Here is a 54,842-nt window from a genome sequence, read left to right as displayed (position 1 = left end):
TGGCAACCCGCTACGACAGGTGCCCAAAGGTCTTCCTGTCAGCAATCGCCCTCGCAGCACTCGTTATCTATTGGCTATGAGGCCTGAACCTGGCGGTTCGACAAAACACGCTAGAATATCAGCAATATAGTCAAGTTCATTCGGAATTTAGATCATCTACCGACCACATATATTCCATTAACTAAATGATTAAATGGTCTAGGCTTCCCATTGGATGAATCGAAATTTTAGGAGAAGAACGTGCGATACGTTGCAAAAGGTATTTTGATTTGTTGCGCTGTCGCGTTTGTCGCAGTGTTTGCAGCTTGGTTTTTCCTGTCTTCTGCGTTTTTTTCCTCGGTCAGAACTACTTTCGTCGAAAATCTGATCTCTAAGAAACTTGGCCAGGAGGTTAGTATTGAAGATGAAGTGCGTCTGGGTATTGGTCGGCAGTTGCGGGTGTCAGCGGCAGGGCTGGAACTACCCGGTTCTCGGAATGCTGGTGTGAACCTTGCGGCAATCGATGAGATTGAGTTTGAAGTTTCCGCACGCGACCTCTGGAACAGTAAAATCTCACTGAGTGGTCTTTCGCTCTCGGGTGTTCACTTGAACCTGATCACGGACAAAGATGGCATCGGAAACTGGCAGTCTTTTTCCCAAACGGAAACTGAAGTCGGGAAACCTACAAAATCCCCGACACCGCTGTTGGCGGGAATTCTAACGGACCGCAAAATTGATCTGACTGATATCGCCATTCTTTATAAAAACAATTTAAACGGACTTGAGTTGGACCTGCAGCTTCCTGAGCTGCTCTTAAAGCGTGATACGGAAACTGATGTTGCGACGGCAGTCGGGGCCGGTTCGCTGAACGGAGAGAGGTTTGATCTGAACGCGACATTCCCCACGGAAGACCCGTTTCGGTTGGCGGTGAACTTCGAACAGACTTCGATTGTCGCCGAGGAAGTTCCTCAAGAGAACGGTCTGCAAGTGGCAACGACCGTAGAGATTGCCGAACTTGGCCAGATTCTCGATATCCTGAAGCTGAGCCGCGTTTTGGAAGGCACAGGGAGTATTGGCGCGACGTTTACATCAGTCGACGGCGTAGCACGGATTGATGACCTATCTGTATTGGCGGAATTAGATGGCGGGCAAAGCCTTTCGCTGACGGGGCAGATTGGAGAATTGGGGAACCCGGAAGACGTATCGCTGACAACCCGAATTAGGTTGTACCCAGAAGATGCGGAACCAGCCCCAGCCGCCTCGCGATATGATCTTAAACTTATCGCAGTCGACATGGTTATCGACAGCGTAACCGGTCGGGTGCCGCAGCGACAAATGGTCATTAAGACCAACGGTTTCACGTTGGACACGTCCGGCGAAAGCCCGCCCCCGATTAAGTTCTCCGAGCTTTCCAGAACACCAGAAGGCGCCTTAAAAGTCGGAAACATCAACCTTAGAATTGGGAACCCAGCCGATCCGTTTATCATTTTGAACGGTTCGGTCGATGACGCGCTTCAGTTGCAAGGCATATCAGCAGAAGGCCTAATGGATATACCGGCAAGCAGTTTGATCTCGCCAGAATTGTTGGGACCAGACGACCAGCTTGGCAGGTTTTCCGGTGACTTCCATTTGAACGGCGACATCAATCAGCTTTCGCTGACAAATTTGGATGGAAAGACAAGCGATACGGAGGTCTGGAACCTTGAGGTGCATGGCACTGTTAAGAATGTACTCAAATTCGAGGACCTGGATTTGGCAATTGATGTCGCAGTTCCATCCGGGGCGGACCTTTTGGAGGCACTATCGCTTGAACGTGTGGAAACCGGGCAGGCTCGTCTTGAAATCAACCTTGTAAGCGAAGGCACTGATTGGAACGCGAGTGCCAATGTTGAGGTCGCCGACTCTATCTTGCAGATTATGGCCGATCTTGATGATGCAACAAGCGACCCGGTGCTTCAGGGTTCCATTGAGAGTGACCTGATTAAGATAGATCAGATCCGAACTATCGTTCAGGCTGCCGCACAATTGCGGAAAATAGGCGGCCCAGAGCCGGAAGAGAAAGAAACTAAACAAGAAGACGAGGGCGGCCAAGGTGCGTTAAGAGATGTAACGCTTAAACCTATCGGGCGCTCAATTCTCTTGTCCGGTATGGATATGGATGTCGACGTTGACCTTAGGCACATCGAAGGAGCCCAGGGCATCAGCGGTTTGCAGAGCCAACTGACGCTCAACAAAAATGAGCTTAAGGCCGGACCTTTGAAGTTTGAATATGGAGGCGCTCATTTCGACGTTAGCGGGCAGATGGATCTTTCGAACGACGCGCATCTACTCACGTTGACTGGCAAAGCGGGCGGTTGGCAGCTGGATGATATTCTTCACAACCTGAACTTCAAAAAGGGTGCGAGCGGTACGATCTATGCAGATTTTTCGGTGACCGGCGGAACCGATTCACCGAAGCATTTTGCAAACAGCATGAACGGCAATGCTACTGTTTCAATGCGTGATGGCTCGATCGAGACGCAACTTTTGGATCTGGCAGGGCTAGGGGTGCTACCTTGGGTGTTTACCAAAGAGAAGCAAAAGGTTGCTCCAATCGTTTGTTTGCGTGCGCCGATTAGTATCTCAAATGGAAGTATTTCGACGAAACAAACCACATTGGAGACAGACCATGTCCAAGTTGTCGTCTTTGGCGGTGTTGATGTGGCGGGCAAGGTTTTGAACCTAAATCTGCAGCCCCGTAAGATTGGCGAACCTCTATCGAAGAGTCCCTGGCCCGTGACCTTGAAGGGCCCACTAGCAAAGCCGAAGATCAAGGTTAAAGACGGTCCGAAACGACTGAAACGATCGGATGGTGCAGACAAAATGCCGGAACAAAGAAAGCTATGCGTTCCGGATATATTGCAACTGCAATAGTTGGGGAGGCGATCAGTTGAAGTCAAGTCTAGGGTTCAGAAAGGCAGACTTTGCTTCCGAAGAGCAATTTCTGCTTTGGGCTCGGTGCAGACATTCAGTTAATTACGCCCAATGTCTGCAATGCGGACAAAGCGACAGTTCGCTGCGGCTGCGCAGATGTCCGCTCCCGTGCGGCGATGCGAAGAGGATATTTTCTTGTCACTCAGGACCTTTCAACCAATTCAATTCAAATCACGACGGTACAAACTCTGCCATGCGCACCATCCAACTCAAATGTAATCATGTGTTTGTGGCACAACATCAATGACGCGAGCGCCAAGCCTTTAGAGACTCTTCGCAGCATATTCCTGACAAACATCGCATCTTCGTGCATGATAAAAAAACAGGCAGACTTTTTTGCTTCCTGGAAGTGCTTGAAATCTCAAGAGGCGCGCTTTGGAAATATTGGTTAACGGCATAAACACGGTTCTTTGGAATTACGTATTGATCTACGGACTTCTTGGGACGGGTATCTTTTTTACAATTCGTCTTGGTGCGCTTCAGTTTCTCCATTTTGGGGAAATGTTGCGTGTCCTGACGTCTGCGAAGAGCACGGACAAAAGAGGTATTACTCCTTTTCAAGCGCTGACAGTAAGTCTGGCTTCCCGCGTCGGCACTGGAAACCTTGCTGGCGTAGCGGTCGCTCTGACCTTGGGAGGTCCAGGCGCAATCTTTTGGATGTGGATCGTGGCATTGGTTGGAATGGCCACCGCCTATTCCGAAAGTACTTTGGCTCAACTCTACAAAGTCACGTCTTCCAACGGCAGGTTCAGAGGAGGTCCTGCGTTCTACATGGCTAACGCCTTGAACGCTCCTTGGGCTGGAGTCATTTTCTCGATCTGCCTGATTGTCAGCTTTGGTTTGGTTTTTGTCGCCGTCCAATCCAACTCGATTGCTGAAGCTTTCGAGGGCGCGTTCGGGTTAAACAAATTGATGGTTGGCATAGCGCTGGCCGCAGCCGCAGCGGTAGTTATATTCGGTGGAATAAGAACCATCGCAAAGTTTGCAGAGATCGTTGTACCGCTCATGGCGGGTCTCTACCTCTTGCTTGCCTGCGTTGTCGTAGTCCTGAACATTTCCGAAGTACCCGCAATGTTGTGGTCGATTGTTGCCGGGGCATTTGGCCTTCAGGAAGCTGCCGGAGGCGTGACAGGAGGCGTCATGGCTGCTGCGCTTAACGGCATCAAACGGGGACTTTTCTCAAACGAAGCGGGCATGGGCTCGGCCCCAAACATTGCAGCGGTTGCAACACCTGATCCCCACCATCCTGCCAGCCAAGGTTTCGTTCAGGCATTTGGGTGTTTTGTGGATACGATTTTGGTCGCAACGGCAACTGCACTGCTTATTCTTCTGTCGGGCGCAATCGAAATTGATGGACCTACCGGAATGCGACTGACTCAAGACGCCGCGGCGGTCCATCTCGGCGAAATAGGCCGCCACTTTATCGCGATTGCCATCGTCTTCTTTGGTTTCACATCCATACTTGGCAACTACTCATATGCCGAAAACGCGATGACGTTCCTAAAATTGGAAGGCAAATTACCGATTTACATCTTGCGATTGGGTTGCCTTTCAATGGTTGTTTGGGGCGCAGTGCAAGCTGTTGCCACAGTGTTCAATTTCGCGGATGCGGCCATGGGAATAATGGCGACCATCAATTTGGTTGCGATAGTGCTGCTCTCTGGCACCGTCTACAAACTAACGGTGGATTATTTCTCGCAACGCCGACAGAACCTTGAACCTCGCTTTGTCGCAAGCAAATTTCCCGAGCTTAGCAAGGGCGTAGATCACACTGTCTGGACGGAGGAGATCCATGCCGACACTCAAAACCACTGAAAGCGAAAGGCTTCAGGAAGTCTTGGACGACATTGCAGATCGCATTGCCGGCATGTCCGAAAGGGGGAAGGTAGCAAAGTATATTCCAGAACTCGCAACAGTTGATCTGAACCAATTCGGTATTGCCGTTGCACCCATCAACGGTCCGCTCGTGTCTGCTGGGGACGCGGGCACGCTGTTCTCAATCCAAAGCATCTCAAAAGTGTTCTCGCTTACTTTGGCGCTGCAACAGGTTGGCGCCACCTTGTGGCAGAGAGTTGGTCGAGAACCTTCCGGCGATCCGTTCAATTCGATCATTCAGCTTGAACACGAGCGCGGAATTCCCAGGAACCCGTTTATCAACCCCGGTGCGATCGTAGTGGCCGATGTTCTGCTCGAAAACCGTTCTGCTGATGACGCAATCAACGACCTTTTGACGTTGTGCCGAGGGCTTTCGGAGGACAACTCGGTTGACGTTGATGTGTCGGTTGCAGGCTCAGAGATCCGAACCGGATCAAGAAATCGTGCACTTGCCCATTTTATGCAGGCGGAGGGTAATCTTAAGGCGCCGGTAGAGGAGGTTCTGTTGCTCTACTTTCGCCAGTGTAGCATCGCCATGTCTTGCGAACAGCTGGCACTAGCAGGTCGATTTCTTGCCGCAGCCGGGCAAAACCCGGCCACCGGCGCCAAAGTATTGTCAGCGCAACGCGCAAGAAGAATTACTGCGCTCATGATGATGTGTGGATCCTACGATGCCTCGGGCGAATTTGCCTTCCGTGTTGGCCTTCCAGCGAAAAGCGGGGTCGGCGGCGGAATCCTGTGCATTGTACCTGGTATCGCGTCTGTTGTCGCCTGGAGCCCCGGGCTCGATCAAAAAGGCAATTCCCATTTGGCAACAATCGCATTTCAAGAACTGGTCCGCGCCACAGGGTGGTCCATCTTCGGACCAAGTGTTTAACCCGGATTGTGGCACCCGGGCTCAAGTGTTCTTAGTTCCGCTTTAATGACCGGCAGAGGACACAACTTAAGTCAGACCGGTATGGGTGGCGGCGCTGTCAGACGAGTGATCCGAGAATAGGTTTACAGCACTTTGAGCGGCGATCATCTTTTCATGGATAGAAGCTTAGAAAGCCCCCTACCCGCCTCAAACCAAGTTCTTATGACAAGACTGATCCAAGGGCATCTTCTCGGCAATCAACTCGCGCGACTTGTTATCCAATGGTTATAAGGCCTTAGCTAGATTTTCTGGCAAGACCGAGGCGCTGCTGTCAATCACTCCGCTTTCTGCAAACTGCCGATTAAGCCTGCCTCACAGAAACTCAAAAGGTTCAAGGTCATGCTCTCGCGATCCGCCTCGCCAATGTTTCCGCTTAGGGCCAAAATTCGCCACTGCGACGTACACAGGGCGAGCATTGAAGACACGGCAAACACCAACGCACCCGCGACTCGTTCTGGACTAGCCTCAGGGTGTTTTGAGCACAGCTTTTCTACAACCCGGATGGCCACCGGATCAAAGTGGGTTTTGGCCAAATCTCGCCACCGTGTATCAGCTGAGACAATCGCCACTATTCGTGCATAAGCAAGCCACTGAGGATCTCCGCTGAAGGCTCGCGAAACGAGCGGCAGCATGAAGGCTGACAACAAATCACCGACACTCCAGTCCGTCTGTGCGTCCAACAACTCAATTCTAGAGAGACGCTCTTCAGAGAGTTCGGAAGCTCGACGCGCCACTATGCGCTCGAACAGCTCTTCTTTAGGACCCCCGTGAAAATTCACGTTGGCTTTCTGAACCCCCGCGCGTTCAGCAATGTCTCGAATTGAAGCGCCTTCGAATCCCCTCTCGGCAAAAACCTGTTCTGCAGCGTCGAAGATTCGTTCTCTCGCGGCGACGGATCGCTGCGACGGAGCTCTTTTTCTTTCCTTTACAGCATGTTGTGGCATCTCAAAAACCAGTTTGCCTTATTTAGAACGTTCGTTCAAGATAAATACTGTCGCAGGAGGAGACACGAATGGAACAGGCGCAGTTGAGAGCGGGCCAGCTGGTTGAGGCAAAGGCCCGCCCCGAAGAGTGTTTTGCTTTGATCGGTGCGGGGCCAATGGGCCTTGCAATGGCAAAGACGCTTGTCGAGCAGGGAGTGCCATTTCAAGGATTTGAACTGGCCGATGATGTGGGTGGTCTGTGGAACATCGATGCACCTCGGTCCACGATGTACGAGACCGCCCATCTCATTTCTTCCAAGCGCATGACGGAATTCACCGATTTCCCGATGCTAGAGGATACGGCAGAATATCCGTCACATCGCGAAATGAAGGCCTATTTCCAAGACTTCGCAAACGCGTTTGACCTGTATCAACACTTTCATTTCGGAGCCGAAGTTCTGAAGACCGAACCATTGGAAAGCGGCGGATGGGAAATCACCTGGCGAGACAAGACCGGCACCCATCATATCCAAAACTTCGCAGGGTTAATGATTGCCAACGGTACGCTGTCGGAACCGAACATGCCGGATTTCCAAGGTGAATTCACAGGTGAACTCATCCATGCGTCCGAGTACCGCTATCCCACCCAATTTGCCGGTAAGCGCGTTCTGGTTGTTGGCGCGGGCAACTCCGGTTGCGACATAGCGGTCGATGCCATTCACCATGGCGTATCTTGCGACCTCTCTATGCGCCGCGGGTACTACTTTGTTCCCAAATATGTCTTCGGAGTCCCTGCCGATACAATGGGAGGTAAGATCCGCCTGCCCATGTGGTTGAAGCGGAAGGTGGACGGAGCGATCCTTAAGTGGTTTGTCGGTGATCCGCAGAAATACGGGTTTCCGAAGCCGGACTACGCTCTTTACGAGTCGCATCCAGTGGTCAACTCCCTCATTCTGTTTCACGCGGGGCATGGCGACCTGAAGGTTCGTCCGGATATCGAGCGTTTGGACGGCAAAACCGTTCATTTCCGCGATGGGACCTCGGCTGAATATGACATGATACTGGCCGCGACCGGGTATAAATTGCACTACCCGTTCATCGACAAGAAACATCTGAATTGGAAGGGTTCTGCGCCTCACCTCTACCTAAATTGCATGCACCCAGAACGAGATGACCTGTTTGTTCTTGGCATGGTCGAAGCATCGGGACTGGGCTGGCAAGGACGTCATGAGCAGGCCGAAATAGTCGCTCGCTACATTTCCGGATTGCGGTCAGGCAACTCCGCGGCGCAGGCAATCCGCTCCACCAAGTCCGATGGGTATGAGAGAGCAACAGGAGGTATGAACTACATCGACCTTCCGCGCATGGCCTACTACGTGGACAAAGCGACCTACCGGAGAGAGGTAACGGGCCAAATCGCTGCACTCAAGGCGGCTGAAATATGAACGGAATAGATCAGGTCGTTCTGAATTTTGATGCCGGAAATCTTAGAGTTCTCAATGCCATCCTAGCGATCGTCATGTTCTCAATCGCGCTGGATTTGCGTACGGACGACTTTCGGCGCATTGCAGGTGCACCCAAAACCCTCATTGTCGGTCTTGTGTCGCAGTTTCTAGTACTTCCTGCGCTTACTTTTCTTATGATCGTCGCACTGCGGCCAATGCCATCTGTAGCGATGGGCCTTATCCTCGTTGCTGCGTGCCCTGGTGGGAACATATCAAATTTCATGACCCACCGGGCGAAAGGGAATGTGGCGCTATCAGTTTCGATGACCGCTTTCGCGACGGTCGGAGCCATCGTCGTCACTCCGGCGAACATTGCATTTTGGGGTAACCTTTATGGCCCGACGCGCGAGATCCTGCAGCGCACTGAAATCGACCCAGTCGCCGTCGCAATAACGGTCGGGTTCATGCTGATCCTACCATTGGTCCTAGGAATGCTAGTAAACGCGCGGTTAAAACCATTGGCTGATCGCATTCGCCGCCCAATGCAGTGGCTCTCAATGGCCATCTTTATTGCCTTCATTGTGCTCGCGCTGGCTGCCAATTGGGCGAATTTTCTTCAGGTCGCCGGAGCCGTCATTGGTCTCGTAGTTGTCCACAATGCGCTGGCATTCCTTGGAGGGTACACAACGGCAACGATCACAGGGTTGTCCGAGCGGGATCGCCGTTCAGTTACAATTGAAACAGGTATTCAGAATTCGGGGCTGGGGCTCATCCTGATCTTTGCCTTTTTTGGAGGAATGGGAGGTATGGCTGTTGCCGCCGCTTTGTGGGGCATATGGCACGCGATTTCTGGCTTGGTTCTTGCGGGCTTCTTCGCAAGGCGGGAGCTTCCGGCATGAAACGCCTTCTCATCTCTGGCGCTGCAGGTTCAGTCGGAACAGCGCTGCTAAGTCGCTTGGCGCAGAAGGACAATTGTACCGTCATAGCTACGGATATCCGAGAACCGGCAAAATTGCCGCCCAACGCGCGGTTCATCAAGATGGATGTGACCAGTAGCGACCCACACGACGTCATCATGTCAGAACGCCCCGACACGGTCGTGCATCTCGCTTCGATCGTAACCCCCGGGCCAGACACAACCCGGGACTTTGAGTACCAGGTCGATGTTGAGGGCACCCGCAAAGTTCTTGATGCCGCCATTTCCGCGGGGGTACAGCGACTGGTCGTTACGTCCTCAGGCGCGGCCTATGGCTATCACGCCGACAATCCAGCGCTATTGCGAGAAACAGACGCAATTCGAGGCAATCAGGAATTCGCCTATTCTTGGCACAAAAGACTGGTCGAAGAGATGTTGGCAGACGCGAGAGAAACAGCCCCAGATTTAGAGCAAGTCGTATTGAGGGTTGGGACGGTTCTCGGGAACCACATCGAGAACCAGATTACGTCCTTGTTCCAAAAGCCTTGCCTGATTGGGCTTAAAGGATCAGAAAGCCCCTTTGTCTTCATATGGGACAAGGACCTGGCAGAAATACTGCTGCGGGCATCGACAAACGGGCCTGCGGGCATTTTCAACGTCTCTGGCGACGGTACGCTTACTGTTTCCCAAATCGCCAAGGCCATGGGCAAGACTGTGCGCTGGTTGCCGCCAAAGTTGGTCAAGATGGCACTGGCCGTGGCCCGACCCGTAGGGCTTTCTCGCTATGGTCCTGAACAAGTTCGATTTCTGCAGTTTCGGCCAGTGCTGGACAATACGGCACTCAAGGTGAAGTTCGGCTATCAACCCAAATACTCAAGTGCCGAAGCATTTGAGCTCTGGTGGGAGCACGCGAAGTGAAAAAAACTGCAGTCATAACTGGTGGTGCTGGCGGTCTGGGGCAAGCTTTATCTGAAGCATTGCGAGAACAAGGTTGGCATAACGCTATCATTGACCTGCCAAGCCCGCGCCTGGACGGTTTGGCGGAGGGCGAAGATCTAAGTCTCTACGCTTGTGACCTCACAAAACCTAAACAGTGTGCAGATATATGCACTCAGATTTTGAAGGATAGACCTTCAATTGACATGGTTGTTTACAACGCAGGGGTCACACAAATCTCGGCGTTTGCCGACAGTGACATGAACTCCCATCGCGACCTTTTTGAGATCAACTATTTTTCTGCAATTGAGTGCGCTCGGCACTTCTTACTTCCACTAAGAAAGTCCAAGGGAACGCATCTGGCGATCTCATCAGTCGCGGGATTTGCACCGCTTTTCCATAGAACTGCCTACGCCGCTAGCAAGCACGCAATGGAAGGTTTTTTTAAGTCTCTGAGAGCCGAGGAAACCCGTCATGGGGTGTCCGTTACTATTGCTGCACCTTCCTTTGTTGCGACGAACATCGGGCAAACCGAAAAAGATATGAAGGGTTTCGCCCGTCCGGGTTCCGCAACTGACGGTGTTGACTACATGACGCCACAAGACGCTGCTAAGATCATTCTCCGCGGGGCTCGGAACCGAAAAGCATTTGTGCCCGTTGGTCGAGTTGCAACCCTATCGAACGTCATGAACCGATTAGCTCCGTCGCTGTTCTTCCGCCAAATGATGCGCACAATTGGAAGGAGTTAGTTCTCGGAGGGTGCTGGCAGACGAAATCGAACTGGTCTTTCCTAGGGCAGTAGAGCTGTCCTTCATGCCGCGCCGAGTTCGCGCCACTCGCCGAGAGCAACGGCGCGTGTCAGCTTGAAGGCTCCTCGGCTGTTGAGAGACCGCTCCTGATTAAAGTGGTTGTAGAGGGAGGAGTGAATGGCGGCGAATTTCTGTAATCTTTGCATACGCCAAAAACGCTGCATCCCGTATTCTTTTCCTCAATGTCATTCGTGCCACCGACTATCGACCTTCCTGCTTCCAATCCAGCCCGAGACAAAACTATGACCGTTTAGAAATGCCAAAAGTGGTCATTCTGGCTCATTGCAGCATCCCACAAAATGGGCTCGGTGCGGTCATTCGGCTAAATTCCGTAAACGACTGAGTTGCGGACAAAGCGGAAATCGCAATGCATTTCTACTGGTCATTGCCGCCGCTTACTTGGCAAAGCCGCTGCCGCGGTGCGGCCGCCAAAGCAGCCGTTCGCTGTGGATGCCAGAACCTAGTTCAATAAAACTCGCTGCTTGCGGGACAGCTGTTACGTCGCTTGTGGGCTCAAACAGCACTGAAGGGCCGGCAGAAATTTGTTCGCAATTCTTTTTTCGAGAAAGCAAAGCCTTGGGTTACTATTCCAAGTAACCTTGTCACTTCATCCGCAGATTGGTGACACCCTCATTCGGTGCGCGGTCAGAAAAACTCTAGCTTTCAGATCATTTAATAAAGACTATAGTTATCTCGTTAAACCGTTAGGCAGCTCCTCGCTCCACTTTCGCAATTCGTCGAGAAACCCAAGTGCCGTGCAGCCAAGGTCAGTGATAGAATATTGCACGGAAACCGGAGCGGTATCCATCACGTATCGGCTCACCAGCCCCTGCTCTTCTAGCTGGCGCAGCCGCTCGGCAATCATCTTCTTACTGGCCCCGCCAATCATGCGCGAAAGATCGTTGAAGCGCACAGGTCCATTCCTAAGATGCCACAAGATCGAACCTGTCCACTTTCCGCCAATGATCCGCATACCACGCTCGATTGCGCATGGCTCCTGACAGGCTTCTGACGCATGTCGGCGCCCTTTGGCATCCTCTTCAATTCGCGCCCGCATCAACGTCCTTTCGCTCAGACAACTAGGTTACCAAAAGTATACTAGTTGATTTCTCATACCTACACTCTCAAATGCTATTTGAACCCGCTGAAAGTCAAGGGTTCAGAGATTGCACAAATAGGATATGGACATGAGCAAAATCCTGATCGTGAACGGCACTCAGCCCTACGAATTCGCCCCCGGACAGTTGAACGCCAGCCTCGCCGAGAGAGCGCGCGACATGCTGACTGCAATGGGTCACGACGTTCGCGTGACCACCGTCGCCGACGGCTATGACTCGAATGCTGAGGTTGAGGCGCACCTCTGGGCCGATACAGTCATCATGCAGTTCCCGGTGAACTGGATGGGTGTTCCGTGGATCTTCAAGAAATACATAGATGAGGTTTATACGGCCGGCATGGACGGTCGTATGTGCGCAGGCGACGGTCGAACGACTAACTCACCCAAGGCTAATTACGGCACCGGCGGCACGCTAAATGGCAAGAAATACATGCTGTCGGTTACCTTCAACGCCCCGAAAGAAGCGTTCGATGATGCGTCCGAGCCTTTTTTTGCGGGAGCCAGCGTCGACGACCTACTAGCACCGATGCACTTGAACGCAAAGTTCTTTGCCATGCAGCCCCTTCCGACTTTTGCTGCATTTGATGTCATGAAGAACCCGGAAATCGAGGCCGATTTCGCTCGATTTGACGTACATCTGAAAACCACATTTACCGAGGTTGAACATGTCCCAGCCTGATATCCATCTTTTCACTGCGGGAACGATGAACGGGTACAAACCGGTTATCTTTCTAGAGGAGGCAGGTGTCCCTTACGACCTGACTCACATCAACTTTTCCAAGCAGGAACAAAAGGCGCCGGATTATCTGGCGCTGAACCCTAACGGAAAGATCCCGACAATCGAGGATCGTTTGGAAGGGCGCGCCATCTTCGAATCCGGTGCAATCCTGTGGCATCTGGCCGAGAAATACGGAAAGTTCCTGCCTGCGGATCCAGTAAAACGGTCCGAGGTGATGCAATGGGTTCTGTTTCAAGTCGGCCATGTAGGCCCCATGATGGGACAGGCAATGTATTTCCAGCACATTGCAGCACCCAATGGCCACGAAGAGCCCTTTTCAATCCGCAGATACGTGGACGAAAGCCGCCGCTTGATGGAGGTGATGAATACACGTCTGGACGGGCGTGAATGGATCGCTGCGGACGAATACACCATTGCCGACATGATGCTGTACCCGTGGGCGCGTGCTCATGTCTGGGCACGGGTAGATGTATCGGACCTGCCATATCTGAACGCATGGTTCGACCGCATTGATGCCCGGCCCGCCGTGCAGCGGGCGTTGACCATTCCCAAGGCCAACCCTCAGTTCTGGGACGCCGCCGCAGATGCCAGCGCCTTTGCTAAGGAAAACGCAGCGCGGTTTTCGAGCGATGTGAAAGGAAGCTGAAGCGGTGAATGCCGGGCATTTCCGGCATGATCACCACACGGTCGGACTGGAAATTCCAGTGCGCCCTCGCTGAACGAACCTTGCAGGGTTGCAAGGCGAGGGTCTCCACGACAACCTTCATCCTACAGAAAAACACTCAATCGGGGTGGTCGCTTGCCGACCACTACAACCTTGGAATTTTGAAGGGTCCCTAATTTATGGCACTGCATAACCACCCCATGTGGCGGAAGCCGCAACATCATCAAGACCTCGACCACACTCACGACCACGTCCACTGGGCCGAGTTGTTCTATGACCTGATCCATGTTGTAACGATCTTCCTTCTTGGGAACTACCTGTCACACCACCTCGATCTGAGTGGGTTTCTTGTGTTCGCCGGTGTCTTCATAACGCTCTGGTACGCATGGGGCGAACTCAGCATTTTCAACTCGATCTACGTCAGCACCGATTTCTGGCATCGCCTGATCATGGCCGTGATGATCTGTACGGTGATGTTCATGGCCGCCGCCATCCCCGCCATAGACGGCAAGGGCTGGGTTTTCTTCGCGTTGGGTTTTGCCGCGAACAGAGCCATGATCGCCGCGCTATATTTCCGTGCTCAGCGAACCAATTCCTCGGGCGTTTCGATGTCGGCGGCACAGATCCGCAACTTCTCGGCCTTTGCAGTGATCTTTGCCATCACGGCGTTTCTGCCTAAACCGCTTGCCTATTGGGCGTTTGCTGCCGCGATGGTTGCCACGCAGGCGATGTACATGATCCCCGGCGTCACTGTCCTGCGCTTTGAACGGTTCGTCCCGCGCCTCGGTCATATGGCAGAGCGGTTTGCCTTGTTAACGCTGATCGTTTTGGGTGAAGGGTTCTTCAAACTGGTCGTCACACTGTCTGAGAAAGGCATCTACAAAGTTTCACCCGACGTGCTGGTCAACTTTGTAATTGGCGGCGTTTCGATGTTCGTGATGTGTTGGATCTACTTCGACTTCGTTGGCAACGCCAAACCTAAAGACAAAAAGGTTTCGACCTTGGTGATCTGGTGGCTTGCTCATCTGGTCTTGATGTTGTGTGGCGTAATGGTCGGCGTGGCCCTTGCGGCCGAGGTTAAGGTCGGGTTTTGGGAGCCTTACCCAACAGAATATGCCGCCATTGGCTGTTTCGGCCTTGCAGGCTACATCGCCATGCTTTGGGTACTTCAGAACGTCATTGAACACCGTGTGGCCTCAGATTTCGGGCGCTGGGATGTGCGGGTGTTTGGGATCGTTCTGGCAATCGCGTGTTTCTATATCGTCCCGCATGTCCCATCGTTGGTTGGCAATCTGATTTGGGGCACGGCGTTGTTGTCGCAAATCGCGTTTCCCTTGATGCGCGCAAGAGCGAAGCTTCGCCATGACTGAAGCGGTCACAGCTGCAAACTACCTGAGAAAAAGAGTGTACTGGTGGCTCGAGCGCCCAGACCGTGCTGCGACCGGCCCTTGGGTACTTGAACTCGCTCTAATCGCTCTGATCACGCTGAACGTGGCCGCCGTTATCCTTGAAACGGTCGATTCAATCTATGACCGCTGGGGGTTCGCACTCAACCTGTTCGAAAGTCTTTCATTGTTCGTTTTCGTAGTGGAGTACGCGGCTAGGCTTTGGGTTGCGACAGAAAACCCAAACTACAAAACGCGCGCATCCTGGGCCGTTTCTCCAATCGCTATAATCGACCTATTGGCCATACTGCCTGCACTGCTTTACCTGCTCTTTCCGGTTGACCTGCGCCTGCTCAGGACGTTTCGTATGTTGCGCTTGCTCAAGCTCACAAGGTACTCACCCGCGCTCGGCATGTTGCTTGCTGTGTTCGAGGAAGAAGCCGGTGCTTTTTTTGCGGGTTTCTTCATCCTGATGGTGATGCTGATCTTTGCTGCAAGTGGCGCTTGGTTAGCAGAGCACGAGGCGCAACCAGAAGCCTTTGGCTCAATCCCGGCGGCGATGTGGTGGGCGATGGCGACATTGACAACCGTCGGCTATGGCGACGTAACGCCCGTGACAGTTGCTGGTAAGATCTTCGGCGCTGCGATCACAGTGATTGGCATTGGTATGGCTGCATTGCCAGCAGGGATCATCGCAAGCGGTCTAAACGACCAGTTGCACCGCCGACGGGCCAGCCTGGAACGTGAATTTCGAAAGGCGTTGGTAGACGGCGATATCTGCGAGGCCGATGAGAAAGAAATTGACGCAGTTCGCAAGCAATTGGGTCTCTCGCGCCGCGCTGCGGATCATATCCGCAACCGCGTACATGCCGAAACGATGTCACAGGTTGATCACTGTCCCACCTGCGGTCAGCCAACGAAACAAAGTGACAATCCCTGATCGGTCACAACGACAAACCGGCGTCGACCGGAAAATTCTATTACAGCATCCTGTGCTGCCTCCGAGGTCCGCGATGAGCCCTTAGCCACGGATGCTGCATCGGACATGAACTACCGTTGCGTGAGCGTTTTTCGGGATCACCGCAATCCAGAAAGCGAGATTCTCGTTATTGTCCGTCTTCTCGGCCAGATAGAGCAGCAACCAAGAAAACGAATACTATTGTCAGCGGGGTCGGAAACATCGTCGACACTGTAGAAAAGCCGTGTTTGGCGGTCACACTCATTGAAGATTGGCCAGCAAAGACAAACATTTTTTTGCCACAAGATTTTTTTGCCCAAAATGCGTTAGCCGGGCATAGACCTTTGTGGACGTCGAATACCAATCGACTGGCATCTCTACCAAATCGCCACGCGCCAGATACGGATCAACAAAGCTTCGCCAGCCCAAACCCAAACCTTGACCCAAAGCCGCGGCTTCCAAAAGATAGACATAACTGTCGAATTCTTCTGAAATCGGCCAATCAGCGTATTCTGGGTGTGCCCTCCACCAAACTATCCAATCCACCCAGCCGAAGTTTTCTTTCTGTAGCCGCAGAAGAGGCGGTGCTTCACACTTTCCCGATAAAGCGTCTAACGCTCTCCTGACCATTTCAGGCGTACCAACCGGTTTTATCTGTTCCTCACATACCAGGACATGTTCCGTATCGGGCTCTGTTTCAGAATACTCGAAGACAATATCGCCACCAGTATCCACTGCCGCTTCAATCAGATTGTATTCGGCTGTCATGATCCGCAGTTCGGCCTCATTTCCTAAGGCGTTGCGAAGATTTCCGTATCGGGGCATTAACAACAGGTGCGAGACTGAGTGCGAACAAACCAGCGTGACCCGATTGTCCACCTGCTTCAAATCTTCAATCGCATTTTCTAAAGCATTGAAGCCCTGGACAACACCGGCGTAGAACTGGCTGCCCTTGGAGGTAAGGGCTACAGGGCTCTTGTCGCGATTAAAGAACGCGACACCATACCGGATTTCTAGATTGCGTATATGGCGGCTGATTGCCGGCTGCGATGTATTAAGCTCTTCGGCAGCGCGTGCAAAACCCCTTAGACGAGCAACCGCTTCGAATGCAACAAGCGAGCTTAAAGAAGGGATATTGTATCTACGATCCACTATATCATTCTTGATATGGTTATGAGCACATAAAAGCAATGGAAAACGCATGCGTCCACAGCCATCCTCACCAGCAGAACTCGTGATCTAAATCTGATTGGGCAAGCCGTGACAGACTATTCTAAGCCTCGGAAATGGGCCGACCCCAAAGTGAAACTTTTTCCCCACCAAGTGGGGTTTACCTGCCCTCCGCATGATTTTGATGCGGCCCCGTCCGATTTCCTGCGCATGGCCCCGCGCAGCGTTGGCGTGCATGGTCGAATGCTGCACGTGCCGGACTATGCCCACCGCCTGGATCAGCGCAAAAAGAACTTTGGCCTGCTGGAAGAGTACATGGAATGTATGGCCAATAACGGCGCTGACGTCTGTGGACAAGTTGGCTCGAACTGGGTGCATGCCAGCGGGCTGGGTGTCGAAGGCATCCGTCACCATTGCGAAATGCTGAGCGACAAGTACGAGACCGCGTTCCATATGGCAGGCTATGCCATGGTCGAGGCACTGCGCGATCAGAATGTCGAGAAGGTAGCGCTCAACGCCTGCTACCACAGAGACACCTGGTATCAGGGCACCGTAGGTTTTCTAAAAGAAGCCGGGTTTGATGTGGTCTGGGTTGGAAACTTTTTTGACCAAGGGTGGTTCGACAGTCAGGAAGAGGTTGACGATTGCATTTGGTGCTTTGACGAAGAGCTAATTTACAAGTCCTTCGACTATACCGCTGACAACGCGCCCAATGTCGATGCCTATCTGATCAACGGGATGAGCAATTACCGCCGCCCGTCCGACGGAATCGCCCGTCGCCCGGTTCACTACGAAGTCGAGCTTGAAAAACGCCTAGGCAAGCCAGTCATCGGCCATGACACCGCGCTCTACTGGCGCATTTTCAAAACCTTGGGCCTGGCCCCGGAAACCCGGCAAGGCAGCCTGCTCTCCTCCCTGAAAGACTGAAGTGATGCACAAGATTTTAGCTGTTTGGGCGATTCCTCGCTCCACCTCAACCGCGTTTGAATGGATGATGCGCCAGCGCGGTGATCTGGATTGCCTTCATGAACCTTTTGGTGAGGCCTGGTACCAAGGTGAAGACCCGATGTGGCCGCGTTTCAAAGAGGGTGAAGTCACGACCCCCGGCCTGACCTTGGAAAGCGTGTGGGAAGACATCAAAGTTCGTGCCGAAAAAGGTCCGGTCTTCATCAAGGATTTCCCGCACTACATCAACCACATGTGGGATCCAGAATTCCTGTCGCATTTCACCCATGCGTTCCTGATCCGCGACCCCGCCAAGACGATTTCCTCAATGTATAACAAGTGGCCGGACTTTGATGAGCTTGAGGTCGGTTTTCCCGAGCAGCGCGCGCTGTTTGACTTATTGACTGCGTTGAATGGCGGCAAGTCACCCCCGGTTATCGACAGTGATGACCTTCTTGAAGACCCCAAACACGTCACCGCAGCGTTCTGTGCTTCTGTCGGTATCCCCTTCATCGAAGACGCGTTGACCTGGAAAGCTGGGGGAGACCCATCCGAGCATAGCTGGTGGGACGGTGGGTCTTTCCATGCGAACCTAGCCCAGTCTACCGGTCTGCAACCCCAGAAACGAAGGTATATCGAAGTGGCCGACGCGCCAGAACGCGTGCGCCGAGTGCACCGCAGGATGAAGCCTCACTATGATCATCTGTACAAACACCGCATCCGCGTGTCGAATACTGTCTGAGAAAATGCAAAATAGAACAAACAGGTCGAAACAGCAGTGGCTCGACGCCCCGCTAGGGGAGCGCACTGTGGTCCGCTTCCTGAACACAATGTACGGTATGCCTCGACGGAAACAGCTACAGGTTGAGTTCGCTGAAATTCTGCCTGGTGGCGGCTGGCGAGGCAGATGTTAATCCCCAGTATAATCCGACCTTGGAACGGGACACCATTGCAAGCCACGTGGTCTTGGCTTCAGTAGGTGGCCGCGTCACCAATCCGTGTAAAGGCCGTATCGCTTTTCGGGAGGATGTCCAACGAAATAGCGCCTTCATCACTTGGTGCAATTGGACCATTCTTAACCAGTAGATAAAATTCGAACATATGACCGCAACGGGTACCAACGCGTGTTTCGAATGGATTGTAACTGATGGGCTACGCATCGGGTGCGGGCATTGTGCTTCGCTCCTTGGTTCTGAAAAGGTGAGCATAATCAAGGATGAAAACCGTGAGCCAAGGCCCAACATTCAGTCTATGTCAGACAAGGCTGATGTTGATCTCGTTTGTGCCCGATCAAGCAATGTCGCATTTCCTGTTCGACAACGGGATTGACCGGAACCAAGTTTCCTCTCTGCGCTACCGCGGGCGCGGTTACCCGGGACCCACCACGATTGAAACGATGGATGGGACGCGGCGGGATTTTCACTATCTCGATATTTGGGGAGAAGACAAAAGTTGCTGGTCGCTGCCACCTCGCTGCAAGATCTGTCCGGATGGCATCGGTGAAGTTGCCGACATCGCGGCGGCAGACACTTGGCCGGACGGTACGCCAGACCGAGAGGCCTCTGCCACAGACCCGGGCACCAATTCGATCACGACACATAGGCGGCGTAGGGCCGAGTTGCTGGAGGCTGCGACTGCTGCCGGGTTTCTTGAGGATGGCGAGCCGGTCGATTTTGAATTCATGAACAACACCCAACCCCACCAGGTTGTCAAAAAGTGGAATATGCGCGTCCGCTTTGATGGATTGCATTGTGCCGGGCGCTTGGTTCCAGAAACTTTTGGACTTCGTCTGGAGGCGCTTAATCGTGAGAACTCGGCTATTCGGAACCGGGAACAAGAACAGGGAGCATTTGCACGCGCTTAAGAACAACGAACACTACGCCTGAAGGGCCGGCAAGTGCCCAAGGCATAACCAACTAGGGAGACTACAATGAAAATGAAACTACTCGCGGCCAGCGCTGCGGTCGCGCTTGGTGTTGCCGGTTCGGCGCAAGCAGATTGCGGCGAAATTTCAATTACCGAGATGGACTGGGGCTCTGCGATCATTGTAACGCAGGTCAGCAAGTTCCTGCTGGAACAGGGTTACGGCTGTTCCGCGACGATTGTCCCATCGGCGACGACGCCCGCGCTGGCATCGGTTGCGGAAACCGGTGAGCCGGACATTCTAACCGAGCTGTGGACCAACGGTGCCCCGGCCTATCCTGGCTTGATCGAAAGCGGCGCCATCATCGAACGGGCTAAGGTGCTGTCGGATGGCGGGATCGAGGCCTGGTGGATTCCCACTTATCTTGCCGAGGCGCATCCAGAATTGACGACGATGGAAGGCATTTTGGCCAATCCCGATTTGGTGGGCGGTCGGTTCCATAATTGCCCGGTAGGCTGGACCTGTCAGCGGGTCAGCTCGAACATGGCAAAGGCGGCTGGTCTTGCGGATGCGGGGATCGAGGATTTCATCCACGGCTCGGGCGAGACGCTGGCGGCCTCTATCTCCTCGGCCTATGACGCCAAAGAGCCGTGGTTCGGCTATTACTGGGCGCCGACCTCAATCCTGGGCCGCTACCCGATGGTGCAGGTTGATGTAGGCCCGCACGTGCCGGAAGCGCACGAGTGTAACAGCCAGGAAGAATGCGCCGAACCAGTGCTGGGGGCCTTCCCTTCGAGCGACGTGACCACGGTTGTGACCAACACTTTTGCGGAGTCGCATCCTGACGAGACGGCGCTTATGGAAAACGTCCAATTCACAAACGAATTCATGAACGGTCTGTTGGCTTGGCAGGAAGAGAACAACGCCTCGGGCGAAGAGGCTGCGGTGTATTTCCTGACCAACTTCCAGGACACTTGGAGTGAATGGCTGAACGATGACGCTCGCGGGAAACTGTCGGCGCTACTGAAATAACAAAAAATTCGCAAAAAGGCCCGGGCGTCCCAATTCGTCGCCCGGGTTGGCAGGGAAAGGGATTACATGGCTTTTTATGACCGCATGTTCGATGCGTTGGGACTTCGGGAATGGTGTGACGCATCAGGCAGCGGCGCCAATCTATCAATGGCGGACCTGTTGGCACAGACCAACGCAACAAACGGCGAGAATGGCCCGGCCTTTCCTTTCCCCTCGCTGGATGCACTGAACGAGGCCTGCCCGAGCATCCCGCAATCGCGGGATTTTGTCTCGGCGGTCGAGGACGGGTCCTAGCGACCAAAGACGCGCTGAAATTCGTGCTGGACCCGCTGACGCAGCCGCTATCCTGGATGCTAGAGTGGGCGCTGATTGCAGTGGATGCGGTGCCGTGGTGGATCATGCTGCCAGCGCTGTTCGTGTTAACTTGGTATGTGTCGCGCTCTGCCATCGTGACCGGGTTCGTGATCTTTGTCTTCTGTTTCCTGGGCCTGATCGACCATCTGGAGCCCGCAATGCAGACGCTCTCCATTGTGCTGGCCTGTACCGGGCTCTGTATCCTTTTAGGTGTGCCCATAGGGATCGCCATGGCGAAATCCGACAGTTTCCAACGCATGATCCTGCAGGTGCTAAACCTTTTGCAGACGCTGCCGACTTTCGTTTATCTGATCCCGCTTATCTTCTTGTTCAGCGTCACCGAGCCGAAGCAATATGGCATCGCCATCATCGTTTATGCCATCGTTCCGATGATCCGACTGACCGATCTGGGCATCCGGCTGGTTGACAAGGATGTGGTCGAAGCGGCCAACGCTTTTGGTATGTCGCCGAGACAGAAACTGTGGGGAGTAGAGCTGCCGCTGGCGCTGCCCAACATCATGGCAGGTGTCAACCAGACCATCATGATGAGCCTTGCAATGGTTGTGATTGCCTCGCTGGTTTCTGCGCCCGGATTGGGTGTTCTGGTTCTGCGCGGCATCCGAAATCTGGAATTGGGCGTTGGTTTGATCGCCGGTCTGGGCATTGTGCTGCTCGCCATTGTGCTCGACCGCGTATCCAAAGCAGCCTTGGCGCGCGTCTCTGCCGCGCAGAAACACTAAGAAGGGGCGAGATATGAACGCTGAACCAAAAATCTCGATCCGCAACCTCTACAAAATCTTCGGCTCGCATCCCGATCGCGCGATGGAACATGTGCGGCAGGGCATGGGCAAGACTGACTTGCTTGAGAAAGAGGCCCATGTGCTGGGCCTGCAGGACATCAATGTCGACATGCAGGCGGGTGAGATCACGGTGATAATGGGTCTTTCGGGGTCGGGTAAATCGACGCTTATCCGGCACCTGAACCGGTTGATCGAACCCACTGCCGGAGAGGTCTGGGTCAATGGCAAGAACGTGTTGGAGTATGACACTCTGAAGCTGCGCGACATGCGACTGAACACCATGTCGATGGTGTTCCAGAAGTTTGCGCTGCTGCCACATAAGACCGTGGCCGAGAACGCTGGCATGGCTCTGGCGGTGCGTGGAAACAGCAAAGACGAGATCGTCGCAGCGGGCAGGAAATGGCTCGCCCGAGTGGGTCTTGCTGGCTACGAGGATCATTTTCCGCACCAGTTGTCCGGTGGCATGCAGCAACGGGTGGGCATCGCCCGAGCGCTGGCCTCGGATTCCGAGATCATGCTGATGGACGAGGCGTTCTCTGCGCTCGATCCGCTGATCCGCACCGACATGCAAGACTTGCTGCTTGAGTTGCAAAAGGATCTGCACAAGACGATCATATTCATCACCCACGACCTAGACGAGGCGCTCAAACTGGCCGACCACCTGGTGATCCTCAAGGATGGCTACGTGGTGCAACAGGGTGAGCCGCAAAATATCCTGCTGAACCCGAACGACCCTTACATCGAGGACTTCGTCAGCGACATCAACCGCGCCCGCGTGCTGCGCGTGCGTTCAGTTATGGACAAGGACGGTACCCATGAGGGCGAGTTTGATGGGGATGTGGATGTTAATGACAATCTCGAACACCTGATCTCGATATCGGGCGGTGACACCTACAAAACCTACCGGGTCATGAGCGGCAGTGAACAGGTCGGCGTTCTCAACATGAAAGACCTCGTCAAGGCCCTCGTACCAGCTCATGTCGAACAAAGGACCGTCATGTAATCGCGGTCTACTACAAAGCCATTGGCATTCTAATAGACCGCCAATTCTAAGGCGGTTACTACCGCTCTTTGTACTGGAAGATAGGTCATAAATGCTTCGCGAATAACTAAGAACAGCCACTTGTGCAGCCGCAGTAGAAACTTGCTTTGCCCGCAAGTCGGACGGCGGTGTCGAAAAACTCGCTGCGGTTGGGACGAACGGCAGCTTTTGCTTCTGCGTTGCGGCTATCGGCTTCAACCGTGGTGTTGCTGCAGCTTCGAAGGTCAGGGCTGTGTCACTTCCGCATCGGGCTCGTAGCCGCCGTTCGCTGCAATCTGCGCAAACGACCGCGACGCGGACAAAGCCGACTTCTGAAGAACGTGGTCTAGTGACCGCTCTTTCGAAGCTTCGATTGAGGCACACGGCTTAAATCGACATGAGCCATTTCTTGAAAATCCTTACTGTGACTCGTTCTTGATCACCCGGACGACAGACGAAGTAGAGTGCGCGATCCAATGGAACACGGGTTTCATCCAGACGGATCAACCGACCAAGTTCCAAGTCCCTAGCTGCCAAAAGACGTCTCGCCAACGCCACGCCTTGCCCGTCAATCGCGGCCTCCAACAAAACAGCACTGTCGACGTACTTGATGCTCTGCGCGTTGATACGATCAGGGCTCAAACCAACTTGTGTTGCCCAACTTTCCCATCCGACGTTATGGGCGTCGTGCAAAAGTGGAAGACTGGCCACGTCCTCGGCGCGCATTGGCAGCCGGGTTTGATCAACAAGAGACGGCGCAGCCACGACAATCAGTTCCTCTTGCCGGACTTGCTCATGATATAGCCCGTCCCAGCCGGGTTCGCCAAAGCGCAAAGCGACATCAACTTCGGATACATCGAAATCCGCAAATACATCATTCGTGTCCAGCAACAATGAAATACCAGGATGTTCTTGTTGAAACGAGTTGAGTAGCGGCACAAACCACTTGAGCGCAAGCGATGTGGACAAAGACACTGTAATCGACTGGCGGTGATGAAGTCGTTTCACCTCCATCACGCCCAGCTGCAATGTCGAAAACGCCCCGCGAGTTGATTGATGCAGGCGTTCCCCGGCCTCGGTCAGTTCAACACCATTTGGTCGGCGGTGAAAGAGCGTCACACCAAGATGCAGTTCCAGCAACTTGATTTGTCGACTGATCGCCCCGTGGGTGACGTTCAAAACATCCGCTGCTCTGCTCAGGCTGGAGTGGGTAGCGGTCTCGTCAAATGCCTGAAGGGCGCGAAGGTGTCTGAGGTTCTCCATGATGTGAGGAAACCTAACAGAAATGTTCAATTAACTCGATAGGATTACCTAATTCCAAGAGGGTACACTGCTATCAAAGCAATAATTCTCACATACTATACATCTGAAGAAAGGGGATACCATGCCCGATACCAAAGTCGCGCTGATGACAGGCACAGGACAAGGTATTGGCCGGGGTTGCGCCATTGAAATGGCAAACGCGGGCTACAAAGTTTCGCTAATGTCCCCGTCAAACCGGTCTGTTGAACTGGCGGAAGAGCTTGGGGGCATTGGTCGTCGTGGCTCTGTTTTAGACGTCGACGATCTCCGAAAGATGATCGACGACACCATGAGCAAATATGGAAGGATCGATGCAATCGTCAGCAATATGGGCCACGGCGGTGCGGTGCCAGAAGCGATAAAGACGGTAGGGTTTGATCCCGACTTTGACGGGCCGCTTTTGGAACTCAGCGACGCGTTGTGGCACGAAAGTCTGGATATGTACGTACTGAACGTCGTCAAGATCGCCCGCATTGTCACGCCCATATTGATCGAACAGGGCGGGGGCGCATTCGTAAACATTTCGTCCATGAACACAATCGAGCCGCGTGCGCCCTATCCCATGAGCATGCTGCGTGGCGCTCTGCACAGTTTCTCAAAGCTTTATGGGGATCGCTACGCACGGCATAATATACGCATGAACAACCTGCTGCCCGGGTTCTGCGAAAACGTAAATCTTTCCGAACAGGCCCGTCGGGAAATCCCAGCTCAGCGGCCGGCAACATTCGAAGAAATCGGGCAAGCCTGCGTATTTCTTGCCAGCGATGGAGCCCGGTACATTAACGGTCAGAGCATTCTATCCGATGGCGGGATGAACCGCGCGGTACGATAGCAAAGAGGTGCTAAAATGATTGTTACGGAACTCAAAGATATCCTTGGCACAGATCGGGACGTTTCCGGGCCCGGTTGGAATAGCAGAAGACTGCTTCTCGCGTCGGATGGGATGGGGTTCTCGCTGACTGATACGATCATTAAAAAAGGCGCAGTGCTGGAGCTGAAATATACCCATCATTTGGAAGCGTGTTACTGCATCGAGGGCAAGGGGCAGATCAGAGCGTTTGAAGATGAAACCTGGCATTTCCTTGAACCATTTTCCCTCTATGCCTTGGATCAACACGACCGACATTTAGTGCGTGCAACAGAGTTTGACCTTCGGCTTGTCTGCGTATTCAATCCACCGCTCAGCGGGCGCGAAGTACACCGCGAAGACGGAAGTTATGCTCCAATTGTATCTGTATGAGCACGGTGATATGTTGCGCAAACCGGCCGTTCGAGAAGAGCGCAGCCTCTGGAAATTTAGGCTCTCTGAGGACCATCTAAACACGGTGAGAATGACAAATCACTGAGATCAGATCTGTCATCAAAATCGGTGAAGCTTCTTTGCGACCTGGTAGGTATTGGCGTAAGCCGTGACGGACGCCTCAATGGGGTCGGCATAGCCGCCGCCGATTGCCATCGAGACCGGGATGCCCCGGCCTTTGCAGGCGTTCAGTACCGCCTGATCGCGTTGGATAAGGCCATCATGGGTCAGCGCAAGCCGCCCTAGCTTGTCTTCTGCCAGCGGATCAACGCCTGCCTGGTATAGAATGAGGTCGGGACGAAATTCAAACACAGCCGGCAAGTGATCGGCTAAGGCGCGAAGGTAGTCCTTGTCGCCGGTGCCATCCGGCAGGGCAACATCGAGATCCGCTGGAAACTTGCGGAACGGAAAATTCTTTTCCCCGTGCATCGAAAAGACGAAGACCGATGGGTTGTCGGCGAAAATGGCGGCGCTACCGTCACCCTGGTGGACATCAAGATCGATGATTGCGACCCTTTCGACCATGCCAGCCGCAAGCAGGTGGAGCGCCGCGACAGCCTGATCGTTGTAGACGCAATAGCCAGATCCAAACGTAGGATGAGCATGGTGAGTGCCGCCAGCAAGCTGTCCCGAGATACCGTACTCCTGAGCGGTCTCAGCAGCAGCAATTGCGCCACCGGCCGTGGCGCGAACCCGCCTCACAAGTTCCCGGCTCCACGGGAAGCCAATCCGTTTCATGGCCTTTTCCTCCAGTTCCCCGTTTTCAAACTGCGCGACAAAACCGGCGGCGTGCGCACGCAATACCGCTTCATCGCTAGCTGGCAAAGATTTTGCGATCTGTGCCTCCTGAAGAATACCGTCTTTCAGCAGTAGCGTGTGAAGCATTTTGTACTTGCCCTTCGGAAACCGATGTCCGGAAGGCAGACTAGGGGAAAATCTGTGAGGAGAGTAAAATCTCATGGCTTAGGTGAAGAAAAACTCAGGCAATTCGCCAAAGCATAGCCGACCTCCTAACTGGTCTGCAACTTCGGCCGCTGATAGCATTGCGTTTCAAGTGGTGCGTGAATGTAAGGGAAAGCCACAGTTGATATCTAATGCGAATGTCTGCTTTGTGGTTCACTCGCAGTGGACGCGCAATCCTACGTTTTGTTGTCGCTAGATGGGGCGAGTTCGCGTTAGTTGGAATGCATTCAACTATGCGATGTTTCGACTTCGTAGGCCTCGATCATCTCGTGGCCTGTTCGAAAAAAGAACTTCTTCGAGACAAGATTGGCTATTCCATAGCGTTCGAGTTCTGCCTCTATCGATGGTTCGGCAAAGAGAAACACGACCTTAATGTCACGATCGTGGAGTGTTTGAATAGTTGATTTCAAAACGCTCCCGGCAGTGTAATCGATGTCGTCAATTGCAGAAGCGTCGATACAGAACCAGTGGGTCTTTTCTTCGATCGCGGCGATGACATCGACAACCTCATTCGCAAATCGCTGCGCGTTCGCATAGTACATCCCGTGTGAAAAGCGGTAAACAATGAGCCCAGGTTCGAATTGCTCGGGTTTGTCGAGTGGTCGTGCCAGCCATTCCCCGTCTGGCATTTTAGTGATGATGGAATTCTTGGGCCGGTATCCTTTACGCGTATGATCGATCAGCGAAAGAACCATCGCAAAAATGATGCCTTGTTCGACTCCGGTGGCCACGACCACCGCGGCCGTGCCCATTGCAATCCCGAACTCAGTAGGCGCTTGAACGAAGATTTCTCGCAATCCGCGCAGGTCTATCAGCTTCAGACCAATCAGGAATACGACGGCGGACAGCACTGCCTCAGGCAAGAACGCAAGAGGCTGTGTAAGGAACAAGAGAACAAACAACACGACCAGCGCCGTAGTCAATTGGGCTATCTGGCTTTGACCTCCGGCACCGGCAACCATCTCGGTCTTGGTAGGGCTTCCATTGACGACAAAAGTCGCGCTGAATGCCGCGCCAATATTGGCAATACCAAGCCCGACAAGATCGGTATCTTCGCTGAACTTTTCCCCGTAGCGCGCAGCATAGGCGCGAGATGTCGCAGCACTCTGCGCCAGGATGACGACGAGTATCGCAAGCGCTGTAGGGAGCAGCTGTTTGAATGTCGTCCAGTTCCAGTCAACCTGCGGGATCGAGAGTGAAGGCAAACCGCTCGGCACGGGGCCAAGCAAGGCAATCCCGTTTCTTTCGAAATCAAAATACCAACTTAGTCCGATGATCCCGATGACAGCAATCAATGGCCCAGGCACCTTTGGGGACAGGCGTTTCGCTCCGATCACAATGACCAAAACTGCGGTTGCAATCAAAAATGTCGCCCAACTGATCTGACTGATGTTCTGATAAGCGCTTGAGAGTTTCTGGATCGTGCCATGACCGCTCGTTTCAATGCCTAAGATCCCAGGTAACTCGCCTAAGGCGACCTGAATACCAACACCGGTCAGAAAGCCGACCAGAACCGTTCTGGACAGGAAATCGGCCAGAAACCCCAGACCGACGACTCTGGCCGCGATCAAGAGAATACCTGCCATCAGCGCCAAAAGCGAAGCAAGCGCTATGTATTCAGACGAACCACCTACAGCCATGCCAGCCAAGGCTGATGCAGTGATGGCAGCGGTCGCCGAGTCTGCACCAACCACAAGGTGGCGTGAAGATCCGAATATCGCGAAAAGCGTCATCGGAATCATAATCGTATACAGCCCGGTAATGACCGGTGTTCCTGCAATTTTCGTATAGCCCATGACCTCGGGTATCGCGAGGCACGCGAAGGTCACTCCGGCAAGGATTTCGGCCGGAAGCTTGGCTGGAACAATAGGCAGAACTCCCTGCAGAACCGGAAGGGATGATCCGTGAGAATGGGACGTTTTGTCAGACATTCAATTGTTGCACTTTCGGGTTAGCCCCCACGTGGCGGCAGAAGCTATTTCTCGTGATAGCACTGGCGTTTTTCGGATGCATGGAACTTTTTGAAGATTTCATCGAATTTGCAACGTCCGGTTTCTGCGCATTGCTGCAATTGGGGCATCGCGCGGCATTGGGGAAAGTGGGCTCGATTCGGTCATGCGATGATATTTTGTAAGTGTCTCCTATGCGCTCGGAGCTGGTAACAGACAGATTGGACTGAACGGCTGCCAGCCTATTTTAGAGAAAAAAGGGAATTTCGTATGCACAGATGGATTTACATTGGGTTCGCGTTGCTGGTTTCAGCGTGCAACCCACCTCCCAAGGCTCCATTGGTCACTAACGCGAACGGTCAGACTGCCATCCAAATCAACACAAGCGGGCTGACAGGCTACGAGTCGACCTGTTAAGAGATCACAAGAGGCAGCGTTCGCGCGATTGGACACAAGAGAGCGCGCATCCCAAAAGGTATCGATGCCAGCAGCTGAACCGTCACCCCAGACGAGTTCAAGCGGATGCGCCAATCAGCGATTCTGGCGGGCGGACCCGGTTCTGGCAATCGGTAAATGAAGGAGAGGCCGGTATATGTTCAACGATGATGTCCAGGCACGATGCCCTGAATGCGGATCGCCGGATACGTTGATTACGGGTGAGAAAGCTGCCTGCAATGCATGTGGGTACGAGGAGCCATTTCTGCTCGGTGAGGAGGTGCGCAACGGAGCGGAAGAGGTCGTGATCAACGCGCAGAAAATGGCACGGGCGAGAGACGTTCTGCAGCGATGGGATTTCGCTGGGTAGGTGGGTGGCTGAAGAGGCCAGATATTCGGAAAATTGAAAGCTTGCTGCGCGGGCCTCTCAGAGTCGCAACATGGGCCACGTTTTTCCGAAGGCGAGAAAACCGTTACCCCCCTTTAAATAGGCGTAGAGAGAATCCGGAAGGGTTCTGATTAGGTTTCTCTGCAGCGACTTGCTCGGCAGGGCCCACGCGCTTTATTCTGCGCGCGCTGCGCTGTAATCCTCGTCTGACACATGCTCCATCCAATCAGCAGTCTTGCCCTCGACAGACGTCTGCACAGCCAGATGGGTCATCGCACAGTCTGGCGCCGCGCCGTGCCAATGCCGCTCTCCTGGCGCAAACCACACCGTATCGCCAGGGCGCAACACCTGCACTGACTGCCCCTCAGCTCCAGCTAGGCCCGAGCCCGACAAGACATGCAGCGTTTGACCGGCGGGGTGCGTGTGCCACGCCGTCCGTGCTCCGGGCTCAAAAGTCACAGTAAGGATCTTGACCGGCGAGGGATCATTCCCTGTAACAACGGGATCAAAGCGGACTGTACCGGTGAAATACTCATTGCCGGGAAATTGAGAGGGCCGGTCCCCCGCGCGGTGAATTTTCATGATGTGCTCCTTCGTTGCGCTGCTCCTGGGGACATAGCAGAGTTCCAATTTCAAACCCAGATGCACGCCGGGTCGGCGCGGCCATCTGGGCACCATTGTCGAATGCCCAGATTGCGACTGTAACCGGTCAGCGGATTGCACAAGACCTGCGTCTGAGTTGCGGACTTTTCTGCCGTTCGCTGGGCTTTTGCCAAGGTCTGCTTTTCCAATCGCGGAAGCAGATGCCCGTTACTCAGGGTACAACAGTTCGACTAATAACCACTCAGGCGTGCCATGAACTCTTAGCCTGAGGGTACCAGCTGGCCCACAATAGCCGCGTAATCCTGTATTGGAAAAAACAAATTTGTCGGCAACAAAAGGCTGGGCGTATTCATGAAGAAGCCTCATTTCGGGATTGAAAAGTGAGAACCGAATGGCGTTCTCCCCCACCCAAGAGAGGTCGAGCTGATCAACCAGCGACGAAGGGCTATCTTTCGGTAGCTGTGTTGGGTCAGAGTAGGGTGTGTTTATGCACACAAACCGGACATCATTCCGGAAAGCGGCCGCCAACGGCATGGGTATATCCTTCTCACGGAAGTTTTGAAGCTCTGCCCAGTTCCAGGGAAGGCTTTGTCTTTGAACCGTGATCCAAAGTCCAATGAGGACGAGCGCGATGACAAGCGCAAGCATGATGGTTTTGAAGGCGGCTGACGTTAGCATGATCGTAGTTTAGCGGTGGTGGGTAAAGCCAACATCAAAAACAGAGCTGGACGGCTGACGGGACATTGCTGCCCTTGACAGGAAGAGCCCGAATGTCGGCTAGCTGCGGTCTCTCTAGGCTGGGCGTATTCCATTCAATGGCGGATATCTGCTTTTCTGACCTTTCTCGATTTTGCAGATGACAAAGCTCCGTCGCTGCTGGTAGCTGTCTAAAGGTGTGCGCATCACAAATTGGAGAACCGTCAATGAACTGCGCAGGTTGGCTCATTGACTGAGAATGGGCACTGGCACCCCAAGATTTTTCCGGTCACGCAATTGCTCATACGGAGTTGAGAATGTCAGGTTTCGCGCAGACAACCCCATCGGCTCTTGGTAACGCGAACGCACCTTGGGTGTTGGACGGAAGAGCGGTCGCCGAAAACCTCGGCGTGAACCCTGAGACGGGATTGAATCCGGACGAGGTGGCCAAGCGGCTTTCAACACACGGTCCAAACCGCTTGGAAGAAACTGCAACAGTGCCGCCCTGGAAGATGCTCCTGCGGCAATTCGCAAGCCCGCTGCTGATCATCCTGATAGCAGGTGCTCTTGTCTCGGCCTATACAGGGCATTGGGTTGATGCGATTGCGATATTCGCGATCGCCGTCTTCAACGCCTTCATCTCCTTCTGGCAGGAATACAAGGCCGAGCAGTCTTTGGCAGCCCTGCGGGAGATGTCTGCACCGCAGGCCTTCGTGCGCCGCGGCGGCGAGATCGTCGAAGTACCGGCGGCGGATCTCGTGCCGGGCGATATTCTGCGAGTAAAAGCCGGTGACATTCTGGCCGCCGACATTCGCTTTGTCACCGCCAGCCGGATGCAGGTCGACGAGGCCGCGTTGACGGGAGAATCCGAACCGGTCGACAAACATGCCGATCCGATCGAGGACGAAGACGTCGTTCTGGCCGATCGTCTGAATATGGGCTTCATGAGCACGCAGGTCACTGGCGGCGCTGGTGAAGGCATTGTCGTGGGCACCGGAATGGAGACCGAGGTCGGTCACATCGCTGCCCTCATGTCCTCTGCGAAAGAGCCAAAGACCCCGCTGCAACTCAAGATCGAGGGCCTTTCCAAGGTGCTGATCATGGCGGCCCTGATCGTGGTCGCCATCGTGATCGGCATTGGCGTGGTCAATGGAATGGATGCGGCTGAGATGCTGAACACGGCAATCTCGCTGTCGGTCGCGGCGATCCCGGAGGGCCTGCCGACAGTAGTCACCATCGTTCTGACGCTGGGATCGCAAAACATGGCTGCCAGCAACGCCTTGGCGCGACGGCTTTCCTCTGTAGAAACGCTCGGCGCGACCTCGGTGATCTGTTCAGACAAGACCGGCACGCTCACGCAGAACCAAATGCAGGTGATGCAATGCTGGGCCGGTGGCAAGGACTGGGAAGTGACCGGCGAGGGGTTCGATCCGCATGGCGAGTTCCGTTCCGAAGACGGTAGCGTGGCTGAGATCGAGGCCGAAACGGATCTTCGGCAGATGCTGGCCGTCTCCGCCTATTGCAACGATGCGCGTATGATCGAGGCTGACGGGCGCCCGGCGATCCAGAGCAACCCGACTGAGGGCGCTCTGGTCGTGGCCTCGGCCAAGGTCGGGATTTCCCGCGAGAAGTTGACAGAAGCGCGAGTCGAGGCGCTTCGGCAATTCCCCTTCGATTCAACGCGCAAGATGATGTCTGTCTTCGCTCGATTGCCGGATGGGCGCACTGTGCTCGGCGCCAAGGGGGCGCCTGATGTGATCCTGTCAAGGGCGAGCCATGTCCGCATGGCCGGGGAAACGCTTGAGATCTCCCCGGCCTTGCGGGAAGAGATCGAGGCGGTGATCGACAGTTTCGGCGAGAAGGCGCTCCGGACCCTCGCCGTGGCTTATCGGGAGGTGGCAGAAGAGGATCTGGACCATGCCGATCCCGAGCAGCGGATCGTACTGCTTGGCATTCACGGCATCATGGACCCGCCGCGCAGCGAAGTACCCATCGCCGTTTCGGAGGCAACTGGGGCCGGCATCCGAACGGTGATGATCACCGGCGACCACGCCGTGACCGCCCAAGCGATTGCGGAACAGATCGGCATTCGCACCAGCGACGCGCAGACGGTTCATACCGGGGTCGAGCTCGACCAGATGAGCGATCAGGATTTGAAAGAGATGGTGCAGCACGCGGCCGTCTTTGCCCGGGTGACCCCGGAGCACAAGCTGCGCATCGTCAATGCCATGCAGGAGAATGGCGAGGTGGCGGCAATGACCGGGGATGGCGTCAACGACGCGCCCGCTCTGCGAGCGGCGGATATTGGTGTCGCCATGGGCATCACCGGCACGCAGGTCGCCAAGGACAGCGCTGCCCTCGTGCTGCTCGATGACAATTTCTCCACCATCGTGACGGCAGTCCGCGAAGGCCGGCGCATCTTCGACAATCTGTTGAAATTCATTCGGCAGGCGCTCACCGCCAACGTGGCCGAGGTCTCAACGATCCTGTTCGCCTTCCTACTGATGGGGGCAGACCCGCTCCTGCCGATCACACCGCTGATGATCCTCTGGGTGAATCTTGTATCGGATGGGCTACCGGCTCTGACACTCGGCTTCGAGAAAGCGGAACCCGACCTGATGCAGCGCCCACCGCGCCCGCGCGACGATAATCTGTTCGGTGGCGGAATGAAAGAGCGGATCCTGATCCGGGGAACGCTGCTCGGCCTGCTGACCTTTTATGTCTTCCAGGAGTTTCTCGAACGAGGCGCCTCCTTGGAACACGCCCAGACAGCAGCGTTCATGACACTGATCTTTGCCCAGATCTGGCATATTTTCGACGCCCGAACGACCTCTACGCTCTACCGCAAGTCGCCGCTCGGCAACCGCACCTTGCTTGGACCGGTGAGCATTTCCTTATTGCTGTCTCTTCTCGCCATTTATACCGGCGCTGGACATTTCGTGCTTGGAACAGTTTCACTGCCTCTGTCGCATTTGCTCGGAGTGTTCTTCATCGCCGCACTGCCCACGCTTCTGTTGTCTGCGCTGAAGGAAATGTTCGGACTGAAATGGCTCTGAAACTACCTTTGCTTAGAAAGGCACTGAAGGTGCTAGAATGGACATCCTGAAGCACCCATTCGGTGTCAACTTCTTGGCAGTGGATCTGCATCGTGCCTGGCCAGCATTCCGCCCACAAGAATTTCAGAGGAAGTTAAATTTTATGGCCTGATAGCCCATACGCACGATCTATTGACGCGCAGCGTGCAGCGTCTTCCCGCGCTTCCCATAGAGAGCATCATAATGAACAAGGCCTATTCTTCGAGCCTAGTGAAACTGTGTTTCCCCCGCCTCCAGCGATACGGTCGTACCTTTTTCGCCAAGAACGGCGGCGGGAACATCGGCGAGCGCGCAAATAATCGCGCGCCCGCCCGAGGATCGCACAAAGTCCTGGGCGGCCTGCACCTTGGGACCCATTGATCCAGCGGGGAAGTCGTATTCATCCAACGCGTCGGGCGTGATGCACCGAATGCCTTTTTGGTCAGGCGTTCCCCAGTTCAGGAACACAGCTTCTGCATCTGTAGCGATGACAAAGAAATCTGCGCCAAGGTTCTGCGCCAGAAGGCACGAGGCGAAATCCTTGTCGATGACGGCTTCGACCCCGACCAGTTTCCGTTCAGCTCCTGCCTCGTACATCGTCGGGATGCCACCTCCGCCAGCAGCGATCACAGTCGCGCCCTTTTCCAGGATCCAACGGATCGGTTCGACCTGAAAGATACGTTTCGGGCGGGGCGAGGGCACCACGCGCCGCCAGTACTCGCCATCCGGTTTCACCGTCCAGCCCTTGTCAGCCGCCTCTTTCTTGGCGTCCGCTTCGGAATAAACCTGCCCGATGAACTTGGTCGGATTGTCAAAGGCCGGGTCGCTCGGGTCTACCTCGATCATGGTCAGCAGGGTGGCGATGTGATGCTCGAAGGGCAGGATGTTGCCAAGCTCCTGCTCGATCATGTAGCCGATCATCCCCATCGTCTCGCCCACTAGCACGTCCAGTGGGTATTCCTCGACATCGGTGTACATGATCTCTTGCAGGGCCAGCATTCCGACCTGCGGACCGTTCCCGTGGGTGATGACGGTTTCATGCGCTTCGCACAGCGGTGCGAGGGCTTCGGCGGCAATCTTCGCGTTCTTGCGCTGATTGTCCGCCGTCATTTCCTCGCCCCGTTTAAGAAGCGCGTTGCCGCCGAGTGCTACAACAACGCGTCCCATGGATCAGCTCCCCAGTGTGGCGACGAGGATCGCCTTGATGGTGTGCATCCGGTTTTCTGCTTGCTCGAACGCAATGTTCATATCGCTTTCGAAGACTTCTTCGGTCACTTCCATTTCGGTGATGCCGAACTGTTCGTGAATGTCCTGACCAACTTTAGTCTCCAGATTGTGGAAGGCTGGCAGACAGTGCATGAACTTGACGCTCGGGTTGCCCGTTTTCTTCATCAGATCCATGTTTACCTGATATGGGCTCAGCAGTTTGATGCGCTCTGCCCAAACCTCTTTTGGCTCACCCATCGATACCCAGACGTCGGTATGAATGAAGTCCGCGCCTTCGACAGCAGACGTATCGTCCGTGATGGTCACACGTGCGCCCGTTTTTTCGGCCCGCTCCATCGCCAATTCTCGCACATCGTCATGGGGCTGGGTTTCTTTCGGAGAAATCATCCGAACGTCGCAGCCCATGATCGCGCCCAGCATCAAAAGCGAATTGCCCATGTTCGATCGGCAGTCACCCGAATAGGCGTAGACAATGTCCTTGCGGGGCTTATCGGCATGCTCAATCATGGTCTGCATATCGGCCAGCATCTGTGTTGGATGCCAATCGTCCGTCAGGCCGTTATAGACCGGGACGCCGGCATAGTCTGACAGTGTCTCGACCATGTCCTGTCCCGCACCGCGGAATTCAATCCCGTCGAACATACGTCCCAAAACGCGCGCCGTGTCTTTCATCGACTCCTTGTGCCCGATCTGCGAGCCCGATGGATCGAGATACGTAATGTTCGCGCCCTGATCGTATGCGGCCACTTCAAAGGCGCAACGGGTACGTGTCGAGGTCTTCTCGAAGATCAGACAGATGTTCTTGCCGGTCAGCGACGGCTGCTCGGCGCGGGCGTATTTGGCGCGCTTCAGGTCGCGGGCCAGATCCAGCAGATACAGCATTTCACGCTGGCTGAAATCGGCGATTTTCAGATAGCTACGGCCTTTGAGATTGAATGCCATTTTATCTCTCCCTAACAAAAATCAGAGGGCGCAGGTGCTGCGCCCATGGTAAATTCAATAGGCGGGGTCGCGGTCTATCGGGCAGGTCATACAGTGGCCGCCACCACGGCCGCGCCCCAGTTCCTGACCCGAGATTTCGATCACCTCGACACCGGCTGCGCGCATCTTTCCGTTCGTGAACGTGTTGCGCGCATAGCCGACAACAACACCTGGCGAGAGGGCCACGACGTTATTGCCGTCATCCCATTGTTCGCGCTCGGCCTGGAATTCATTGCCACCGGTAGAAATGACTTCCAGCGAGTTCAGCCCGAGGGCTTCTTTGTAGACGTCGAACAGGTGCCCTTTTTCAACGTGGATATCTAAATCTCCCCGGTCACCCGGACGGATCGAGATGCAGGTGATCTGGTCCGCAACTTCTGAGAATGCGGTGACCTTGTCATGGTCGAGGCAAGTGAAGACAGTATCCAGATGCATGGCTGCACGGCTCTTGGGCATCGCACAGGCGACAACACGTTCGGCGCCGCCCTTGCGGAACAGCGCTTCTGAAACCTGTGCCACGGCCTGTCGGGTCGTGCGCTCGCCCATGCCGATAAACACTGTGCCGTTGCCCACCGGCTGCACATCGCCACCCTCGACCGAGGCGAGGCCAAAATCGTCGTCGCTGTCGCCCCACCAGAATTCGAATTCGGCGTTCTTGAACATCTTATGGAAGCGATACACGGTGCGCATAATCAGTGTTTCCGGCTTGCGAGCCGGCCAGAACATCGGGTTCGTCGTGACCCCATTGAACATCCAACAAGACGGGTCACGCTGGAACTGCGCATTCGGAACAGCGGGCAGGATGAAATCGCCCAGCGATACCAAGTCGCCAAATTGTTCGTCGATCATACCTTTGGGCAGATCGGCAAAGATGATTCCACCCAGCATGTGGCGTGCCAAGGTCTTGGCGTCCATCTCATCCAGCCAGGCGCGCATTTCAACTGAAAAGCCAAGACCGACCATGTTTGGCGTGATCAAGCGGTCCAGCATGAAGGCCCGCGCCTCTGGGTCGTCCGCGATAGCTTGAGCCAGCAGATCCTGAATGTCATAGACCTCGACCCCGCGTTCGCGCATCAGGGAACAGAATTCAGCGTGATCCTTACGAGCCTGTTCGACCCAGATGACATCATCGAAAAGAAGCTCTTCGCAGTTTCGCGGTGTCAGACGATCATGCGCCAGCGAGGGGCGTGAGACGATCACCTTGTTGAGCTTTCCGATCTCGGAATGAACGCCGAGCTTCATTGTAACTCTCCTTTCGAACTATCTGTTTTTTGAATGTCTTCAACGTCATTGGCCTGGCTCCAGCGGACCCAGACATGGATAGGCACGCCCATAAGCAGCAGGACCGAGCCAACCAAAACAGTTTCAGCGCCTGAGCCGATGAAGGCCCAGACCGAATAAATGAACCCAAGCGCGCCCAGTACGATGACCTTCGCCAGTTCCGGGCCATGCAGGACCTGCCCGCCTTTCAGCCGGATCATAATCTCGGCCACTGAGCAGATGGCATAGGGCAACAGGCTGGCTACAACGGCGAGCAAAATGACAAAGTTGAATGCGGCGACCAGCCCTTGCGCATAGTTCATGATAATCAAAACCGAGGCCAACGCGTTCGACAGGATTAACGCATTAGCAGGCGTTCCAAATTTGGATTTTTGGCCCAAGGCTGCAGGAAAGACGCGATCCAAGGCGGCACCGTAAGGGACCTGGCCACTGAGCAGCGTAAAGCCGTTCAAAGTACCAAAGGTCGAAATCACCGCGCCCACAGCAACAAGGACACCACCAACGGGACCAAACATCACCTCACCGACGGCTGCAAGAGGTGCGGCGGAAACAGCAAGCAGCTCGGCAGGAATGACGCCCATCGAAACGGCGGTTACCGAGATATAGACGCTTGCGGCGATAATCACGCCGATCACGGTGGCGCGCGGGATGGTCTTTTCCGGCTCGATAACATCGCCAGAGGGAACCGTCGCAGATTCAAGACCCAGGTAGGCCCAAAGCGTCAGAGCAGCCGCGGCAGAAATCGCCGTAAACGCAGTGGTGCCGCTTTGATTGACCGGAACATAGTTCTCGGTGTTGATCCAGAAGATACCCAATGTGCCAATCAATACCAGCGGAGCGAGCTTGAGCACGGTGGTCACGATCTGAACCAAACCAGCCCCTTCGACGCCTCGGATGTTAACCAAGGTGAGCGTCCAGATTGCAACCAACGCAGTCGAGAGGCCGTACATCGGCACTTCGATGATAATAGGGAACAGGAACCCCAGATACCCCACCAACGCGACAGCGACTGCGGCGTTCCCGGTCCAAAGTGCGATCCAGTACCCCCAGGCGATAATGAAACCTGCAAAGTCTCCGAATGCTTCCTGCGAATAGGCATAAGGACCACCGGGTTTAGAAACGACGCGTGACAGCCTTCCGAATATGATCGCGAGAACAAGCGCCCCTGCCGAAGTCAGAATCCACCCGCCGATTGCGATTGGCCCAAACGGTGCAAGTGACGCTGGTAGAAGGAACACTCCCGACCCGATCATGTTTCCGACGACCAAGGCAATACAGGCCGTCAGCCCAAGGGCACCGGATGTCGATGTTGTGTCTGTGGCGGCGCGATCGGTCATTGCGACGGCTCAGTTCGATGTTGTGTCTGGAGTCTCGGTTGTGGGCCTGTCGATCCCCGGATCAGTGATGGCCCCAACGGTAAGTGCCGCGCAGATAATCACCGCCAGAATTACGAGCAGCGGGAAAACAAAGCGTAGCCACCTGTCATATGACACGCGACCAATGGCTAGCCCTCCCATGACGACGGCAAATGTCGGGTTGAACAGGTTCACCCATCCGTTTGCTGACTGATACGCAGTAACCACAAGGTCACGGCCGACGCCTGCAAAGTCTGCCAGTGGCGCCATGATCGGCATCGAAAGCGTGGCCAGCCCTGACGAGGACGGCACCAGGAATGACATCAAGATCTGAATGCCAAACATCGCGTTGATAAAGGCGAACTCGCTCAGTCCTGAGACAAACCCCTCTGCCCCTGCAAGGATAGTGTCGGTGATCTTGCCCGCGTCCATAATGACGACAACACCGCGTGCGACGCCAATGATCAGGGCAACGCCCAGCAAATCGCGCGCGCCATCAACGAAGGTTTCCACAAAGGTCCCTTCGTCCATTCTGGACCCTTCATCCGTTTTCCCGACCCACCAGACGATGATGGACATCACCAGGAAGAGACCGGACATTTCCGCCATCCACCACCCCAGCGCGACAACACCATAGATCATAATGGCGAAGGTAATCCCGAAAAGAATCAGAATGATCGAACGGGTCTTGGTCATATCGGGGAACGTATCATCGCCTTCCGAACCCTTTAGAAAATGCGCCCGGTTTTCCTCGGCCTGATCTGCCACCACGGACAATGACGGGTCGGCTTTCACGCGTGATGCGTATCGCATGACGAATGCGATGCCTGCAGCAAGACAAAGGACAAGAATAATGAACCTAAGAACGATCCCATTCGTGAACGGAATACCCGCACCTTGCGAGGCAACAACTGTCGCAAATGCGTTGAAGGTTGAGCCCAGGGTCCCAATGCCTGCGCCCAGCATGATCACCGCGACCCCGGTCAAGGAGTCGTATCCTGCCCGAATAAAAACCGGAATGATCAGAGCGTAGAACGCCAAGGATTCTTCGGCCATGCCATAGCTTGTCCCGCCAAAGGCAAAGGCGATCATCAGGATTGGGATCATCAGGATTTCCCGCCCGGCCAACCTGTGCAGCAGCCAACCGATACCGGCGTCGATAGCTCCTGTCTTGGTGACAACCATCAGGAAACCACCAATGACCAGGACAAACAAAGCGACATCAATTGCGGCGCTGGATGAACTTCCAAGGAGACCAGGATCGTACATTCCGGCAATCGGGGCAAGGATAACCGCTGCAAGCCCCTGAGGGTTCGGCTCGACTTCGTGATAGGTGCCTGGGACTGGCGCTTCGCTGCCCAGAGCTTCGTTCATCTGACGGTCGTACTCACCGGCCGGAATAACCCATGTAAGGGCGGCCACGACGGCAATCAGTATGAACAGAATGGTAAAAGCGGTAGGAAATTTAAACTTGGACATATGAAACTCGCGCTGGGTGAAGCTGAGAAACTGGGCAGTCAAATATTTGAATATTTATGTCTCAACTTAGTACTAACGCGGCGACTTGTCACTTTCGTAAAACGTGGGGTTGTCGAACACATTGAACAATGTCTGCCATGGGCTCAGTGCAGTCATTCGCTGCGACTTGCTTGAACGACAGATTTTGCGGATAATTTTACCAAAGCGGGAAATGCGTCTTTTTGCTTCAGCCCGTACAAGTGTTGCTAAGAACGCATTTCTCTTAGGTGCGCGATACCCGAAGCCAGTAGTCGTCTCGCCTCGTAGAGTTCACGCCGACCAGACATCAGGTTTGGAGGCCGCGCACCTATCTTTTCAGAATGCTGGATTGATATCTCTAACCTATCAGCCGCTTCGATTGTGGCTTTAAGTGCAGCCTTGATGGCGGTCCTATCGGAAATGGGGGAGCGAGTTTCAGCCATTCCTCCGATGTCTGTCCATGACCCTCTCTTCATTTTTATTCCTCGCTCAGGCGGCCCCATTTTGGTAGCAATGACTTATCAATTGCGGCGGTCGTTCTATCCGCACGTCGCATTTCCTCGACCTCCGCACGGAGTGCGGACAGTTCTTCAAGCCCTTTGAGCTAGGCGTGACGACCCAGGGCATCCCGAAGAAGCCTTGCCTGTTGCAAGCTGATTTCGCTCCAAGATGCTGCAGTTGTGGTTCGCTCTGAAGCGGCGCGGATATCTTCAATTGAACTCAATTTGTTCCTGTCAGCCAATTGAGCGAAGTCAGAGCGTGTAGGAGGCCGAACCCGATCAACGAGCCATTGGGCTACGGTTGGATTGCCGATATCAAGCTCGTCGGAAATTTCGTCAGTGGCGCGCCCGAGCATCTCTTCAAGCCGTTCGCCCGCAAGCTGTGCTGCGCGTACTTTAATGCCATTTGCGGCCCGCGGTCGACCGGTTGACTTTCGCGGCTTGTGCCCGGGCAGGAATTTGCCATCCGGGCCGCGTTTAGCTTGTTTCTCGTCATGGGTCACAGAACCGGCAACTTCGTCATATTTACATCAAAAATACTGACATAATAGCTTAACTTTGCGTTCTTGTCGCTGTCTTGGGATTGACCCGTGGTTTACGGAGTTCGAGTGCGAGGTGTTCCGCTCCTTCGAGTGAAAAACCAAATCGGCTGTTGCAATCCCACAAAGAAATCAAGAAGTGAGGATGCCTCCCAGGCCATCTGGCATCAGATGCTCAACGCTCAATTCTTTAGTTACAAGAAATGCAATACAACTAGGATGCCCCACTCAATTCTCAATTTCCATTCCTCAATGTTGAACGCACGTTGGCCAAGTTGTCTGGATGAAGGTGATAGCACCGCGCGACAGCAAGGTTTTGGATTGCCAAATTGGTTTCATTGGCCCAATTGACAGCAGTTGAAATCAGAAGAATTCAGTAATACGTGAGTTTCTTTATGGGGGCGAGATATCCCAACTGGCGGAAAACGCAGCGTTTTCAATGAGGGTATGATGGCCCTAGGCTCCACCAAATCTTCATATGCTGTTGGTTTGGGTTTATCCCCTTAATTTACGAGAGTTTAAAAACGATTCTGTTACGTTGAGGTGTCACAATGAGGACGCTTGAGAAGATGCCTGGACACTCCCGACTCTATCGCCATGGCGACGTCTACTATCTCCGCGCAGCCGTCACTGCGGACATCGCAGCGACCTACCCGAAGACCGAAGAAAAGTTCTCTTTGATGACGAAGAACCGCGCCTATGCTATTCGGAAGGTCCGTTTCGCTGCCATTGAGGTCGACCAACAATTTGACGCCACCTATGTTTGCTCAAAGCCCAAGGACAGGAAGCTTGAGCTGAACTGACCTCAGATCAGATCAACAAATCAAGGCCGTATACTACAACTTCCAGCTGAAGGAAGATAAAGAAACGCGCCTAGCGTTGGGTGTTTACTAGGAAACAACTGATAGTTCTCTCTTCCGCTGCGCGTCTCTGATCAAAGCCGCAAGCCGATAGAAGCCATGAGCCATCTTGGTGTAGGGCATTAGCAGGAAGAAAGTCAGAACCGATCCAAGGTGGATGGCAAGCAGCGCAGGCATCAGAGACGTTGAACCAAGGGCGTAAAGGACCAGTCCGCTCAGGCCGACAAAACCGAGCAGCAGGATGAAACCGATGTCACCCCCCCAAGCAGACGGATCGCCAAGCTCTCGATCAGATTTCTGCTTGAGCAGAACCATGACTCCGCATCCCATTGTCAGCAGGATACCTCCGGAAACGCCGAAGAGTTTTGGCAGGGACCAGAACCCGTAAGGCGCGTGCAACCCGAACCCGTAGTGCATAACCGTCGCCACCGAGGTCGACGCGAAACACAGCAGGAAGCCGTACATGATAGCGTGGTGAATGTGACGGCGCCCTTGGCTGAACCGATCTTCATCTTCAAAGTTACATCCCTCACCATGCCCGGCAGCTAGATCCTGCATCTTACCAGCGCGTTTGAAGGCGGCCTTCAAATCAGACAATTGGAGGGGTTTGCCACCGACTTCCGCCCAATAGCGCCTTAGGCTGATAGCCACACTAAAGAGTGGCAACAAGAATGCGGGCGCAAAGATTGCGACCATCGCATTGTGGGACAGGACGGCATAGAACCCCTCTCCCCCGCTTGATCCGATGGCGCGAATGGCCCAGAACAATAGGGCAAATCCAACTACCAGTGCCAAGGCAATAGCCCCGCCGTGAGTGTGAAACCGGCGCGCCAGAGGCTGCGGCCAGGCGAAGCTTTCCCAGCTGTCCCGCCGCACTTCGGCCAGAGCTTTCGGCAGATTCAGGTCGAACTCGTGCGGTGCGGTATACTGACAAGCGTAGTAGCACCCCCTGCAATTGTGGCAGAGGTTAGCGAGTTGCATGATGTCTCCATCGGAAAACGCGCGTTCCGCATGCAGGGATGGAAAGACTGAGCAGTAGCCCTCGCAATACCGGCAGGCGTTGCAAATCTCGGCCTGACGGCGGGCTTCTTGAATAAGGTCAGTTTGCATAAGCGGCGGCCTCACGTCCTGCGATGCGTCCAAAAACGGTTCCGATGGTCATGCCGAACCCGGCCAAGTAGCCTTGCCCCAAGATTGACCCGGCCATGGTTTCGCCAGCGGCCCAAAGGTTCTTGATCTTGCCGTCAGGGGTTGAGCACTGCGCTGTGTCGTCGACCTTCAGACCCAGATAGGTGAAGGTCACGCCGGTGCGCAGCGAGTAGCCATAAAAGGGCGGCTCCGTGATCGGACGCGCCCAGTTCGTCTTGGGCGGCGTCAGACCCGAGGTCGTGACACCGTCCAGCTCGGTCGGATGAAAACCACTGGTATCGCCGCATGCTTTGTTGAATTCAGCAACGGTTGCTTTCAGCTTGTCGGCGGGCAGGTCCATCATTCCAGCCAATTCTTCCAAACTATCCGCCTTTAGCGGTGCAAAGACCGAGGGCATAAACAGGTTCAGGGACTTCGCATCGATGATCACATAGCCAACTTGATCCGGCTGGGCCGCGACAAGACGCCCCCAAATCGCATAGCGCTTGGGCCATACGTCTTCGCCCTCGTCATAAAACCGCTCGGCATTCTTATTCACGACAATTGAAAACGGCACGCAGTCCAGGCGGGTGACGATGCCGCCGTCGAACATCGGCGCGCGCCCGTCAATGGCGACGGCGTGGCACTGGGTCGGATCGCCGACGCTGTCCACACCCTGATCCAGCAAATCAGACAGAACCACGCCACGGTTATAGGGTGTGCCCCGGATCAAGAAATTCTTGGCAGGTTCGCCCCATGCACGGGTCAGCCAATCCGTGTCAGCCTGAAACCCACCCGAGGCAACGATGACTGCCTTGGGCGTGATGCGATGAGACTGGCCTGCATAGGTGTAGTCGACCCACTCGATCCGATCACCATTCAACTCCAGATGCGTGACAGCAGCTTCGTACAGAACATCGACACCCAAACCCGCGGCAGTTCGGTAATAGGCGTTTACCAGAGACTTCCCTCCCCCCATAAAAAAGGCGTTGGTCCGCGCCAGCGACAGTGTTCCGGACAGAGAGGGTTGGAAACGCACCCCGTGTTCTTCCATCCACGGCAGGCATTCCTCGGAGGTTCGGATCGCGAGGCGAGCAAGATGTTCGTCGGTTTTGCCGCCAGTGACCTTTAGCAGATCTTCAAGATACTCATCTTCACTGTATTCTTCGATCAGCGGGCCGAGAGGAGCGCCATGCATACAACGAAAATTGCGCGTATGGCGGGAGTTTCCACCACGATAGGGTTTTGGCGCCGTCTCGAGGATCAGAACACGGGCGCCTGCCTCGGCAGCGGTTATCGCGGCGCAAAGGGCTGCGTTCCCACCGCCGATCACAGCGATATCATATGCTTCCTTTTGGGTGGCCATATCCTGTCTACCTATTGATTTTCGTCGGTTGTCCGGTCGCGCTCTTGCAACGCCCGAATACGCATCCGTTGTGCGGCCTGAATATGCGCACGCATTTCTGTTTCAGCCGCTGCGCCATCGCGGGCCTTTAAGGCAGCCATGACGCGCTTATGCTCTGCCACTGCTGTCTCGGCCCGATCACCGTCCAGCAATTGCGACGGCCCAAGGATCAACAGCGCTTTTTGCAAAGACAACATAGACTTGGCAAGAAACCGGTTCTTTGCTGCGTCCAAAAGTGTGGCGTGGAAAATCCGGTTGATCCGAGCCGCTTCCGAACCGGTGCCAGCCTCAGCCAAGCGATCATTCAAAACGCTCAGCTCGTCTAACTCGACATCCGACGCAGCACGCGCGGCTAAACGGGCCGCAGTTCCCTCGAGCACCGCGCGCATTTCATAGAGCTCCATTACTTCGGCGTAGTCGAGGCTGCGTACAGTTGCGCCCTGCCGTGGCACATGAGTGACTAGCCCGTCGGCCTCTAACTGCCGGATAGCCTCGCGTACGGGAGTACGGCTGACGCCTAGTCGTTCCGACAGCTCAATCTCGCGCAGCCGCTCGCCAGGCAGAAGTGTGCCATCCCGAATCTCGTCCAGCAGGCGTTGATACGCTGAATTGCCTTGAGGGCCAGACTGTAAGGGGTCGTCTTGAATGGTCATCGAGCGCTCTCTTGTCTTCTTGCGTCCAGTTGTATACATTTGGATACACAATGAGTCAATATTGTCGGAAGCCCCGCCTTGCCCACCCAAAACAAAACACTTTCACTCCTAAAGAAGCGGGCCGTAACACTGGTCCTTGCACTGCTGGGCACCGGAGTATTTTGGGCGTTGAACCTGCCGCTGCCCTTTCTGTTCGGCCCGATGAGCGCATGTCTGATCGCTGCCCTGGCGCATGCCCCTATGGAAGGTTTTGGTCAGGTTTCGGTTGCAGCGCGCACCATACTCGGCGTTGCAGTTGGGGCTTCGATTACCCCTGCCCTTTTCGCAGAGCTGCCGAAGATGGCCGCGTCTATTGCACTGGTCCCCTTCTTCATCCTGCTGATCGCACTGGTCGGCGTGCCTTTCTTTCGCAAGATCTGGGGGTTTGACTCTACGACCGCGTTTTACGCCGCCATGCCAGGCGGATTGCAGGACATGATCATCTTTGGAGCCGAAGCAGGCGCCAACCCGCGTACACTTTCGCTGATCCACGGTACGCGCGTGTTGATCATCGTGACGCTGGCCCCGCTGTTTCTGACAGTGTTCTACGATGCCCAACTCACCAATCCGATCGGAGAGCCTGCGCGCGACCTGCCAATACATGAGTTGGCGCTGATGGTGCTGGCCGCCCTTATAGGCTGGAAAGGCGGTGAGCGGATCGGCCTGTTCGGAGCATCCATCCTCGGCCCGATGATCCTGACAGCAGCTCTGTCACTGGGCGACTTCATTCATACCCGACCACCGCGCGAGGCCATCCTTGCAGCGCAGTTCTTCATCGGTTGCGGGATAGGCGTGAAGTTCGTGGGCGTCACTTGGGTCGAACTCCGCCGGGTGGTTGCAGCGGGCGTCGCCTATGTCATTGTCCTTGCCATCCTTGCAGCCGCTTTCACCGCTGTTGTCACCACGTTGGGCTTTGGCCAACCGGTCGAGGCTTTCTTGGCCTTTGCCCCCGGCGGACAGGCAGAGATGACAGTGCTAGCTATCGTTTCGGGCGCGGATCTGGGCTTTGTAATCACCCACCATCTCACAAGGATCGTGCTGGTGATCATCGGCGCGCCCATAGCGGCCAATCTTATCCTGCGCTGGTCCAAACCTCGGGGTTGATCATGTGAATGGGAGCGCCTTCAGCATAGGCGTTCACCTGATCGAAAATGTCTGCGAATTGCAGGTCGAATTCGTCCTCGGTCACAAAGCCGATATGCGGTGTCGCAATAAGGTTTGGGTGCGATAGCAAAGGGTCATTCGGGTCCGTCAGGGGCTCGGCATCAAAGACATCAATTGCGGCCTTGCCCGGGCGACCGGCGTTCAACGCGTCCAACAAAGCACCCGTAGTAATCAGCCCGGCCCGGGAGGTGTTCACAAATAACGCCCCGGGTTGCATCTGCGAGAAATCCGACGCTGTGATGATGCCGTGTGTGTCCGGCTTCAGGCGAACATGGACCGAGACAACATCGCTGCTGGCAAAGAACGCTTCGCGGCTTGCGGCAACCTGCGCGCCGTCTGCCTGCGCTCGCGCCCGGCCATCGTCCGAGGACCACCAGACCACATTCATGCCGAATGCCTCGGCGTAACCAGCAACGGCGCGGGCGATGCGGCCATATCCATACAGCCCCAGCTGCCGCCCTCTCAGGGTCTTGCCAACCCCGGCCTGCCAACGCCCAGCTTTGACCGAGGCCATCTGCGCAGGCAAATCGCGCATCCCGGCCATGATCAGCGCCCATGTCAGTTCGGCTGCTGCATATGAAGGCGTCCCGCCATGCATGTTCGAACACAGCTGCACTCCGTTATCCGAGCATGCCTGCACATCAACATGCGGATACACGCTGCGCTGACTGATCAATTTCAAGTTTGGGAGTTTTTCAACCAAATCGCGGGTGATCTTGGTGCGTTCGCGAAACAACACCAGCGCCTCAGCCTCCCGCAAGCGTTCAGCCAATTCGCTGGTATCTTCGACATGGTCTGTCCAGACCTTCACGTCATGGCGAGATAGCTTCTCAAAACAGGGCAGGCCCTGCAGAGTATCAAACCAATCATCCAGAATGTGAACTTTCATCGACTTCCTATACCCTATTCGAAGCTCAATTTTCTTGGCGTCGACACAAAATGACGTGTGTCGAGCGCTTCTAGCGCGTTGCGAACACGTTCGCGCTGATCCAGCAAATGGTTGAATTGCTCATCACACCCGGCAATCGGTGTCGGGTAGTCCGCAATGTCCCTCCGCAGAGCCGACTGCGCCAGCCTGAGTTCCTGACGCGCGATACCAAGGCATTCAGAATAGTCATCCATCGGAACATCCTCTTTATGTATACCATAGTATACCTTTTGAGATCCGCCTTTTCAACTGTTGTTCCACACAGATTCCGGTACATAGACATGCCCATCCGCCAATTTGCGCGCTGTTCTCACCAGACCGGCGGTATTCACGTTGAACTCCTCGTCGTTCGAGAAGTCCACCAGAACGTCGATCTTACCTGAGGCGTGCTCCAACACAACGTCCGCCGGGCTTGAATCCGGACGATCAAGCAACCCGTCTGCGACGGTTCCGGGCGTCAAAGCGCAAGACGCCATGCATTGCGCTCCCGTTACGGCCATAGTTGGGTGGGTTTTCCATGGCATGAAATACCGAACCGCAAGGGTTCCACCCTCTCTGGCGGGGGCCATCAGGCCGAATTTGGGAGTCACCGATTTCGATACGTCCCCCATACCCATCCGTTCCCCGGCTTCGATCCGCACGGCCTCCATCCGATCAAAGAAAGCACGGTTGGCATCCAGCTCTTCGGCGCTTTCATATCCTGTCAGTCCGAAATGCTCTGCTCGGGCTATCGCCATCGGCATAGCGACATCCATGCACGTCAGCTCGATCCCCTGCACTGTATCGCGCAAATTTCCCGTGGGCAGAAATGCACCTGTTGCCGAGCCCACAACGCCCATAAAACTCAGTTGCACCGGTGCAGAATGGCCGGGAACTCCGGCTATTTCCGCGTCACCCTCATAGACCAAATCGCCGCCCGGGGTCTGCACTTTGGCAATGACGCGGGCGCCTGTATTGACGGCGCGAATACGGATTTCGGTCTCATCGCCGTTGGGCTGAAACAATCCCATTTCGATCGCAGCTGGACCAACTCCTGAGAGGATGTTTCCGCAGGTGGGTTTGAAATCGACCAGCTTCTCATCCACAGAAACTTGCGCGAAGAAATAGTCGATATCGGCCCAGTCGTCCTCGCTGGCAGACAGCATCGCCACTTTGGTCGTCACCGCGTTACCGCCACCGATCCCGTCGATATTGAGCGCTTGCCCAGCCCCGAGGGCAGCGACCAGAACATCAGCCAACTTATCCCTATCTTCAGGCAGATCAGAGCGTCGAAAATAAGGCCCTCGGGAAGTGCCGCCGCGCATGAAAACATATGGGATTGCTGTCTGGGTCATTGCGAACCCTCCTTTACAAACCGTTGAAATTTCTGATTTCAGTGCTGCCCGGTTGCCAGATAGGCAGGCCGGGCAGACGTTGAGCGCCTACTTGAGCGGCCATGGCAGGTTCACCATGTCTTGCAGCAGACCTGGCGGGAAATCCCGGTTCAAAGCGCCAGCCATGAAGCACATGAAACCGATGCCACAAGCCGTCAGGAGCAGCGTCATCTGCCAACTGGACCCGGCGCGAATGCGGAAGAATGCGATCAGGAACCCGATCAGGGCGAGGATGAACCCAACAACCCAAGTGGCCGCGATCAGACCTGCAAACCACGCGAGCGTTGACCAAAGTCCGTGCGGCGCGCTTGCATCCTCACCGGCGAGTTCCTTGTCTGCAAAGATCGCGTCACCCTCGGGCCGCCGCATCATCTGGATTAGCAGGATGACGCAGCAGAACAGCGACACGCTACCGATCACAAGCGGGATGATCTTGTCAGTCATGTTGTAGTCAGGGATCATGTTGGCATTGATCAACGCCACGATCAGATAGGCCATGATCACCAGCAGGAAGATCAGCGGCGCGCGCTTGCTACCGGATTTGACCTCACCTTCGGCCATGATCATCTTGGCTTGACGAATGCCAAGAATAACCGAAACCACGGTGACCACGATCAGGACGATGACGATCGGGCTGAAGACGTACTCCATGCCTTCGCCAAAGCTTTTGCGGAAGCGGAAAGAGGCGATCTGGAACGCCTGGTTGGTGAACTTCTCAACCGGGTTGGACAACACGAATCCAATCAGGAAGGCCGGGCGTGACCAGTCGAAACGGCGCAGGAAAATGCCGATCAGGCCGATGACAAACAGGGCCAGAAGGTCTTCGAAATTCTGACCGGATTGGAATGCCGCAAAGCTGATCAGCATGAACAGAAACGGCGCCAGATAGGTGAAGCGGATCGTCGTTAGTTTGGCAATCCCGCCAGAGGCCGCGATACACAGGATGGTGCCCACCACGTTGGCAAGAGCCAGCAACCAGACAATCGAATAGGTGATATCGAGATTATCCTTGAGCATGCTCGGACCAACCTCGATATCGCCAGATCCCAACAGCGCAACTGCGCCGATAAAGATCGCCATCGAACCCGAGCCGGGGATGCCGAATAGCAGCGTTGGGACCAACCCCCCGCCCTCCTTGGCATTGTTCGAGCTTTCCGGCCCGATGACGCCACGCACTTCGCCCTTGCCGAAGTTGCTTTTGTCTTTGGTCGATTGAACCGAGTGGCCATAGGCAATCCAGTCAACAACCGAACCCCCAAGGCCGGGAATGACACCGACAACCACGCCAATGATCGAACAGCGGACCGACAGCCAAATGTTCGCAGCCCAGTCTTTGACGCCATCAAACCAACCCGCTCCCAGCGAAGCGCCCTTGGCAATGGATCGGTCTTGACGCAGCAGCGAGACGATTTCCGGCACCGCAAAGATACCCAAGCCAACGATGACCAATTTCAGACCGTCGGTCAGGTAGGGAATGTCATAGGTGGCCATACGCAGAGAGCCACCCGCGTCGGCCTCACCAATCGTGCCAACCATCAGGCCCAACCCGGCAGCGGCGACGCCTTTCAGCGGGATACGCCCGGCCAGAATGGCGACCATCGACAGGCCAAGAATTGTGATCATCAACATCTCGGGCAGGCCGAAGGCCAGAACGATGGGTCGCGCGATCAGGATGAACATGGTCAGGAAGGTCGCGCCGACTAAACCGCCAAACAGCGATGACGCAAAGGCCGCTGACAATGCCCGCGCAGCCTCACCCTTTTTCGCCATCGGGAAGCCATCCAGCACAGTCGCCTGCGAGGCGGAACTGCCGGGGATGCCCATAAGAACTGATGCGAAAGTGTCAGAGGTCGGAACAACAGCAACCATTCCGATCATCAGCGCCAACCCAAGGATAGGGTCCATGCCGAACATGAAAGGCAACAACAAAGACAGACCAGCGATACCGCCAAGTCCGGGGAAAACACCTACGGCCAGTCCCATAACGACACCGAGAATAAGATATCCCAGAACAATAGGTTGCAGGATCAGACCCCACGCATCACTGAGCGCAGGAAGAGCGGTGGCGAAAACCTCCATAGCGGCCGCCTTTCATAAATTGTCTTGTGTTTGGAAAAGCGCGCGCCCGACATTGGGACACGCGCGGTGGTGTCTGGGCTTAGTTCAGCTCGACACCATAGGCTTCTTTGAGCCAGTTCAGAACGTAGGCTTTGGCGTTGTCGTCGACATTTGTTGCGGTTTGCAGCGCCGCCTTAGAGCCGTCACCTACGAACACGGGGTACTTGCCGACACGCTTTGACGAGATTTCGGCAAAGTCGCCGCGCTCGGTTACAGCCTGGAATGCGGCGGTGTATGCGTCGACCACTTCCTGAGGTGTATCACCCGGAAGGAAGGCTAGCTTTTGAACCGGGAAACCGGCTACAAAGAATGCTTTCCAAGCATCCCATGCCTCACCACTGGTTTCACAACCATCGGTGGCTTCGCAGACTTCCTTGAACGTCGGGATGTCCGGGAAGGTCGGGTCACGGACGATATTACCGTCTGCATCCAGAGCACCCCAGGTCATCATCGGCACAGCCTGACCGGATTCAACCAGCGGGGCCGAACCACCCAGATAGCCGGACGAGGTCTGATAATCGATGTTAGCTTCACCGCGTTCGAACATCAGGCGACCATCGCCGCGGCCTTTGATCCCAAAGACAGGCTCGACATTCATGCCCAGCATTTGCCAGGCCAGCAGCGGCACGAGGTCCAGTCGGGTTGCGCCCTGCGAGCCATAGATGAAGTTGGTGTCTTTCAGCGCGTTTGCGGAGCCATCAAACTTTGCTCCATCCTCGGCGTTCAGATAGGCAACACCACCGGTTCCCGACGCCATAACCGGAATCCAGTCGTTGTATTCATAGCGCACGCGCGGATCGCTCAGCAGATACGGGAATTGAGTTGAACCGGAGGTGCCAAACAGCAGCGTTCCATCGTCGTGGCTCTGCTCTTGAAACCAGTTTGCGCCTTTAGTCGAACCAGCGCCTGGCATGAATTTGACGACAACAGTCGGTTGACCCGGCAGTGCTTCGGACAGAAGCGGCGCAAAGAAGTTGGCCCATTTGGCGGATCCGCCCGTTTCCGAGAATGGGATAACCCATTCAACGGTCTTGCCCGAGAAATCGACCTCGGCGGCGGCAGGTGCGGCGATACCGGCGGCGGCGATCAGCCCCACGACCGCGCGACGGGTGAAGTTGGAAATGGTCATTGGTTCCTCCCTGTTGACCAGACAACCACGCTGGCGCCCTCTGCGCCACCGTGATCGCAAATAGAACTGTGGGGTTGATTCCCCCTCCCATCTGGCAATCATGGAGCGCCAACCTTGCGCGAAACTTGCAGGAGACTCGATGCGGATCGTCATCGTCGAAGACAACGAGACCCTCGCCAACGCCATTGCTTATCGTCTGCGTGACCGCGGTCATGCGGCAGAAGTGCTTACGGATGGCGACGAGGCTGACTTGTATCTTGCGCAAGAGGGTGCCGACTTGGTTGTTCTGGATATCAATTTGCCCGGACAGTCAGGACTGGAGATCCTGAAATCTCTTCGCAATCGTGGTGACGGCGTACCAGTGATCTTGCTGACGGCACGTGCCGAAACAAGCGACCGGGTTTCGGGGTTGGATATGGGCGCCGATGATTACCTGGTTAAGCCGTTCGAAATGGACGAGTTGGAAGCACGCATCCGAGCGCTTTCTCGACGCAAAGATCTCGACTACGGCGCAAAGGAGAGCATTGGTGGCCTGGAATTCGATCGCGCTGCCCGTCAGGTTAGTGTGCAAGGCGAAGTTCTGGATATTCCGCGGCGGGAAATCGCGGTTCTTGAATGCCTGTTAGAGCGCAGGGGCAGAATTGTTCCCAAAAGCCAACTTACAGACTATGTCTATGGCGTCGGTGCCGATGTCGAGGCCTCGGCCGTTGAGCCTCATGTGTCTCGGCTGAGAAAACGTCTTCAAGATCTCGGTATTAGAATTAAGACAGCTCGTGGTCTGGGATATCTGCTTGAGGTGCAGAAGTGATCAATCACGGCTCGCTCAGGTTAAGACTTTTCATTCTTATCCTAACCCCGTTGGTGCTAATTGCCGCTCTGCTTGGTCTTTGGCGTTTTATGATTGCGCAGAATACGGCTCAAGAATTGTTCGACGACAGCCTTTTATCTGCTGGCCTCGCAATATCGCGAGATGTTGCGATTTCGGGGGGTGATGCGCTTTCACCAACGACACGCAGCATGATCCGCGACGCATCGGGCGGAGAGATTTTTTACCACGTAACGGGACCCGGTGGCATCTATGTGACAGGCTATGCCTACCCACCGGCAGCCACCAACCCGTCTACTCAAGAGGTGTACAAGCCGCAGTTTTTCGAAGCGCTCTACCGCCAAGAACCAGTTCGCGTTCTCAAGATGACGGAAAGAGTAACGATAGAAAATCTCATCGGAGATGCGACAGTTACAGTCTGGCAACGTATGGCGGATCGCAACGCTTTCGCAAATGAATTGTCAATCCGCGCTGGAATTCTTATGGGAATTCTGCTGGCCACCCTCGCCATTGTGGTATGGTTCGGCGTCGCGCGTGGTCTGAGGCCCTTGTTGGATTTGCAGGACGCTATTGACTTGCGTTCACCAGATGACCTCAGTGAGATCAAGCGCCCCGTCCCCATCGAAGTTCAAGGAGTTGTCAGAACCCTGAACCGACTTTTTGGACAGGTGGAAAACAGTATCAACGCCCATCAAGTGTTTATATCCGAAGCTGCGCATCAACTGCGGAATCCGGCGGCGGCCGTGCAGTCAATGGCCGAAGCGCTGCAGGATGCGAAAACAGCTGACGACCGAGAAAAACGCATCTCAGAGCTTGTGGCGGCGGCAAAAAACTCAGCAACAGTGGCAGAACAGCTGTTGTCACTTGAGAGGCTTAGGCAACCGACGCACCAAGACCAAATGGATAAAATTGACTTCCGCTCGGTCGTGGAAGAGGCCTGCGCGGAGATGGGCGTTCACATCCTCGCAAAGGGTATTGAATTTGATGTCACGATGCCTGAGACGGTGGTCGCGGTACTCGGCGACCGTATCTTTCTGATTGAAGCTCTAAAGAACCTATTGGACAACGCAATCAAACACGGTGGCCCAAAGTTGAGCCAAATCTCAGTAGTGCTGCAGTGTGAGGGCAAACACGTTGAGCTAACGGTGGCCGATGACGGGGCTGGCCTTTCGCCGAACCAAAGCGAAGCAGCATTCAATCGATTTTCTCAGTTAGAACATTCCGAGGGCAGCGGACTAGGGTTATCCATCGTCTCGGCAGTGGCGCAGAGGCATGGAGGAATAGTCGAAATCAACCAAGTCGATAGAGGAGCAAGCATTACCCTTAAGCTCCCCATAGCCCTGTAAGCTGTTTCTAGTTCTGCTCGGAACCCAAAAACAGGCATCTCGTGGAATTGGCTGGTCTATGTGAATCGAAAGACTACAAAGCGGGACAAAACGGTCATCTGTTTCAATCCGGAAAGAAAAGTTTCCAGCTATTAGAGCTGGATGATCGCTGCTACGATTAAACGAAGCCATTTTTCTTCGATTGGGAATTTTATGAAAGTCAATGCGCTTTTGATTTCGGCTCTCTTCGTCAGCAGCTGTATTGCACTATGGGGTGTTGCCGACCCGCATGGCTTGGGTTCTGTCTCCTCAAGAATTGTCACTATCCAGTTCGAAAGCCGAGGCTGGTTCATAATGCTCGAAGCCAGCGCACTTTTGTTGCTGGCAATCTATTTCGCAGTTTCCAAGTACGGCTCTATCCGAATTGGACCCGAAGGTTCAGAGCCCGAGTTTTCGACTACAGCTTGGATTGCAATGCTTTTCGCGGCTGGTATGGGAGTGGGCCTGCTGTTTTTTGGCGTATCAGAGCCACTAACCCACTTTTCGGTAATACGCGATTTTTCTTCCGATCCAGAAGCCGCAAGGCTCGCCATGTTCGTAACCTATTTGAACTGGGGGTTCCACGCCTGGGCCATCTACGGTGTCGTTGCACTGATAGTTGCCTATTTTGCGTTTCGACGTGAACGTTCGTTGCTGCTAAGCGCTCCGTTGCTGGACGTGTACGGCGAGAAAACTTGGACCCGCGGGTTGGCATGGTTGTTCGATTTCTTATCGGTCGTCGCCATAGCCGTTGGCCTAGCGGGTTCGTTGGCCATGGGTGTGTTTCAAATTCAAACAGGACTGGCAGGGGTTCTTGGAATACCAAATTCTCCTTATCTAACGGCAATTATTTTTTCCGCCATGTGCGTTGCTTTCCTTATTCCTCTGAGACGTGATCTAGGAGAAGGAATGTCAAAACTGTCAAACTTGGCGATGGCGATCGC

At 54.7% G+C, this 54,842-nt stretch carries 47 protein-coding genes and 3 pseudogenes (1 of these 50 cut by a window edge); 27 read left to right on the top strand and 23 right to left on the bottom strand.

What is annotated here, in order from left to right:
• The first annotated feature begins 240 nt into the window (after positions 1-240).
• The 3 genes from ACR0KL_RS17565 (at position 241) to ACR0KL_RS17555 (ending at position 5,704) form a co-directional block, all read left to right on the top strand.
• Positions 241-2,892: an AsmA family protein gene (locus ACR0KL_RS17565; protein WP_480777332.1), complete on the top strand. Its 2,652-nt coding sequence runs from the start codon at positions 241-243 to the stop codon at positions 2,890-2,892.
• Positions 2,893-3,327: 435 nt separating this feature from the next.
• A complete protein-coding gene (locus ACR0KL_RS17560; RefSeq protein ID WP_170665873.1) occupies positions 3,328-4,767 on the top strand; it encodes an alanine/glycine:cation symporter family protein in 1,440 nt (479 codons plus the stop codon).
• On the top strand, positions 4,745-5,704 hold the full coding sequence (locus tag ACR0KL_RS17555) for a glutaminase (RefSeq protein WP_480777331.1): 960 nt from the start codon (positions 4,745-4,747) through the stop codon (positions 5,702-5,704). The genes ACR0KL_RS17560 and ACR0KL_RS17555 overlap by 23 nt, the downstream gene beginning before the upstream one ends.
• Before the next feature lie 314 nt (positions 5,705-6,018).
• Here ACR0KL_RS17555 and ACR0KL_RS17550 read toward each other — a convergent pair whose 3' ends face one another.
• On the bottom strand, positions 6,019-6,687 hold the full coding sequence (locus tag ACR0KL_RS17550; protein WP_170676882.1) for a TetR/AcrR family transcriptional regulator: 669 nt from the start codon (positions 6,685-6,687) through the stop codon (positions 6,019-6,021).
• 68 nt (positions 6,688-6,755) lie between these two features.
• Here ACR0KL_RS17550 and ACR0KL_RS17545 point away from each other — a divergent pair, with 68 nt between their 5' ends.
• From ACR0KL_RS17545 to ACR0KL_RS17530, 4 genes are read left to right on the top strand one after another with little or no spacing between them, the layout of a single operon-like run.
• Positions 6,756-8,111 (top strand): NAD(P)-binding domain-containing protein, encoded by a 1,356-nt coding sequence (locus tag ACR0KL_RS17545; protein WP_170676880.1) that lies wholly within the window; start codon positions 6,756-6,758, stop codon positions 8,109-8,111.
• Positions 8,108-9,010 carry a bile acid:sodium symporter family protein gene (locus tag ACR0KL_RS17540; RefSeq protein ID WP_170676877.1) on the top strand — a complete coding sequence of 301 codons (903 nt, stop codon included), beginning with the start codon at positions 8,108-8,110 and terminating at the stop codon, positions 9,008-9,010. The genes ACR0KL_RS17545 and ACR0KL_RS17540 overlap by 4 nt, the downstream gene beginning before the upstream one ends.
• Positions 9,007-9,945: an SDR family oxidoreductase gene (locus tag ACR0KL_RS17535; protein ID WP_170676875.1), complete on the top strand. Its 939-nt coding sequence runs from the start codon at positions 9,007-9,009 to the stop codon at positions 9,943-9,945. The genes ACR0KL_RS17540 and ACR0KL_RS17535 overlap by 4 nt, the downstream gene beginning before the upstream one ends.
• A complete protein-coding gene (locus ACR0KL_RS17530; protein ID WP_480554697.1) occupies positions 9,942-10,712 on the top strand; it encodes an SDR family NAD(P)-dependent oxidoreductase in 771 nt (256 codons plus the stop codon). The genes ACR0KL_RS17535 and ACR0KL_RS17530 overlap by 4 nt, the downstream gene beginning before the upstream one ends.
• 62 nt (positions 10,713-10,774) lie before the next feature.
• Here the strand turns inward: ACR0KL_RS17530 and ACR0KL_RS17525 are convergent.
• Together ACR0KL_RS17525 and ACR0KL_RS17520 are read right to left on the bottom strand one after the other, a co-directional pair.
• Positions 10,775-10,948, bottom strand: a pseudogene (locus ACR0KL_RS17525) (IS6 family transposase); the annotation flags it as partial.
• Between the two features lie 512 nt (positions 10,949-11,460).
• Positions 11,461-11,745 (bottom strand): winged helix-turn-helix transcriptional regulator, encoded by a 285-nt coding sequence (locus ACR0KL_RS17520; protein ID WP_480554695.1) that lies wholly within the window; start codon positions 11,743-11,745, stop codon positions 11,461-11,463.
• 214 nt (positions 11,746-11,959) lie between these two features.
• Between ACR0KL_RS17520 and ACR0KL_RS17515 the strand changes: the two genes are divergently transcribed.
• From ACR0KL_RS17515 to ACR0KL_RS17500, 4 genes are all read left to right on the top strand, one after another.
• Positions 11,960-12,568: an NAD(P)H-dependent oxidoreductase gene (locus tag ACR0KL_RS17515; protein WP_480777330.1), complete on the top strand. Its 609-nt coding sequence runs from the start codon at positions 11,960-11,962 to the stop codon at positions 12,566-12,568.
• Positions 12,555-13,274, top strand: a complete 720-nt coding sequence (locus ACR0KL_RS17510; RefSeq protein WP_170676869.1) for a glutathione S-transferase N-terminal domain-containing protein — start codon at positions 12,555-12,557, stop codon at positions 13,272-13,274. Before ACR0KL_RS17515 ends, ACR0KL_RS17510 begins: the two co-directional genes overlap by 14 nt.
• Positions 13,275-13,471: 197 nt before the next feature.
• The gene (locus tag ACR0KL_RS17505; protein WP_480777329.1) at positions 13,472-14,662 is read left to right on the top strand and encodes a low temperature requirement protein A; all 1,191 of its coding nucleotides are present in this window, start codon (positions 13,472-13,474) and stop codon (positions 14,660-14,662) included.
• Positions 14,655-15,617 (top strand): ion transporter, encoded by a 963-nt coding sequence (locus ACR0KL_RS17500; RefSeq protein WP_170676865.1) that lies wholly within the window; start codon positions 14,655-14,657, stop codon positions 15,615-15,617. The genes ACR0KL_RS17505 and ACR0KL_RS17500 overlap by 8 nt, the downstream gene beginning before the upstream one ends.
• Before the next feature lie 279 nt (positions 15,618-15,896).
• On the opposite strand, the gene ACR0KL_RS17495 is transcribed toward ACR0KL_RS17500, so the two are convergent.
• Positions 15,897-16,838 carry a LysR family transcriptional regulator gene (locus tag ACR0KL_RS17495; protein ID WP_480777328.1) on the bottom strand — a complete coding sequence of 314 codons (942 nt, stop codon included), beginning with the start codon at positions 16,836-16,838 and terminating at the stop codon, positions 15,897-15,899.
• Positions 16,839-16,937: 99 nt separating this feature from the next.
• Between ACR0KL_RS17495 and ACR0KL_RS17490 the strand changes: the two genes are divergently transcribed.
• The 7 genes and pseudogenes from ACR0KL_RS17490 (at position 16,938) to ACR0KL_RS17460 (ending at position 22,803) form a co-directional block, all read left to right on the top strand.
• Positions 16,938-17,732, top strand: coding sequence for a hypothetical protein (locus tag ACR0KL_RS17490; protein ID WP_480554692.1), 795 nt, complete (start codon positions 16,938-16,940; stop codon positions 17,730-17,732).
• A gap of 4 nt (positions 17,733-17,736) precedes the next feature.
• Positions 17,737-18,492 carry a sulfotransferase-like domain-containing protein gene (locus tag ACR0KL_RS17485; RefSeq protein ID WP_170640551.1) on the top strand — a complete coding sequence of 252 codons (756 nt, stop codon included), beginning with the start codon at positions 17,737-17,739 and terminating at the stop codon, positions 18,490-18,492.
• 125 nt (positions 18,493-18,617) lie between these two features.
• Positions 18,618-18,740: pseudogene (locus ACR0KL_RS17480) on the top strand (3'(2'),5'-bisphosphate nucleotidase CysQ); the annotation flags it as partial.
• A 277-nt stretch (positions 18,741-19,017) separates the two neighbouring features.
• Positions 19,018-19,614: a Coenzyme F420 hydrogenase/dehydrogenase, beta subunit C-terminal domain gene (locus ACR0KL_RS17475; RefSeq protein ID WP_480777327.1), complete on the top strand. Its 597-nt coding sequence runs from the start codon at positions 19,018-19,020 to the stop codon at positions 19,612-19,614.
• A gap of 66 nt (positions 19,615-19,680) precedes the next feature.
• Positions 19,681-20,646, top strand: a complete 966-nt coding sequence (locus tag ACR0KL_RS17470) for an ABC transporter substrate-binding protein (protein WP_480777326.1) — start codon at positions 19,681-19,683, stop codon at positions 20,644-20,646.
• Positions 20,647-20,712: 66 nt separating this feature from the next.
• Positions 20,713-21,740, top strand: a pseudogene (locus ACR0KL_RS17465) (ABC transporter permease).
• Positions 21,741-21,753: 13 nt separating this feature from the next.
• On the top strand, positions 21,754-22,803 hold the full coding sequence (locus ACR0KL_RS17460; RefSeq protein ID WP_170676854.1) for an ATP-binding cassette domain-containing protein: 1,050 nt from the start codon (positions 21,754-21,756) through the stop codon (positions 22,801-22,803).
• Between the two features lie 405 nt (positions 22,804-23,208).
• On the opposite strand, the gene ACR0KL_RS17455 is transcribed toward ACR0KL_RS17460, so the two are convergent.
• Entirely contained in the window at positions 23,209-24,084 is an 876-nt protein-coding gene (locus tag ACR0KL_RS17455) for a LysR substrate-binding domain-containing protein (RefSeq protein WP_480777325.1), read from the bottom strand.
• A gap of 121 nt (positions 24,085-24,205) precedes the next feature.
• Here ACR0KL_RS17455 and ACR0KL_RS17450 point away from each other — a divergent pair, with 121 nt between their 5' ends.
• Together ACR0KL_RS17450 and ACR0KL_RS17445 are read left to right on the top strand one after the other, a co-directional pair.
• Complete coding sequence (locus ACR0KL_RS17450) at positions 24,206-24,955, top strand: SDR family oxidoreductase (protein WP_170555720.1); 750 nt, start codon at positions 24,206-24,208, stop codon at positions 24,953-24,955.
• Positions 24,956-24,970: 15 nt separating this feature from the next.
• Complete coding sequence (locus ACR0KL_RS17445) at positions 24,971-25,363, top strand: ectoine synthase (RefSeq protein ID WP_170676852.1); 393 nt, start codon at positions 24,971-24,973, stop codon at positions 25,361-25,363.
• Positions 25,364-25,483: 120 nt separating this feature from the next.
• Here the strand turns inward: ACR0KL_RS17445 and ACR0KL_RS17440 are convergent, their stop codons facing one another.
• Together ACR0KL_RS17440 and ACR0KL_RS17435 are read right to left on the bottom strand one after the other, a co-directional pair.
• A complete protein-coding gene (locus ACR0KL_RS17440) occupies positions 25,484-26,383 on the bottom strand; it encodes a histone deacetylase family protein (protein WP_170676850.1) in 900 nt (299 codons plus the stop codon).
• 230 nt (positions 26,384-26,613) lie between these two features.
• On the bottom strand, positions 26,614-28,317 hold the full coding sequence (locus ACR0KL_RS17435; protein WP_170676847.1) for a SulP family inorganic anion transporter: 1,704 nt from the start codon (positions 28,315-28,317) through the stop codon (positions 26,614-26,616).
• A gap of 610 nt (positions 28,318-28,927) precedes the next feature.
• On the opposite strand from ACR0KL_RS17435, the gene ACR0KL_RS17430 reads away from it, so the two are divergent.
• Positions 28,928-29,140, top strand: coding sequence for a eukaryotic translation initiation factor eIF-2-beta/eIF-5 family protein (locus ACR0KL_RS17430; protein ID WP_170555724.1), 213 nt, complete (start codon positions 28,928-28,930; stop codon positions 29,138-29,140).
• Between the two features lie 192 nt (positions 29,141-29,332).
• On the opposite strand, the gene ACR0KL_RS17425 is transcribed toward ACR0KL_RS17430, so the two are convergent.
• The gene (locus tag ACR0KL_RS17425; RefSeq protein ID WP_170555725.1) at positions 29,333-29,740 is read right to left on the bottom strand and encodes a (R)-mandelonitrile lyase; all 408 of its coding nucleotides are present in this window, start codon (positions 29,738-29,740) and stop codon (positions 29,333-29,335) included.
• A gap of 228 nt (positions 29,741-29,968) precedes the next feature.
• Complete coding sequence (locus ACR0KL_RS17420) at positions 29,969-30,439, bottom strand: hypothetical protein (protein WP_170676846.1); 471 nt, start codon at positions 30,437-30,439, stop codon at positions 29,969-29,971.
• Positions 30,440-30,774: 335 nt separating this feature from the next.
• On the opposite strand from ACR0KL_RS17420, the gene ACR0KL_RS17415 reads away from it, so the two are divergent.
• Positions 30,775-33,513, top strand: a complete 2,739-nt coding sequence (locus tag ACR0KL_RS17415; protein WP_480777324.1) for a cation-translocating P-type ATPase — start codon at positions 30,775-30,777, stop codon at positions 33,511-33,513.
• 246 nt (positions 33,514-33,759) lie between these two features.
• On the opposite strand, the gene arcC is transcribed toward ACR0KL_RS17415, so the two are convergent.
• The 6 genes from arcC to ACR0KL_RS17385 form a co-directional block, all read right to left on the bottom strand.
• Positions 33,760-34,698 (bottom strand): carbamate kinase, encoded by a 939-nt coding sequence (gene arcC, locus ACR0KL_RS17410; protein WP_170676843.1) that lies wholly within the window; start codon positions 34,696-34,698, stop codon positions 33,760-33,762.
• Positions 34,699-34,701: 3 nt separating this feature from the next.
• Complete coding sequence (gene argF / locus ACR0KL_RS17405) at positions 34,702-35,700, bottom strand: ornithine carbamoyltransferase (protein WP_170640571.1); 999 nt, start codon at positions 35,698-35,700, stop codon at positions 34,702-34,704.
• 54 nt (positions 35,701-35,754) lie between these two features.
• Complete coding sequence (locus ACR0KL_RS17400; protein WP_170471693.1) at positions 35,755-36,981, bottom strand: arginine deiminase; 1,227 nt, start codon at positions 36,979-36,981, stop codon at positions 35,755-35,757.
• Positions 36,978-38,357: an amino acid permease gene (locus ACR0KL_RS17395; protein ID WP_170676840.1), complete on the bottom strand. Its 1,380-nt coding sequence runs from the start codon at positions 38,355-38,357 to the stop codon at positions 36,978-36,980. The genes ACR0KL_RS17400 and ACR0KL_RS17395 overlap by 4 nt, the downstream gene beginning before the upstream one ends.
• A gap of 9 nt (positions 38,358-38,366) precedes the next feature.
• A complete protein-coding gene (locus ACR0KL_RS17390; RefSeq protein WP_170676839.1) occupies positions 38,367-39,854 on the bottom strand; it encodes a YfcC family protein in 1,488 nt (495 codons plus the stop codon).
• A 622-nt stretch (positions 39,855-40,476) separates the two neighbouring features.
• Entirely contained in the window at positions 40,477-40,875 is a 399-nt protein-coding gene (locus ACR0KL_RS17385; RefSeq protein ID WP_170676837.1) for a hypothetical protein, read from the bottom strand.
• 605 nt (positions 40,876-41,480) lie between these two features.
• Here ACR0KL_RS17385 and ACR0KL_RS17380 point away from each other — a divergent pair.
• Complete coding sequence (locus ACR0KL_RS17380) at positions 41,481-41,714, top strand: DUF6538 domain-containing protein (protein WP_170676835.1); 234 nt, start codon at positions 41,481-41,483, stop codon at positions 41,712-41,714.
• 87 nt (positions 41,715-41,801) lie between these two features.
• On the opposite strand, the gene tcuB is transcribed toward ACR0KL_RS17380, so the two are convergent.
• Genes tcuB through ACR0KL_RS17365 form a run of 3 tightly spaced genes read right to left on the bottom strand, consistent with a single transcriptional unit; the run spans position 41,802 to position 44,957 of the window.
• Complete coding sequence (gene tcuB / locus ACR0KL_RS17375; protein WP_170676833.1) at positions 41,802-42,881, bottom strand: tricarballylate utilization 4Fe-4S protein TcuB; 1,080 nt, start codon at positions 42,879-42,881, stop codon at positions 41,802-41,804.
• Positions 42,871-44,265, bottom strand: coding sequence for an FAD-dependent tricarballylate dehydrogenase TcuA (gene tcuA / locus ACR0KL_RS17370; RefSeq protein ID WP_170676831.1), 1,395 nt, complete (start codon positions 44,263-44,265; stop codon positions 42,871-42,873). Before tcuA ends, tcuB begins: the two co-directional genes overlap by 11 nt.
• 11 nt (positions 44,266-44,276) lie before the next feature.
• On the bottom strand, positions 44,277-44,957 hold the full coding sequence (locus tag ACR0KL_RS17365; protein WP_170676829.1) for a GntR family transcriptional regulator: 681 nt from the start codon (positions 44,955-44,957) through the stop codon (positions 44,277-44,279).
• A gap of 78 nt (positions 44,958-45,035) precedes the next feature.
• On the opposite strand from ACR0KL_RS17365, the gene ACR0KL_RS17360 reads away from it, so the two are divergent.
• Positions 45,036-46,100: an AbrB family transcriptional regulator gene (locus ACR0KL_RS17360; protein WP_170676827.1), complete on the top strand. Its 1,065-nt coding sequence runs from the start codon at positions 45,036-45,038 to the stop codon at positions 46,098-46,100.
• Here ACR0KL_RS17360 and ACR0KL_RS17355 read toward each other — a convergent pair.
• From ACR0KL_RS17355 to ACR0KL_RS17335, 5 genes are all read right to left on the bottom strand, one after another.
• Positions 46,069-47,049: a D-2-hydroxyacid dehydrogenase family protein gene (locus ACR0KL_RS17355; RefSeq protein WP_170676826.1), complete on the bottom strand. Its 981-nt coding sequence runs from the start codon at positions 47,047-47,049 to the stop codon at positions 46,069-46,071. The two genes, ACR0KL_RS17360 and ACR0KL_RS17355, sit on opposite strands and share 32 nt — an antisense overlap.
• A gap of 14 nt (positions 47,050-47,063) precedes the next feature.
• Positions 47,064-47,282, bottom strand: a complete 219-nt coding sequence (locus ACR0KL_RS17350) for a hypothetical protein (protein ID WP_170676824.1) — start codon at positions 47,280-47,282, stop codon at positions 47,064-47,066.
• A 51-nt stretch (positions 47,283-47,333) separates the two neighbouring features.
• Positions 47,334-48,422 (bottom strand): 4-oxalomesaconate tautomerase, encoded by a 1,089-nt coding sequence (locus ACR0KL_RS17345; protein ID WP_480777323.1) that lies wholly within the window; start codon positions 48,420-48,422, stop codon positions 47,334-47,336.
• Positions 48,423-48,509: 87 nt separating this feature from the next.
• Positions 48,510-50,540, bottom strand: coding sequence for a tripartite tricarboxylate transporter permease (locus ACR0KL_RS17340; RefSeq protein WP_170659840.1), 2,031 nt, complete (start codon positions 50,538-50,540; stop codon positions 48,510-48,512).
• A gap of 79 nt (positions 50,541-50,619) precedes the next feature.
• Complete coding sequence (locus ACR0KL_RS17335; RefSeq protein ID WP_170377047.1) at positions 50,620-51,708, bottom strand: tricarboxylate transporter; 1,089 nt, start codon at positions 51,706-51,708, stop codon at positions 50,620-50,622.
• 139 nt (positions 51,709-51,847) lie between these two features.
• Here ACR0KL_RS17335 and ACR0KL_RS17330 point away from each other — a divergent pair, with 139 nt between their 5' ends.
• From ACR0KL_RS17330 to ACR0KL_RS17320, 3 genes are all read left to right on the top strand, one after another.
• The gene (locus ACR0KL_RS17330) at positions 51,848-52,516 is read left to right on the top strand and encodes a response regulator transcription factor (RefSeq protein WP_170676820.1); all 669 of its coding nucleotides are present in this window, start codon (positions 51,848-51,850) and stop codon (positions 52,514-52,516) included.
• Complete coding sequence (locus ACR0KL_RS17325) at positions 52,513-53,880, top strand: sensor histidine kinase (RefSeq protein ID WP_480554680.1); 1,368 nt, start codon at positions 52,513-52,515, stop codon at positions 53,878-53,880. Before ACR0KL_RS17330 ends, ACR0KL_RS17325 begins: the two co-directional genes overlap by 4 nt.
• Positions 53,881-54,021: 141 nt before the next feature.
• A protein-coding gene (locus ACR0KL_RS17320) for a BCCT family transporter (protein ID WP_480777322.1) crosses the window boundary here: on the top strand, positions 54,022-54,842 show its 5' portion. 715 nt of this gene lie beyond the right edge of the window; the window shows 821 of its 1,536 coding nt (coding positions 1-821); it begins with the start codon at positions 54,022-54,024; its stop codon lies beyond the right edge, outside the window.

Source organism: Ruegeria sp. C8, assembly GCF_056537565.1.
This window is presented reverse-complemented; position numbering and strand designations above follow the sequence as displayed.

Excerpts from the sequence above, each read along its gene's own strand:
- ACR0KL_RS17555 (WP_480777331.1), top strand. The coding sequence starts at position 4,745 with ATGCCGACACTCAAAACCACTGAAAGCGAAAGGCTTCAGGAAGTCTTG.
- ACR0KL_RS17550 (WP_170676882.1), bottom strand. The coding sequence starts at position 6,687 with ATGCCACAACATGCTGTAAAGGAAAGAAAAAGAGCTCCGTCGCAGCGA.
- ACR0KL_RS17545 (WP_170676880.1), top strand. The coding sequence starts at position 6,756 with ATGGAACAGGCGCAGTTGAGAGCGGGCCAGCTGGTTGAGGCAAAGGCC.
- ACR0KL_RS17540 (WP_170676877.1), top strand. The coding sequence starts at position 8,108 with ATGAACGGAATAGATCAGGTCGTTCTGAATTTTGATGCCGGAAATCTT.
- ACR0KL_RS17535 (WP_170676875.1), top strand. The coding sequence starts at position 9,007 with ATGAAACGCCTTCTCATCTCTGGCGCTGCAGGTTCAGTCGGAACAGCG.
- ACR0KL_RS17520 (WP_480554695.1), bottom strand. The coding sequence starts at position 11,745 with ATGCGGATCATTGGCGGAAAGTGGACAGGTTCGATCTTGTGGCATCTT.
- ACR0KL_RS17515 (WP_480777330.1), top strand. The coding sequence starts at position 11,960 with ATGAGCAAAATCCTGATCGTGAACGGCACTCAGCCCTACGAATTCGCC.
- ACR0KL_RS17510 (WP_170676869.1), top strand. The coding sequence starts at position 12,555 with ATGTCCCAGCCTGATATCCATCTTTTCACTGCGGGAACGATGAACGGG.
- ACR0KL_RS17505 (WP_480777329.1), top strand. The coding sequence starts at position 13,472 with ATGGCACTGCATAACCACCCCATGTGGCGGAAGCCGCAACATCATCAA.
- ACR0KL_RS17500 (WP_170676865.1), top strand. The coding sequence starts at position 14,655 with ATGACTGAAGCGGTCACAGCTGCAAACTACCTGAGAAAAAGAGTGTAC.
- ACR0KL_RS17495 (WP_480777328.1), bottom strand. The coding sequence starts at position 16,838 with ATGCGTTTTCCATTGCTTTTATGTGCTCATAACCATATCAAGAATGAT.
- ACR0KL_RS17485 (WP_170640551.1), top strand. The coding sequence starts at position 17,737 with ATGCACAAGATTTTAGCTGTTTGGGCGATTCCTCGCTCCACCTCAACC.
- ACR0KL_RS17475 (WP_480777327.1), top strand. The coding sequence starts at position 19,018 with ATGTTGATCTCGTTTGTGCCCGATCAAGCAATGTCGCATTTCCTGTTC.
- ACR0KL_RS17470 (WP_480777326.1), top strand. The coding sequence starts at position 19,681 with ATGAAAATGAAACTACTCGCGGCCAGCGCTGCGGTCGCGCTTGGTGTT.
- ACR0KL_RS17460 (WP_170676854.1), top strand. The coding sequence starts at position 21,754 with ATGAACGCTGAACCAAAAATCTCGATCCGCAACCTCTACAAAATCTTC.
- ACR0KL_RS17455 (WP_480777325.1), bottom strand. The coding sequence starts at position 24,084 with ATGGAGAACCTCAGACACCTTCGCGCCCTTCAGGCATTTGACGAGACC.
- ACR0KL_RS17450 (WP_170555720.1), top strand. The coding sequence starts at position 24,206 with ATGCCCGATACCAAAGTCGCGCTGATGACAGGCACAGGACAAGGTATT.
- ACR0KL_RS17445 (WP_170676852.1), top strand. The coding sequence starts at position 24,971 with ATGATTGTTACGGAACTCAAAGATATCCTTGGCACAGATCGGGACGTT.
- ACR0KL_RS17440 (WP_170676850.1), bottom strand. The coding sequence starts at position 26,383 with ATGAGATTTTACTCTCCTCACAGATTTTCCCCTAGTCTGCCTTCCGGA.
- ACR0KL_RS17435 (WP_170676847.1), bottom strand. The coding sequence starts at position 28,317 with ATGTCTGACAAAACGTCCCATTCTCACGGATCATCCCTTCCGGTTCTG.
- ACR0KL_RS17430 (WP_170555724.1), top strand. The coding sequence starts at position 28,928 with ATGTTCAACGATGATGTCCAGGCACGATGCCCTGAATGCGGATCGCCG.
- ACR0KL_RS17425 (WP_170555725.1), bottom strand. The coding sequence starts at position 29,740 with ATGAAAATTCACCGCGCGGGGGACCGGCCCTCTCAATTTCCCGGCAAT.
- ACR0KL_RS17420 (WP_170676846.1), bottom strand. The coding sequence starts at position 30,439 with ATGCTAACGTCAGCCGCCTTCAAAACCATCATGCTTGCGCTTGTCATC.
- ACR0KL_RS17415 (WP_480777324.1), top strand. The coding sequence starts at position 30,775 with ATGTCAGGTTTCGCGCAGACAACCCCATCGGCTCTTGGTAACGCGAAC.
- arcC (WP_170676843.1), bottom strand. The coding sequence starts at position 34,698 with ATGGGACGCGTTGTTGTAGCACTCGGCGGCAACGCGCTTCTTAAACGG.
- argF (WP_170640571.1), bottom strand. The coding sequence starts at position 35,700 with ATGGCATTCAATCTCAAAGGCCGTAGCTATCTGAAAATCGCCGATTTC.
- ACR0KL_RS17400 (WP_170471693.1), bottom strand. The coding sequence starts at position 36,981 with ATGAAGCTCGGCGTTCATTCCGAGATCGGAAAGCTCAACAAGGTGATC.
- ACR0KL_RS17395 (WP_170676840.1), bottom strand. The coding sequence starts at position 38,357 with ATGACCGATCGCGCCGCCACAGACACAACATCGACATCCGGTGCCCTT.
- ACR0KL_RS17390 (WP_170676839.1), bottom strand. The coding sequence starts at position 39,854 with ATGTCCAAGTTTAAATTTCCTACCGCTTTTACCATTCTGTTCATACTG.
- ACR0KL_RS17380 (WP_170676835.1), top strand. The coding sequence starts at position 41,481 with ATGCCTGGACACTCCCGACTCTATCGCCATGGCGACGTCTACTATCTC.
- tcuB (WP_170676833.1), bottom strand. The coding sequence starts at position 42,881 with ATGCAAACTGACCTTATTCAAGAAGCCCGCCGTCAGGCCGAGATTTGC.
- tcuA (WP_170676831.1), bottom strand. The coding sequence starts at position 44,265 with ATGGCCACCCAAAAGGAAGCATATGATATCGCTGTGATCGGCGGTGGG.
- ACR0KL_RS17365 (WP_170676829.1), bottom strand. The coding sequence starts at position 44,957 with ATGACCATTCAAGACGACCCCTTACAGTCTGGCCCTCAAGGCAATTCA.
- ACR0KL_RS17355 (WP_170676826.1), bottom strand. The coding sequence starts at position 47,049 with ATGAAAGTTCACATTCTGGATGATTGGTTTGATACTCTGCAGGGCCTG.
- ACR0KL_RS17350 (WP_170676824.1), bottom strand. The coding sequence starts at position 47,282 with ATGGATGACTATTCTGAATGCCTTGGTATCGCGCGTCAGGAACTCAGG.
- ACR0KL_RS17345 (WP_480777323.1), bottom strand. The coding sequence starts at position 48,422 with ATGACCCAGACAGCAATCCCATATGTTTTCATGCGCGGCGGCACTTCC.
- ACR0KL_RS17340 (WP_170659840.1), bottom strand. The coding sequence starts at position 50,540 with ATGGAGGTTTTCGCCACCGCTCTTCCTGCGCTCAGTGATGCGTGGGGT.
- ACR0KL_RS17335 (WP_170377047.1), bottom strand. The coding sequence starts at position 51,708 with ATGACCATTTCCAACTTCACCCGTCGCGCGGTCGTGGGGCTGATCGCC.
- ACR0KL_RS17330 (WP_170676820.1), top strand. The coding sequence starts at position 51,848 with ATGCGGATCGTCATCGTCGAAGACAACGAGACCCTCGCCAACGCCATT.